Source organism: Lichenibacterium minor, from assembly GCF_004137685.1.
GTDB lineage: Bacteria > Pseudomonadota > Alphaproteobacteria > Rhizobiales > Beijerinckiaceae > Lichenihabitans > Lichenihabitans minor.
Window position 1 is genome coordinate 1 of record NZ_QYBB01000019.1, and the last position, 57,295, is coordinate 57,295.

General features: G+C 72.0%; 50 protein-coding genes, 1 other RNA gene and 1 riboswitch (1 of these 52 cut by a window edge). Of the genes, 25 read left to right on the forward strand and 26 right to left on the reverse strand.

All coding sequences use genetic code 11. The features are described 5' to 3' along the window. Positions 1 to 96: 96 nt before the first annotated feature. A complete protein-coding gene (locus D3273_RS16060) occupies positions 97 to 1,377 on the reverse strand; it encodes a nucleotide sugar dehydrogenase (protein ID WP_129227911.1) in 1,281 nt (426 codons plus the stop codon). Between the two features lie 209 nt (positions 1,378 to 1,586). On the opposite strand from D3273_RS16060, the gene D3273_RS16065 reads away from it, so the two are divergent. From D3273_RS16065 to D3273_RS29810, 5 genes are all read left to right on the forward strand, one after another. Beyond that, entirely contained in the window at positions 1,587 to 2,588 is a 1,002-nt protein-coding gene (locus D3273_RS16065; protein WP_245501206.1) for an NAD-dependent epimerase, read from the forward strand. A 61-nt stretch (positions 2,589 to 2,649) separates the two neighbouring features. Continuing rightward, on the forward strand, positions 2,650 to 6,057 hold the full coding sequence (locus tag D3273_RS16070) for a DEAD/DEAH box helicase (protein ID WP_245501207.1): 3,408 nt from the start codon (positions 2,650 to 2,652) through the stop codon (positions 6,055 to 6,057). A gap of 407 nt (positions 6,058 to 6,464) precedes the next feature. After that, positions 6,465 to 7,037: a hypothetical protein gene (locus D3273_RS16075; RefSeq protein ID WP_129227913.1), complete on the forward strand. Its 573-nt coding sequence runs from the start codon at positions 6,465 to 6,467 to the stop codon at positions 7,035 to 7,037. 373 nt (positions 7,038 to 7,410) lie between these two features. Further along, positions 7,411 to 8,106 carry a response regulator transcription factor gene (locus tag D3273_RS16080; RefSeq protein ID WP_129227914.1) on the forward strand — a complete coding sequence of 232 codons (696 nt, stop codon included), beginning with the start codon at positions 7,411 to 7,413 and terminating at the stop codon, positions 8,104 to 8,106. A gap of 41 nt (positions 8,107 to 8,147) precedes the next feature. Continuing rightward, positions 8,148 to 10,046, forward strand: a complete 1,899-nt coding sequence (locus D3273_RS29810; RefSeq protein WP_129227915.1) for a DUF2809 domain-containing protein — start codon at positions 8,148 to 8,150, stop codon at positions 10,044 to 10,046. Positions 10,047 to 10,259: 213 nt separating this feature from the next. Here the strand turns inward: D3273_RS29810 and D3273_RS16090 are convergent, their stop codons facing one another. Together D3273_RS16090 and tsaA are read right to left on the reverse strand one after the other, a co-directional pair. Continuing rightward, positions 10,260 to 10,856 (reverse strand): REP-associated tyrosine transposase, encoded by a 597-nt coding sequence (locus tag D3273_RS16090; protein WP_129227916.1) that lies wholly within the window; start codon positions 10,854 to 10,856, stop codon positions 10,260 to 10,262. A 19-nt stretch (positions 10,857 to 10,875) separates the two neighbouring features. Next, the gene (gene tsaA / locus D3273_RS16095; protein WP_129227917.1) at positions 10,876 to 11,394 is read right to left on the reverse strand and encodes a tRNA (N6-threonylcarbamoyladenosine(37)-N6)-methyltransferase TrmO; all 519 of its coding nucleotides are present in this window, start codon (positions 11,392 to 11,394) and stop codon (positions 10,876 to 10,878) included. 112 nt (positions 11,395 to 11,506) lie between these two features. On the opposite strand from tsaA, the gene modA reads away from it, so the two are divergent. Genes modA through modC form a run of 3 tightly spaced genes read left to right on the forward strand, consistent with a single transcriptional unit; the run spans position 11,507 to position 14,179 of the window. Further along, positions 11,507 to 12,304 (forward strand): molybdate ABC transporter substrate-binding protein, encoded by a 798-nt coding sequence (gene modA / locus D3273_RS16100; RefSeq protein WP_129227918.1) that lies wholly within the window; start codon positions 11,507 to 11,509, stop codon positions 12,302 to 12,304. Next, a complete protein-coding gene (gene modB, locus D3273_RS16105; RefSeq protein ID WP_129227919.1) occupies positions 12,304 to 12,999 on the forward strand; it encodes a molybdate ABC transporter permease subunit in 696 nt (231 codons plus the stop codon). The genes modA and modB overlap by 1 nt, the downstream gene beginning before the upstream one ends. A gap of 43 nt (positions 13,000 to 13,042) precedes the next feature. Next, positions 13,043 to 14,179, forward strand: coding sequence for a molybdenum ABC transporter ATP-binding protein (gene modC, locus D3273_RS16110; protein WP_245501208.1), 1,137 nt, complete (start codon positions 13,043 to 13,045; stop codon positions 14,177 to 14,179). Positions 14,180 to 14,197: 18 nt separating this feature from the next. Here the strand turns inward: modC and D3273_RS16115 are convergent, their stop codons facing one another. From D3273_RS16115 to D3273_RS16140, 6 genes are all read right to left on the reverse strand, one after another. Further along, the gene (locus D3273_RS16115) at positions 14,198 to 14,551 is read right to left on the reverse strand and encodes a DUF6867 family protein (protein WP_129227920.1); all 354 of its coding nucleotides are present in this window, start codon (positions 14,549 to 14,551) and stop codon (positions 14,198 to 14,200) included. Beyond that, entirely contained in the window at positions 14,551 to 15,261 is a 711-nt protein-coding gene (locus tag D3273_RS16120; protein ID WP_129227985.1) for an ABC transporter ATP-binding protein, read from the reverse strand. Before D3273_RS16120 ends, D3273_RS16115 begins: the two co-directional genes overlap by 1 nt. A 65-nt stretch (positions 15,262 to 15,326) precedes the next feature. Next, entirely contained in the window at positions 15,327 to 16,235 is a 909-nt protein-coding gene (locus tag D3273_RS16125; protein WP_129227921.1) for an ABC transporter ATP-binding protein, read from the reverse strand. Continuing rightward, the gene (livM, locus tag D3273_RS16130; protein ID WP_129227986.1) at positions 16,235 to 17,635 is read right to left on the reverse strand and encodes a high-affinity branched-chain amino acid ABC transporter permease LivM; all 1,401 of its coding nucleotides are present in this window, start codon (positions 17,633 to 17,635) and stop codon (positions 16,235 to 16,237) included. The genes D3273_RS16125 and livM overlap by 1 nt, the downstream gene beginning before the upstream one ends. Positions 17,636 to 17,645: 10 nt before the next feature. After that, complete coding sequence (locus tag D3273_RS16135) at positions 17,646 to 18,563, reverse strand: branched-chain amino acid ABC transporter permease (protein ID WP_129227922.1); 918 nt, start codon at positions 18,561 to 18,563, stop codon at positions 17,646 to 17,648. Positions 18,564 to 18,740: 177 nt separating this feature from the next. Further along, a complete protein-coding gene (locus tag D3273_RS16140) occupies positions 18,741 to 19,631 on the reverse strand; it encodes a LysR family transcriptional regulator (protein WP_129227923.1) in 891 nt (296 codons plus the stop codon). 109 nt (positions 19,632 to 19,740) lie between these two features. Between D3273_RS16140 and D3273_RS16145 the strand changes: the two genes are divergently transcribed. Beyond that, entirely contained in the window at positions 19,741 to 20,805 is a 1,065-nt protein-coding gene (locus tag D3273_RS16145; protein ID WP_129227924.1) for an NAD(P)-dependent alcohol dehydrogenase, read from the forward strand. A 55-nt stretch (positions 20,806 to 20,860) separates the two neighbouring features. Here D3273_RS16145 and fdhD read toward each other — a convergent pair whose 3' ends face one another. The 4 genes from fdhD to D3273_RS16165 form a co-directional block, all read right to left on the reverse strand. Continuing rightward, positions 20,861 to 21,706, reverse strand: a complete 846-nt coding sequence (gene fdhD, locus D3273_RS16150) for a formate dehydrogenase accessory sulfurtransferase FdhD (RefSeq protein WP_129227925.1) — start codon at positions 21,704 to 21,706, stop codon at positions 20,861 to 20,863. Between the two features lie 58 nt (positions 21,707 to 21,764). Beyond that, positions 21,765 to 23,264: a hypothetical protein gene (locus D3273_RS16155; protein ID WP_129227926.1), complete on the reverse strand. Its 1,500-nt coding sequence runs from the start codon at positions 23,262 to 23,264 to the stop codon at positions 21,765 to 21,767. 3 nt (positions 23,265 to 23,267) lie between these two features. Beyond that, entirely contained in the window at positions 23,268 to 23,999 is a 732-nt protein-coding gene (locus D3273_RS16160) for an ABC transporter ATP-binding protein (RefSeq protein WP_129227927.1), read from the reverse strand. A gap of 73 nt (positions 24,000 to 24,072) precedes the next feature. Next, on the reverse strand, positions 24,073 to 24,471 hold the full coding sequence (locus D3273_RS16165; RefSeq protein ID WP_129227928.1) for a DUF4112 domain-containing protein: 399 nt from the start codon (positions 24,469 to 24,471) through the stop codon (positions 24,073 to 24,075). A 121-nt stretch (positions 24,472 to 24,592) separates the two neighbouring features. On the opposite strand from D3273_RS16165, the gene D3273_RS16170 reads away from it, so the two are divergent. The 12 genes from D3273_RS16170 (at position 24,593) to hflC (ending at position 38,178) form a co-directional block, all read left to right on the forward strand. After that, a complete protein-coding gene (locus D3273_RS16170; RefSeq protein ID WP_129227929.1) occupies positions 24,593 to 25,330 on the forward strand; it encodes a DUF3750 domain-containing protein in 738 nt (245 codons plus the stop codon). 75 nt (positions 25,331 to 25,405) lie between these two features. Next, positions 25,406 to 26,929: an MDR family MFS transporter gene (locus D3273_RS16175; RefSeq protein WP_129227930.1), complete on the forward strand. Its 1,524-nt coding sequence runs from the start codon at positions 25,406 to 25,408 to the stop codon at positions 26,927 to 26,929. Positions 26,930 to 27,078: 149 nt separating this feature from the next. Further along, positions 27,079 to 29,352 (forward strand): NADP-dependent malic enzyme, encoded by a 2,274-nt coding sequence (locus D3273_RS16180; RefSeq protein WP_129227931.1) that lies wholly within the window; start codon positions 27,079 to 27,081, stop codon positions 29,350 to 29,352. Between the two features lie 177 nt (positions 29,353 to 29,529). Beyond that, on the forward strand, positions 29,530 to 30,855 hold the full coding sequence (gene dctA / locus D3273_RS16185) for a C4-dicarboxylate transporter DctA (protein WP_129227932.1): 1,326 nt from the start codon (positions 29,530 to 29,532) through the stop codon (positions 30,853 to 30,855). An 83-nt stretch (positions 30,856 to 30,938) separates the two neighbouring features. Continuing rightward, complete coding sequence (locus D3273_RS16190; protein WP_129227933.1) at positions 30,939 to 31,769, forward strand: inositol monophosphatase family protein; 831 nt, start codon at positions 30,939 to 30,941, stop codon at positions 31,767 to 31,769. A 165-nt stretch (positions 31,770 to 31,934) separates the two neighbouring features. Further along, positions 31,935 to 33,731, forward strand: a complete 1,797-nt coding sequence (gene mdoH, locus D3273_RS16195) for a glucans biosynthesis glucosyltransferase MdoH (protein ID WP_165359522.1) — start codon at positions 31,935 to 31,937, stop codon at positions 33,729 to 33,731. 30 nt (positions 33,732 to 33,761) lie between these two features. Continuing rightward, positions 33,762 to 34,114, forward strand: a transfer-messenger RNA (tmRNA) gene (gene ssrA, locus D3273_RS28290). 56 nt (positions 34,115 to 34,170) lie between these two features. After that, on the forward strand, positions 34,171 to 34,980 hold the full coding sequence (locus D3273_RS16200) for a thymidylate synthase (RefSeq protein ID WP_129227935.1): 810 nt from the start codon (positions 34,171 to 34,173) through the stop codon (positions 34,978 to 34,980). A gap of 7 nt (positions 34,981 to 34,987) precedes the next feature. Continuing rightward, positions 34,988 to 35,473, forward strand: coding sequence for a GNAT family N-acetyltransferase (locus D3273_RS16205; protein WP_129227936.1), 486 nt, complete (start codon positions 34,988 to 34,990; stop codon positions 35,471 to 35,473). Then, positions 35,470 to 35,982, forward strand: a complete 513-nt coding sequence (locus D3273_RS16210; RefSeq protein ID WP_245501209.1) for a dihydrofolate reductase — start codon at positions 35,470 to 35,472, stop codon at positions 35,980 to 35,982. The genes D3273_RS16205 and D3273_RS16210 overlap by 4 nt, the downstream gene beginning before the upstream one ends. Before the next feature lie 145 nt (positions 35,983 to 36,127). Then, entirely contained in the window at positions 36,128 to 37,264 is a 1,137-nt protein-coding gene (gene hflK, locus D3273_RS16215) for an FtsH protease activity modulator HflK (RefSeq protein ID WP_129227938.1), read from the forward strand. Continuing rightward, positions 37,261 to 38,178, forward strand: a complete 918-nt coding sequence (gene hflC, locus D3273_RS16220; protein WP_129227939.1) for a protease modulator HflC — start codon at positions 37,261 to 37,263, stop codon at positions 38,176 to 38,178. Before hflK ends, hflC begins: the two co-directional genes overlap by 4 nt. 247 nt (positions 38,179 to 38,425) lie before the next feature. On the opposite strand, the gene rpoH is transcribed toward hflC, so the two are convergent. The 13 genes from rpoH to D3273_RS16285 form a co-directional block, all read right to left on the reverse strand. After that, positions 38,426 to 39,331 (reverse strand): RNA polymerase sigma factor RpoH, encoded by a 906-nt coding sequence (rpoH, locus tag D3273_RS16225; RefSeq protein ID WP_129227940.1) that lies wholly within the window; start codon positions 39,329 to 39,331, stop codon positions 38,426 to 38,428. A gap of 292 nt (positions 39,332 to 39,623) precedes the next feature. After that, the gene (locus tag D3273_RS16230; protein WP_342634272.1) at positions 39,624 to 39,863 is read right to left on the reverse strand and encodes a YdcH family protein; all 240 of its coding nucleotides are present in this window, start codon (positions 39,861 to 39,863) and stop codon (positions 39,624 to 39,626) included. A gap of 163 nt (positions 39,864 to 40,026) precedes the next feature. Beyond that, positions 40,027 to 41,322: a UDP-N-acetylglucosamine 1-carboxyvinyltransferase gene (murA, locus tag D3273_RS16235; protein WP_129227942.1), complete on the reverse strand. Its 1,296-nt coding sequence runs from the start codon at positions 41,320 to 41,322 to the stop codon at positions 40,027 to 40,029. Positions 41,323 to 41,385: 63 nt separating this feature from the next. Continuing rightward, a complete protein-coding gene (locus tag D3273_RS16240) occupies positions 41,386 to 41,580 on the reverse strand; it encodes a hypothetical protein (RefSeq protein ID WP_129227943.1) in 195 nt (64 codons plus the stop codon). 209 nt (positions 41,581 to 41,789) lie between these two features. Further along, positions 41,790 to 44,216: a diguanylate cyclase domain-containing protein gene (locus D3273_RS16245; protein WP_129227944.1), complete on the reverse strand. Its 2,427-nt coding sequence runs from the start codon at positions 44,214 to 44,216 to the stop codon at positions 41,790 to 41,792. Positions 44,217 to 44,443: 227 nt separating this feature from the next. Continuing rightward, on the reverse strand, positions 44,444 to 45,046 hold the full coding sequence (locus D3273_RS16250) for a GNAT family N-acetyltransferase (RefSeq protein ID WP_129227945.1): 603 nt from the start codon (positions 45,044 to 45,046) through the stop codon (positions 44,444 to 44,446). Then, positions 45,046 to 47,436 (reverse strand): Orn/Lys/Arg family decarboxylase, encoded by a 2,391-nt coding sequence (locus tag D3273_RS16255; protein ID WP_129227946.1) that lies wholly within the window; start codon positions 47,434 to 47,436, stop codon positions 45,046 to 45,048. The genes D3273_RS16250 and D3273_RS16255 overlap by 1 nt, the downstream gene beginning before the upstream one ends. A gap of 162 nt (positions 47,437 to 47,598) precedes the next feature. Further along, positions 47,599 to 48,447, reverse strand: coding sequence for a 23S rRNA (adenine(2030)-N(6))-methyltransferase RlmJ (locus tag D3273_RS16260; RefSeq protein ID WP_129227947.1), 849 nt, complete (start codon positions 48,445 to 48,447; stop codon positions 47,599 to 47,601). Positions 48,448 to 48,514: 67 nt separating this feature from the next. Beyond that, complete coding sequence (locus D3273_RS16265) at positions 48,515 to 49,174, reverse strand: ribonuclease T2 family protein (RefSeq protein ID WP_129227948.1); 660 nt, start codon at positions 49,172 to 49,174, stop codon at positions 48,515 to 48,517. Next, positions 49,171 to 49,626 (reverse strand): hypothetical protein, encoded by a 456-nt coding sequence (locus tag D3273_RS16270; protein WP_129227949.1) that lies wholly within the window; start codon positions 49,624 to 49,626, stop codon positions 49,171 to 49,173. The genes D3273_RS16265 and D3273_RS16270 overlap by 4 nt, the downstream gene beginning before the upstream one ends. A 118-nt stretch (positions 49,627 to 49,744) precedes the next feature. Beyond that, positions 49,745 to 50,440: an ABC transporter permease gene (locus D3273_RS16275; RefSeq protein WP_129227950.1), complete on the reverse strand. Its 696-nt coding sequence runs from the start codon at positions 50,438 to 50,440 to the stop codon at positions 49,745 to 49,747. Next, positions 50,440 to 51,117, reverse strand: a complete 678-nt coding sequence (locus D3273_RS16280; RefSeq protein WP_129227951.1) for an ABC transporter permease — start codon at positions 51,115 to 51,117, stop codon at positions 50,440 to 50,442. The genes D3273_RS16275 and D3273_RS16280 overlap by 1 nt, the downstream gene beginning before the upstream one ends. 173 nt (positions 51,118 to 51,290) lie before the next feature. Then, complete coding sequence (locus tag D3273_RS16285; protein ID WP_129227952.1) at positions 51,291 to 52,091, reverse strand: transporter substrate-binding domain-containing protein; 801 nt, start codon at positions 52,089 to 52,091, stop codon at positions 51,291 to 51,293. A 452-nt stretch (positions 52,092 to 52,543) separates the two neighbouring features. Here D3273_RS16285 and D3273_RS16290 point away from each other — a divergent pair, with 452 nt between their 5' ends. The 4 genes from D3273_RS16290 to cobN all read left to right on the forward strand — a co-directional run. Next, entirely contained in the window at positions 52,544 to 52,747 is a 204-nt protein-coding gene (locus D3273_RS16290) for a hypothetical protein (RefSeq protein ID WP_129227953.1), read from the forward strand. A 171-nt stretch (positions 52,748 to 52,918) separates the two neighbouring features. Continuing rightward, a riboswitch (cobalamin riboswitch) is annotated at positions 52,919 to 53,068 on the forward strand. 164 nt (positions 53,069 to 53,232) lie between these two features. Continuing rightward, the gene (locus tag D3273_RS16295) at positions 53,233 to 53,652 is read left to right on the forward strand and encodes a DUF1636 domain-containing protein (RefSeq protein WP_129227954.1); all 420 of its coding nucleotides are present in this window, start codon (positions 53,233 to 53,235) and stop codon (positions 53,650 to 53,652) included. Further along, positions 53,649 to 54,683, forward strand: a complete 1,035-nt coding sequence (gene cobW / locus D3273_RS16300; protein WP_129227955.1) for a cobalamin biosynthesis protein CobW — start codon at positions 53,649 to 53,651, stop codon at positions 54,681 to 54,683. Before D3273_RS16295 ends, cobW begins: the two co-directional genes overlap by 4 nt. A 20-nt stretch (positions 54,684 to 54,703) precedes the next feature. After that, positions 54,704 to 57,295: the 5' portion of a cobaltochelatase subunit CobN gene (gene cobN / locus D3273_RS16305; protein ID WP_129227956.1), read on the forward strand. Its footprint extends 783 nt past the window's final position; 2,592 of the gene's 3,375 nt are visible here — the first part of the coding sequence; its start codon is at positions 54,704 to 54,706; its stop codon lies off the right edge, out of view.

A 57,295-nucleotide genomic window follows, 5' to 3' on the forward strand; every position in this document is an offset into this window, starting at 1 on the left:
CCGGGCCGATGCCACGCGACCCTGTATCGGGTCCGCGCCGACACCGTCAAGGCGAGGCGCCGGACCGGCGGGGCCGCGCGCTGCGCCGCGACGCCGTCACAGGCGCCACAGCGCGATCCCCGGCGGCACGGCGTCGCGGTCGAGCAGGTGCTTGACGTCGAACACCCAGCCGCCGTCCCCCACGAGCAGCCCCGACACCAGCGGCCACCCGCCCCGCCGGAACGGCGCGTGCGCCACCGCCAGCACGACGGCGTCGGCGGGCGCCAGCCGATCCGGCGGGACGAGCTCGATCCCGTAGTCGCGCCGGACGTCGGCGGCGTCGACCTCGCCGTCCCACACCTGCACGCGGATGCCGAAGCTTTCGATCTCGCGGATCACGTCCACGACCTTGCTGTTGCGGATGTCGGGCACGTCCTCCTTGAAGGCGAGGCCCAGCACGGTGACGACGGGCGAGGCCCGCCCGAGCCGGACCACGCGGCGCACGCATTCCTGCCCGATGTGGGCCCCCATGCCGTCGTTGACCCGCCGCCCCGCCAGCACGACCTGAGGGTGCAGGCCGGCCTTCTGCGCCTTGAAGGTGAGGTAATAAGGATCCACGCCGATGCAGTGGCCGCCGACGAGGCCCGGCGTGAAGGGCAGGAAATTCCACTTCGTGCCCGCCGCTGCGAGCACGTCCGCGGTGTCGATGCCGAGCCGCGCGCAGATGAGGGCGAGCTCGTTCATCAGGGCGATGTTGAGGTCGCGCTGGGTGTTCTCGATCACCTTGGCGGCCTCGGCGACCTTGATGGAGCCGGCGCGGAACACGCCCGCTTCCACCACGGCGCCGTAGGTTTCGGCGACGATGTCGAGGGTGCGGGCGTCCTGCCCCGACACGACCTTGCGGATGGTTTCGAACCGGTTGCGGCGGTCGCCGGGGTTGATCCGCTCCGGCGAGAAGGCGACGGTGAAGTCGACGCCCCCCGCCAGCCCGGACGCTTCCTCCAGCACGGGCAGGCAGTCCTCCTCGGTCGAGCCGGGGTACACGGTGGATTCGTAGACCACGACGTCGCCGCGCTTCAGCGCGGCCCCGACCGTGCGCGATGCCGCCAGAAGGGCCGACAGGTCGGGCTGCAGCGCCGCGTCGATCGGCGTCGGCACCGTCACGATGAAGAAGTCGGCGGCGCGGAGGTCGGCGGGCGCGTGCGTGGCGCGCAGCCCCGAGCCGAGCAGCGCGTCGCGGTCCACCTCGCGCGTCCGGTCCTCGCCCCGCTGCAGCTCCGCGACGCGGCCGCGGTCGATGTCGAAGCCCACCACGTCGAAGCCGGCGCGCGCGAAGGCGACGGCCACGGGCAGGCCCACGTAGCCCAGCCCGATGACGGCTAATCGTCGACGATCCATCTTCAACCCGATCCACGGGGCCGATCCGAACTGCACGGCCGAGCCGAGGCTCTGGACCCGGAGCCGGCGGTCCGCAAGCTTGCAATTCCACGGTGGCCTTCGCATAGGTGGTCGCGGGTCCGCGCGGGCGGGTCGGACCGCGCCGCCCCGGATCCCGTGGCTCGTCGAAGGGGTCAGCCGATTTGAGCACGCCGACCAGGACGCGCCGCGTGCTCGTGACGGGAGCCGCCGGCTTCATCGGCTTCCACCTCGCGGCGAGGCTCCTCGCGGACGGCGACGCGGTGGTGGGGCTCGACAACCTCAACGATTATTACGACGTGTCCCTGAAGCGGGCGCGCCTGGACCGCCTGCGGGACTGGCCGGCCTTCACCTTCGAGCACCTCGACCTCGTCGACCGGAGCGGCCTCGACGCGCTCTTCGCCCGCACGGCGTTCGACCTCGTGGTCAACCTGGCGGCCCAGGCCGGCGTGCGCTACTCGCTCGTCAACCCCCAGGCCTACGTCGACAGCAACATCACCGGCTTCGTCAACCTCCTGGAATGCTGCCGGCAGGCCGGCACCGGCCACGTGCTCTACGCGTCGTCCAGCTCCGTCTACGGGGCCCGCACCGCCACCCCGTTCTCGGTCGACCAGAACGTCGACCACCCGATCAGCTTCTACGCGGCCAGCAAGAAGGCCAACGAGCTGATCGCGCACACCTACAGTCACCTGTTCAGGCTGCCGACGACGGGCCTGCGCCTGTTCACCGTCTACGGGCCCTGGGGGCGGCCCGACATGGCGATGTTCCTGTTCACGCGCGCCATCCTCGCCGGGCAGCCCATCGAGGTCTTCAACGACGGCCGGATGGAGCGCGATTTCACCTACATCGACGACGTCGTCGAGGCGCTGGTGCGGCTCGGGCGCAAGCCCGCCGAACCGGATCCCGACTGGGACGGCGCCCGCCCGCGGCCGGGCATCAGCGACGCGCCGTACCGCCTCTACAACATCGGCAACCACGAGCCGGTGCGCCTGCTCAGGATGATCGAGGTGCTGGAAGGCTGCCTCGGCCGCGAGGCGGAAAAGCGCTTCCTGCCGCTCCAGCCCGGCGACGTGCCCGCCACCTACGCCGACATCGACGATCTCCGGCGCGACATCGGGTTCGAGCCGACGGTCGCGATCGAGGACGGCGTGGCGCGTTTCGTGCGGTGGTACCGGGAGCATTACGGCGTTTGAGCCCTCGGCGCCGAACCCCCGCCGCCGGCCCCGCGGGCGGGATCGGCGCGGGAACCACACGATGATGGAATTCGACCTCGACGAGATCCACAGGCGCTGTGGCCACGCGGCGGCGGAGAACGGGCGCCGCTACCAAGCCCGGGGCCTGGTCGTCGCCTTCGACTGGGACGGCGACACCATCCTGTCCGCCGTCAAGGGCACGGAAGCGCGACCCTACCGGCAGGCGGTCACGATCAAGGAGCGCAAGGGGCGGCTCAGCATCGTCGGCACCTGCTCGTGCCCGGTCGAAACCAACTGCAAGCACGTCGCCGCGGCGCTGTTCGAGGCTTACGGGCGGGTTGCGGACGCCCGGGCGGCGGCGGCGCGCACGCCGGAGCGTCGGCTCGCCCGGCTGACCGCGGCGCCGCAGCAGGGAGCGCGGACCCCCGCCGCCGACCCGGACGTTCTCCCGGCGAGCCTCGCGGATTGGCTTGCCGACCTCGACCGCGCCGTGAAGACGGTCGACGAGGACTACCCGCCCGGCATCACCCAGCGCATCGTGTACCTGCTCGTGCCGCTGCGGGACGAGCCGCGGATGCCGCAGCTCGGCGTGCAATGCGTCACCGCGAAGCTGCGCAAGGACGGGACCTTCCTGCCGGACTCCAAGCCCTATTCGGCCCACCGCGCGTCCACGGCCACCGCCAAATACCTCCGCCCGTCGGACGACCGCATCCTGCGCGACCTCGCCCGCATCCCGTCCGTCTACGGCCTGGCGATCCATCGCCTCACGGGGGAAGCCGGCGCCGAGGTGCTGGCCGCCATCCTCGACACCGGCCGCGCCCGCTGGCAGACCGTCGAAGGCCCCGCGCTGGCGGCCGGGCCGCCGCGCGACGGCAGGATCGCCTGGTCCGAGGTCGAGGGCGGGGCGCTGCTGCCGCGCCTGGACGTCGAGGGGGCCGGCATGCCGCTGGCCGGCACGCCGCCGGTCTACGTCGACCCCGGGGCGGGGCTCCTCGGCCCGGTCGAGACCGGGCAGCCGGCCCGCCTCGCCGCCGCCCTGTTCCGGGCGCCGCCCGTGGCGCCGCTGGCCCTGGCGGCCCTGAACGAGAGGCTGGCCAAGCGCCTGCCCGCCCTGGCGGGGCTGACGCCGCCCACGCCGGAAGTCGAGCGGCGGACGGGGCTCGCCCCCGTGCCGAGCCTGCGCCTGTTCGTGGCGCCGCTGCCGGGCCCGCGGGAAGCCGCCGCCTTCGGCGGCTTCGCCGGCCAGCCTTCCGCCGTGCAGGTGTCGCCCGCCCCGGCCGCGCTGGCGCGGCTGTCGTTCCGCTACGGCGACGCCGCGGTGCCGCTCGGCGAGACCAGGCCCACGGTGGCGATGTTCGCCGGTGGCCGCCTCGTCGAGGTGGCGCGGGATCCCGACGCCGAAGCGGCGGCGGTCCTCCTGCTGCTCCGCCGCGGCTTCGCGCCGGCCCCCGAGCTGCGCCCCGGCCTGCCGCGCGATCACGCCCGCGACCTCCTGCCCGGCACCGAGCCGGCAGACTGGTTGCACGCCGTGTCCGAGGTGGTGCCGGACCTCCGGCGCGCCGGCTGGGTCGTCGAGATCGCGCCCGACTTCCCCTACCGCGTGCTCCGCGCCGAGGGCGAACTCGATGCCGAACTCCGGGGCACGTCGGGCATCGACTGGCTCGAGCTCCACCTGGGCGTCACGGTGGACGGCGAGCGCGTCGACCTCGTGGGGCCCATCGTGGCGCTGATCTCGTCGCCCGACTTCTCCATGGAAAGCTTCGCCGCGCTCGCCGACAACGACGACAAGCCGGTGTTCCTGCCGCTGCCCGGCGGCCGCGTCCTGTCCATGCAGATGGGGCGGCTCAGGCCCATCGTCGAGGGCATGTGCGACCTCGCCTTCGGGCTGGACCGCGACGGCGGCCCGCTGCGGCTGTCCCTGCAGGATGCCGCGCGGCTCTTCGCGTTCGAGGCGGCCACGGCCGGCGCGGCCCTGCGCTGGCGGGGCGGGGACGCCCTCCGCGACCTCGGCCGCAAGCTCGCCGCCGCGGGCGGCATCCCCCCGGTCGCGCTGCCGCCCGGCTTCCGGGCGACGCTCCGGCCCTACCAGGCCGAGGGCGTGGGCTGGCTGTCGCTGCTGCGCGAGGTCGGGCTCGGCGGCATCCTGGCCGACGACATGGGGCTCGGCAAGACCGTGCAGGCCCTGGCCTTCCTGTCGGTCGAGAAGGCGGCCGGCCGGCTCGACCGGCCGGCCCTGGTGGTGGCGCCGACGAGCCTCATGGGCAACTGGGCCCGCGAAGCGGCGCGCTTCGCGCCCGACCTGCGCGTGCTGACCCTGCACGGCCCCGCCCGGCACGCGCTGTTCGCCGAGATCGACGACCACGACCTCGTGCTGACCACCTATCCGCTGGTGGCGCGCGACCGGGCCGTGCTGGCGGAGGAGGAGTGGCACGTGCTGCTGCTCGACGAGGCGCAGACGATCAAGAACCCGGACGCCGCCACCACGAAGCTCGTCCTGTCGCTCCAGGCCCGGCACCGCTTCTGCCTCACCGGCACCCCGCTGGAGAACAACCTCGCCGAGCTGTGGTCGCTGTTCTCCTTCGCCTGCCCGGGCCTGCTCGGGGACCGCAAGCGCTTCACGATAGACTGGCGCACGCCCATCGAGAAGAGCGGCAACGCGGACCGCGCCCGCCTGCTGGCGCGGCGGGTGCGCCCCTTCCTGCTCCGGCGCACCAAGGAGGAGGTGGCGCGCGACCTGCCGCCCAAGACCGAGATGGTGGAGCGCGTCGCCTTCGAACCGGCCCAGCGCGACGTGTACGAGACGATCCGCCTGTCGATGCACGCGCGCATCCGCAAGGCCATCGAGGACAAGGGCTGGGCGAAAAGCCGCATCGTGGTGCTCGACGCGCTGTTGAAGCTGCGCCAGGCCTGCTGCGACCCGCGCCTCCTCCAGCTGAAGACCAAGGCCGCGGCCTCGGCCGGCTCGGCCAAGCTGGAGCGGCTGGAGGAGATGCTGCGCGAGCTCCTGGCCGAAGGGCGGCGGGTGATCGTCTTCTCCCAGTTCACCTCCATGCTCGACCTGATCCGCCCGCGCCTCGACGCGGCCGGCATCCGCTACAGCCTCCTGACGGGCGCGACGCGCGACCGCTCCGCCGCCATCGCCGGGTTCGACGCGGGCGAGGCGGACGTGTTCCTGATCAGCCTGAAGGCCGGCGGCGTCGGGCTGAACCTCGTGTCGGCCGACACGGTGGTGCTCTACGACCCCTGGTGGAACCCCGCCGTCGAGGAGCAGGCCATCGATCGCGCCCACCGCATCGGCCAAACCAAACCCGTCTTCGTCCACAAGCTCGTGGCGGCCAACACCATCGAGGAGAAGATGGAGGTGCTGAAGGACAAGAAGGCGGCGCTGGCGGCCTCGCTCTTCGACCCCGACGGCGAGCCCACCCTCGCCATGACGGAAGACGACATCGAGATGCTGCTGGCGTCGTGAGGGGGCGCCGGCCGCGCGTGTGACCGGAAAATCTGCACGGGATCTGCACGGGGACCGACATCTTTCTGCACACGGGGCGGTGATGCTGCCCCCATGCAGAACACACCCCCTCCGCTCCGCCCGTCGCTCCCTCGCCTTGCGGTCCCTCGCCCCTCGATCCCGCGCCGCCTGCTCGACGACGCCTGGTGGCTCGCCGGTGCCCTGATGGACTCTCGAACGGCCAGGATCATTCCTTTCCCCACGCCACCGCTGCTCGACGGCTCACGCGAGGCGTCCCGGTGATGACCCTTCGCGGGCGCACCTAAAGGGAGGAACGGTCCGGCGCTGGTCGACTGAGTCGCTTGGCCTGTGGCGTCGCCCTGCCGCGGCCGCTTGGATTGCAACGATGCTGCAACGGAGATCGAGAGATGATCCGATGGATCGCCATTTTGGGCGTTATAGTTTCCGTGAACACCATGGCGCGGGCAGAGGAAAATTTCGATGCCGACTCGCTCGTGTTCAAGAATGTCTTCTGTAGCAGGAATGGCGATAAAGTTTCCTATTCGGTGGTCGGCACCGGAGCTTTCCGAGCTCCGCGGGTCGATACCATCGAAACCTTCATGGTGTCTTGGCTGAACCGACATCCACACGCCACGGCAAGGATCGTCGAACAGAGTACATTAGGTCCGAAGCTGGGCCAGATCGATTATATCTGGATCGAGAAAGGCAACGAAAGCCTCAACATCGATCTCGTCAGGCAGGGAATCGTGCCAGGAGGTATGATGGCTGATGGCGTAGAGTATCTGACCTTGATCAAGGATGCGATGCGTTTGGATCCTGGCAGCCCTGACTTCCCGAAGCGCGTGATCGACGATCACACGTATCATGCCTTCATGGACAAAGTCGTGATCGCCGAAGCGGCAGCTCGATCCGACCGGGTCGGACTCTGGTCGGATGACTACCGGGAAATGATGAAGCAGGAAGGATATATCCCAGACTGATCCGTCGAACGATCGTCGGGGCACGCCGTGCGTCCACCTGTGCCGGACAGAGGGCTGCGATCGATGGAGTGAGGTGCTGCGACATCGGTGGGGAGCGTTCGATTTTCAACCCGTGGCGACGTCCTTGGACATACTGTCCTGGCGGCTCGATATTCGGACTCGTTTCGTCCAAGTCGGTATGGTCGATCTCCCCAACGGACCGGCTCCGCCTCTGTCCTGCCGGCCGGGGGCCGAAATCCTTTCGCCTTCACCTTCGCTCACAATGTTTTCTCGGTCGGAGGCGCGCAGCGACTGGCGCGACCGGCGACTCGCGCTCTATTTCGACGGTGTGGACGTGCCGGCCGTGCGCCGCGGCGAAGAGGGCTGACGGACGATGGGTGCTCCCTCCATCCTCGTGGCCGACGACGATCCCCACATCCGGGACGTGATCGACTTCGCGCTCCGGCGCGCCGACATGGTGCCCACGATGGCGCGCGACGGCGGCGAAGCGCTGGCGCTGTTCCGCCGCGGGCGCTTCGACCTCGCCGTGCTCGACGTCGGCATGCCCGAGATGGACGGGCTGGCGCTGTGCGGAGAGATCCGGAAGCGCTCGCAGCTGCCGATCTTGTTCCTGTCGGCGCGCGACGAGGAGGTCGACCGCGTGTTGGGTCTGGAAATCGGCGGCGACGACTACCTCACCAAGCCGTTCAGCCCGCGCGAGCTCGTGGCGCGCATCAAGGCCATCCTGAAGCGCAGCCGCCCGGCGCCGGAGCCCGACCGGTCGCACCGTCACGGCCGCCTGGTGCTCGACGCCGAAGCGCGTCTCGTCGCTTACGGGGGAGCGCCGGTGGCCCTCACGGCGCTGGAATTCGCCATCCTGGCGGCCCTGACGGTGCGGCCCCGCACGGTCTTCACCCGGGACCACATCCTCGACGCCGCCTACGGGGTCGGCGCCGCCGTGTCGGATCGCACGGTGGACAGCCACGTCCGCAACATCCGCGCCAAGCTCGCCGCCGTGGGCTGCCGCGATGCGGTCGAAACCGTGCACGGCGTCGGTTTCCGGCTCGGTGCCTGCGGCGGGGACACGTGAGGCCCGCGGTGTGGCGCGACGGCCGCCCGAGCCTCGGTCTGGTGCTGGCTTTGGTTCTCGCCACCGTCCTGGCTTTGCCACTGGCGGGCGTGCTCGCGTCCGGTGTCTACGACGACGGACTGCTGAAGCGCACCGAGGCCGAGTTGCTGGCCCAATCCGCCGCGCTGGCCGCCGACGCGGGCCGGACGATCGCCGAAACCGTGCCGCCCGATGTGCCGCTCGGCGCGCCGGTGCTGCCCGGCCCGGTCATCGCCCCCGCCCTCGGCCCCCAGCGCCCGCGGCGCCCCGATGCGGTGGAGCCCGTGGCGACGGCCGATCCGGCTTTCCGGGCGGTGGGGGCGCGGCTAGCGACGGACCTCGCCGCCACCCAGGCGGTGACGCTGGCCGGCTTCCGGCTGCTCGACCCTTTCGGCACCGTCATCGCCGGACGGGGCGAGGTCGGGCAATCGCTGGCCGGCGTCGAGGAGGTGGCGGCGGCGCTGGACGGCCGCACCGCCGCGGCGCTGCGCCGGCGCGTGTCGAAGCACCGCTATCCGGCGCTGGGCTCGCTCAGCCGCGGACGGCCCGCGCGGGTCTTCGTGGCCGTGCCGGTGGTCGTGCGGGGCAGGGTGGCGGGCGTCGTCTACGCGTCGCGCACGCCCGTCGACCTCCTCGGCAGCCTCTACGGCCAGCGCACAGCGCTGGAACTCGCCGCCGCCGCCGTGGTGCTGGCGGCGCTGATGGCCGGGCTCGTCCTCCACCGCGCCATCAGCCTGCCGGTGCGCGAACTGATCGGGCTTTCGGTCGCGATCGGGTCGCGCGACGCCGCCGCGGTGGCGTCCCACCGCCACCACGGCACGGTGGAGTTCGCCGCCCTCGCGGCGAGCCTGCGGGGCATGGCGCGGCGGTTGACGGAGCGGGGCGACGCCGTGGCGGGCTTCGCCGCCCACGTGTCGCACGAGCTGAAGTCGCCGCTGAGCGCCATCCGCGGCTCGGCCGAACTGCTGCGCGACGACGATCTCGCGGATCCGATGGCGCCCGACGAACGCCGCCGCTTCCTCGACCATCTCCTCGCCGACACCGAACGGCTTGGCGCCCTGCTGGACCGTCTGCGCGAGATGTCCCGCGCCGAGGCCGAGCCGACGGCCGGCCGCGCCGCGCTGCGGCCGGCGCTCGCCGCCGTCGCGGCGCGCTTCCCCGGTCTCGTGCTGCAGGCCGAGGGCGAAGGGGAGGCCGACATGCGCATCTCGGCAGACAACCTCCTCGCATTGTTGACCCATCTCGCCGACAACGCGGTGCGGCACGGCGCCCGGCGGCTCGACGTGTCGGCGCGGCCCGAGGGGGCGGTGTTGCGGATCGAGGTCAGCGACGACGGCGCCGGCATCTCGCCGGGCAACCGCGCGCGGGTCTTCGACAGCTTCTTCACGACGCGGCGCGAGGACGGCGGCACCGGGATGGGGCTCGCCATCGTGCGGGCGCTCGTCGGCGCCCATGGCGGCTCGGTCGCGCTGATCGATACGGAACGGGGCGCCGGCTTCGCCCTGCTGGTCCCGCTGTCGGAGGTCGTCGTCCCCGCCCGGCCCCGTTCCGGCCGGCGGCGGCGCGCCCTCGCCGCCACGGCCCTCGTCGTCCTGGCCGGGCTCCTGCTCCGCCTCTGGGGTCCGGGCGTCGGCCTGCCCTTCGCGGTCACGAAGGTCGGCGGGTCGGTGCTGTGGGGCGCGATGGTCTACGGGATCGCGGCGGCTTCGCGCCCCGCGGCGCGGCCGGGCCGGCTCGCCGCCGGGGCTTTCGCCTTCGCGGTGCTGGTCGAGCTGTTCCGCCTCGCCCACGCCCCGTGGCTCGACGCCTTCCGCTTCACCCTGGCGGGTGCGCTTCTCCTCGGCCGCATCTTCTCGCCCTGGAACGTCCTCTTCTACGCCCTCGGCATCGCGATGGCGCGTCGCTGGGACCGCCCCTGGTAGCGCGGGCGTCCCGCCCGCCTGGGCTCACGCGTGCCGGCTCGCGCTGTGCCGGTGCGGGCGGGACGCCCGCGCTACCAGTGTGACTCGTCCTGAAAGCCCGGCGCGCGTCGCTGGGACCGTCCCTGGTAGCGCGGGCGTCTCGCCCGCCTGGGCTCACGCGTGCCGGCTCGCGCTGCGCCGGTGCGGGCGGGACGCCCGCGCCACCAGTGCCTCTCATGTTGTGGTGCTGCGGCCGGCCCAAGCGGAGGAGAACCGCCAATCCCCGGCGTTGCGGCACAGGCCGGCCTTCACCGGGTTGCTCTCGATGTAGGCGCGCGTGGCTTCGAGGTGCCGCTCGTTCCGCATGAAGCGGTCATAGTATTCGCGCGCCCAGAAGGTCCCTCGTCGCCCCAGCGCCGCGTTGGCGGCCTTGCCGGTGAACGATTTCCAGGTCTGGACGACGCTCGACAGCCGGTGTCCCTCCACCTGCTCGGCCAGCGCATGGACGTGGGTCGGCATCACGCACCAGGCGAGGAGGCGGTAGCGTTCGCCGTCGAAGTGCAGCAGGGCGTCTTCGATCAAGCCGCCGAGGCGCGTGTCGGCCAGCAGCCTTTCGCCGTGACCGCCCAGAAGGGCCGCCTCGATCCCGTCGAGACGGTCCGCCGCGGGCATGCGGTCGAGCCGGTCCATCACCGGCCCGGGGAGAGCGTCGGCCAGGCGAAACACGATGTGCTGCACCGTTTCGGGCGAGTCGAAATGCGGGAGGTAGCCGCGCGAGCGCCAGCCGGCGTGAGGCTGTTCGGTGGGGACAGATTGCCCGATGTGTCTCACCCCCGTTCCCCCCCCCCCGCTATGCGGGCGGGACGCCCGCGCGACCGGTGTCGACGTCGTCGTCTCCCGGCTGGCGGGGCGCCAGGGGGGTGAAGCCGCAGCGGTCGGGCTTCAGGTCGATGAGGGGCGTGCCGTCGAGGCAGTCGAGGCCGCGCACCGACACCACCCCGCCCGCGATCCCCACCAGCGTCACCAGCGACGTGCCGATCGGGTTCGGACGCACCGGCGAGCGCAGCGAGAAGGTGCCCCGGCTCGTGCCGTCGCTCTTCGGGCTCTGGCGCAGGAGATCGCGGCGCGACCTGTCGAGCCAGTAGAGCACCTCGATCGACGCGTAACGCTCCAGCCCGTCGAGCCCGCCGTCCCAGGGCGCGAAGAGTTCGATGCGGCACACGGGGCCGTCGCGCCGGCCCTGGCGGGGGCAGTCCATCCGGTCGGTCCAGGGCGTGCGGATGCGCCCGATGAACACCAGCCCCGCGTCCGTCGCGGCCGGAGGCTCCACCGCCACCTCGCCCGGCCTGATCTCGTCCCGCCGCACCATGATCGTCTCCCCGGTCCCGCGCGACGATAGGGCCCGGCCCGGGGCTGCGCCATGGACTCGCCGGATGCTGCGTTATATCTCTTCGGCTATGACGCTTCACGGAGACGGGTTCATGCGGATCACGCGGCGGTTCTGGCTCGGCGCGGCCCTCCTGGCGATGATGCCGCTGGCCCCGGCCTCGGCCCAGACGGGCGCCGGCCCGACCGTCTTCGCCGCCGCGAGCCTGAAGAACGCCATGGACGACGCCGGAGCCCGCTGGGCCGCCGACGGCCACGCGGCCCCCAGACTGTCCTTCGCGGCCTCGAACGTCCTCGAAAAGCAGATCGAGCAGGGCGCCCCGGCCGACCTCTTCTTTTCCGCCGACACCGACTGGATGGAGGCCGCCCAGAAGGCCGGCCTGATCCAGGACGGCACCCGCGTCGACCTGCTCGGCAACGAGATCGTGCTCGTGGCGCCGAAGGATTCGACGGTCGCCGTGGACATCCGCCCGGGCTTCGACCTCGGCCACGCGCTGGACGGCGGCCGCCTCGCCATGGGCAACGCCGACGCCGTGCCGGCGGGCAAATACGGCAAGGCGGCGCTGGAGAAGCTCGGCGCCTGGGACGGCGTGAAGGACCACGTCGCCCAAGCCGAAAGCGTGCGCGCCGCGCTCGCCTTCGTGGCGCGGGGCGAGGCGCCGCTCGGCGTCGTCTACGCCACCGACGCCGCCGCCGAGCCCAGGGTCAAGGTGGTGGGCGTGTTCCCGAGCGACAGCCACCCGCCGATCGTCTACCCGGTGGCGATCACCAGGGGCGCGAAGAGCCCGGACGCGGCGGCGTTCCTCGCCTTCCTGCGCGGGCCGGCGGCCGCCGACATCTTCGGGAAGCAAGGCTTCACCCTGCTGCGGAAGCCCGTGCCGACGCACGACTGATGGCGGCCTGGCTGGGTCCGGACGCGCTCGTGGCGCTGCGGCTGAGCCTGCTGGTGGCCGGCACCGCCACGGCGGCGAGCCTGCCGCCGGGCCTCGCCGTCGCGGTCCTGCTGGCGCGGGGGCGCTTCCCGGGCCGAGCGGTGCTCGACACGGTCGTGCACCTGCCGCTCGTGCTGCCGCCGGTCGTCACCGGATACCTGCTGCTGATCGTCTTCGGCCGGCGCGGTCCCGTCGGCGCCTGGCTGCACGACGCGCTCGGCGTCACCCTGGCGTTCCGCTGGACCGGCGCGGCCCTGGCCTGCGCCGTCATGGGCTTCCCCCTGATGGTGCGGGCGATGCGCTTGTCGCTCGAATCGGTCGACCGGAGACTCGAGGAGGCGGCCGGGACGCTCGGCGCCCATCCGGTCGCGGTCTTCGCCCTGGTGACGCTGCCCCTGGTGCTGCCCGGGATCATCGCCGGCCTGATCCTGTCCTTCGCGCGCGCCATGGGGGAGTTCGGCGCCACCATCACCTTCGTGGCCAACATCCCCGGCGAAACCCAGACGCTGCCGTCCGCCATCTACACCTTCACCCAGGTGCCGGGCGGCGAGGCCGAAGCGCTGAAGCTGACGCTGGTGTCCGTGGCGGTGTCGACGACCGCGCTGGTGGTGTCGGAGGTGCTGGCGCGCCGCGTGTCCCGGCGGATGCTGGCGTGACGGGCCCCATCGCGCCGCGCGCGCCCTCCGCCCGGACCGTCGCGTGACGCGATCGTCGGACAGCGCCCTGTCGGTCGAGGTCACCCACCGCCAGGGCACCTTCTCGCTCGACGTGTCCTTCGCGGCGCCGGGCGGCGTCACGGCGCTGTTCGGCCGCTCCGGCGCCGGCAAGACCACGCTGGTCGGCGCCATCGGCGGGCTGCTGCGCCCGGCGCGGGGGCGCATCGCGCTCGGGGACCGGGTGTTGCTCGACACCGAACGCGGCATCTTCGTGCCGCGCCACCGCCGCCGCATCGGCACCGTGTTCCAAGAGGGGCGGCTGTTCCCCCACCTCAGCGTGCGGCAGAACCTGCTGTTCGGCCGCTGGTTCGCGCCGCGCTCGGAGGGGGGCGCGGGCTTCGACGCGGTGGTGGACCTGCTCGGCATCGCGCCGCTGCTCGGGCGCCGCCCGGCCGGCCTTTCGGGCGGCGAGAAGCAGCGTGTCGCCATCGGCCGGGCGTTGCTGGCGAAGCCCCGGCTCCTGCTGATGGACGAGCCCCTGTCGGCGCTCGACGACGCCCGCAAAGCCGAGATCCTGCCCTACGTCGAGCGCCTGCGCGACGAGGCCGGCGTGCCCATCGTCTACGTGTCGCATTCCGTCGCCGAGGTGGCGCGCCTGGCCGACACGCTCGTGGTGCTGGAAGGGGGCCGCGTGGCCGCGGCGGGCCCCGCGGGCGAGATCCTGTCCCGCCTCGACGTCGCCCCGCTGGCGGGCGCCCGGGAAGCCGGCGCCGTGCTCGACGCCCGCGTGGCGGCGCAGGACGAGGGCTTCGGCCTGACGATCCTGCACACCCGCGCCGGCCCGCTTCGGGTGCCGCGCATCGACCTGCCGCTCGGCACGGCGCTGCGCGTGCAGGTGCCCGCGCGCGACGTGCTGCTGAGCCTCGGCGCGCCGGTCGGCACCAGCGCGCTCAACGTGCTGCCGGCCGTCGTGGCCGAGATCCGCGCCCGCGACGGCGCCGGCGCGGAGGTCCGTCTCGACTGCGGCGGCGCGGCCCTGCTGGCGCGCATCACCCGGCTGTCGCTGTCCGAGATGGGCTTGGCGCCCGGGTCGCGCGTCTTCGCCGTGGTGAAGAGCGTGGCGCTCGACCGGCGCTCTGGCGCGGCGTCCCGCCTTCCGCGCTACGACGGGACCACGTAGCGCGGCGGCGCGGGCCGGTCAGCCGCGGTGGGACCAGCTCACCGGGCCGGCCTTGCCGAACAGCCACGGATATTGCCGGCACATCTGCTCCGTGCGCTTGGCCCGGAACCCGTAGGCGGCGCCGAGTGCCACGAACAGGAGCGACACGACGTAGTATTGCAACGACAGCAGGTCTTCCGACGCCAGCGCGTAGGACAGGAAGCGCACGGCGGCGGCCAGCGCCAGCAGCGCGAAGGGCAGGGTGAGGAGCGGCTTCCAGGAGTTCGCAAAGGCCCGGCCCGTCGCGATGCCGCCGAGCCCGCCCAGCACGACGGTGAAGAACACGAAGGCGCCGAGCGCCCCCGGCTCGTCGGGGTAGAACAGCCCGCCCATCAATGGCCTCCCTCGAGATAGGCGGCCCGCACCTCGGGCCGGCTCAGGAGTTCCTTGCCGGTCCCCGACAGGGTGATCAGCCCGTTCACCATGACGTAGCCGCGGTCCGCGAGCTTCAGCGCGTGGAAGGCGTTCTGCTCGACCAGGAACACCGTCAGGCCCTCGGTCTTGTTGAGGTCGCGGATGACGTCGAAGATTTGCTTCACGATGAGCGGCGCGAGCCCGAGCGACGGCTCGTCGAGCAGCAGCAGGCGCGGCCGGCTCATCAGGGCCCGGGCGATGGCCAGCATCTGCTGTTCGCCCCCCGACAGGGTGCCGCCGCGCTGCTGCGCGCGCTCCTTCAGCCGCGGGAAGATCGTGAAGGCGCGTTCCAGGTCCCGGTCGAAATGCGCGAAGCCGTTGATGGCCGCGCCCATCTGCAGGTTCTCGTAGACGGTCATGCGCGGGAAGATGCGCCGCCCTTCCGGCGACTGGGCGATCTCCAGCCGGGCGATCTCGTGCGTCGGCAACCGCGTGATGTCGCGGCCCTCGTAGGTGATCGACCCTTCGCGGGCGCGGGGGCTGCCGAAGATCGTCATCATCAGGGTCGACTTGCCGGCCCCGTTGGCGCCGATGAGGGTGACGATCTCGCCCTCGTTGACGTCCATGTCGATGCCCTTGAGGGCGCAGATCTTGCCGTAGAAGGTCTGCAGCCCGCGGATCGACAGCATGGGCGTGGGGGCGCCGTCGCGGCCGGGCGCGGCCTTCCGGCCCGGGGCCGCCTCGATGATGGTGGTCACGCGCCGATCTCCGCTTCCACGTCCTCGACCTCGTCGTCCTCCACGCCGAGGTAGGCGGCGATGACCTTGGGGTCGTCGCGCACCTCGGCGGGGCGGCCGTCCGCGATCTTGGTGCCGTAGTCGAGCACCACCACGTGGTCCGAGATGGTCATCACCACGCTCATGTCGTGTTCGATCAGCAGCACCGACGTGCCGTGGTCGTCGCGGATCAGGCGCAGCAGCGTGTTCAGCTCCAGCGATTCGCGCGGGTTGAGGCCGGCCGCGGGCTCGTCGAGGCAGAGCAGCACCGGGTCGGTGCACATGGCGCGCACGATCTCCAGCCGGCGCTGGTCGCCGTAGGGGAGGTCGCCCGCGGGGTCGTCGGCCCGGTCCAACAGCCCGATCGTGTCGAGCCAGAACCGCGCCTTGTCGACGGCGCCGCGCTCCTTGCCCTTGTAGCCGCCGAGGCCGAGCAGGCCGCCCACCGTGAGGCCCGAAGCCTTCATCAGGGCGTTGTGCTGGGCGACGAGCATGTTCTCCAGCACCGTCATGCCGGTGAACAGGCGGATGTTCTGGAAGGTGCGCGCCACCTTGGCGGTGCGGGCGATCTCCTGGTCGGGCATGCGCTCGAGCAGGTACAGGTCGCCCGAAGCGCCCCGCATGTGCTTCTGGCCGGAGCGGGTGAGGGCGAGGACGTCCTCGGGCGCCGCGATGCCCTGGCGGGCCAGCGCCATGCGGCCCTCCGTGGGCTTGTAGAAGCCCGTGATGCAGTTGAACACGGTGGTCTTGCCGGCGCCGTTCGGGCCGATCAGCGCCGTGATGTCGCCGCGGCCGACCGTGAACGACAGGTCGTTCACGGCGACGAGGCCGCCGAACCGCATGAACACGTGTTCGACGACGAGCAGGGGATCGCTCAGCCAGCGCATCAGCCGTGACCTTCCTTGACCATGTCGCCCGAGATCGCCTTGCGTTCCTTGAGGAAGATGGACGGGGAGCGCGTCGCGATGATGCCGCGCGGCCGCCAGATCATCATCAGCACCATGCCGCCGCCGAAGATCAGCATGCGGTACTGCACGGGGTCGAAGCCGTCGCCGAAGATGCGCTTCAGGAAGTCGAGCTCGCGCAGCAGCTCCGTGCCGCCGATCAGCACGGTGGCGGCCAGCGCCACGCCGATCTGCGAGCCCATGCCGCCCAGCACCACGATGGCCAGGATGGTGGCGGATTCGATGAAGGTGAAGCTTTCGGGGCTGACGAAGGCCTGCCGCACCGCGAAGAACGACCCCGCGAAGCCGCCGAACATGGCGCCGAGCGCGAAGGCGGTGAGCTTGGTGTTGACCGTGTTGATGCCGAGCGACCGGCAGGCGATCTCGTCCTCGCGCAGGGCTTCCCAGGCGCGCCCGACGGGAAGCCGCCGGAGCCGCAGCGTCACCGCGTTGGTGAGCAGCGCCAGGGCCAGGATGACGTAGAACAGGAAGATCGTGCGCTGGATCGGGTTGTATTCGATGCCGAACAGGTCCGCGAAGCCGCCCTCGCCGTCCTTGAATGGCACGCCGAAGAAGGTGGCGCGCGGGATGGCCGAGATGCCGGCATAGCCGTTGGTCAGGTCCGTCCAGTTGATGAGGACGATGCGGATGATCTCGCCGAAGGCCAGCGTCACGATGGCGAGGTAGTCGCCCCGCAGCCGGAGCACCGGGAAGCCGAGGATCATGCCCCAGAAGGCCGCCAGGATGCCGGCCAGCGGCAGGCAGATCCAGAAGCTCAGGCCGTAGGTGGTCGACAGCAGCGCGTAGGAATAGGCGCCCACGGCGTAGAAGGCGACGTAGCCGAGGTCGAGCAGGCCGGCGAGGCCGACGACGATGTTCAGGCCCCAGCCCAGCATCACGTAGATGAGGATCTGGATCCCGTAGTTGTTGATCCATTTCAGCGAGCCGTTGGCGCCGAGCGCCCCCACCATGACCAGCGGGAAGGCCACCAGCGCCGCCACGGCGAACCAGGCGAGGTTGGCCTTGACGAAGCCTTCCGAGCGCGACGGGACGCGGAGCTGCTGCGGGCGCTTGGCCGCACGGGGCCGGGCGCCCACCATGAGCCCGATGAAGCGCCCCGCGAAGACGATGACGGCGGCCCAGATCGCCCAGGACCAGCGCGGCAGCACCACCAGCGCGTTGGAGATGTCCGGATGCGTGTCGTAGGCCAGGAGCGGGAAGCCGAGGCCCAGCGTCACGGCGCCCGAGAAGGCGGCGCTCTTCAGGGCCGCGACGGCGTCGAACGGGGGAGCCGGGCGGGCGGCGGTGGACGCGGCGCCGGGGACCGGGGTCTTGGTGTCCATCAGCATGGCGTCAGACCTTCTCGATCTCGGGGCGGCCGAGCAGGCCCGTGGGCATGAAGATCAGCGTGATCGCCAGGATGGAGAAGGCCGCCACGTCCTTGTAGTCGGTCGACACGTAGGTGGACCACAGCACCTCGATGAGGCCGATCAGCAGCCCGCCCAGCACGGCGCCGGGCAGGGAACCGATGCCGCCCAGCACCGCGGCCGTGAAGGCCTTCACGCCGGGCACGAAGCCGTCGGCGAAGCTCACCACGCCGTAGTAGCTGAGGTACAGCACGCCCGCGACGGCGGCGAGCGCGGCGCCGATCACGAAGGTGAGCGAGATGGTGCGGTCGACGTCGATGCCGAGCAGCGCCGCCATCTTGCGGTCCTGCTCGCAGGCGCGCTGGGCGCGGCCGAGCGGCGTCTTCTGTACGAGGTACCAGAAGGCCGCCATCAGCAGCGTCGTCGACACCATGATGACGATCTGCTTGTAGGACAGGGTGACGTCGTAGGAGCCCCCCGAGGTCAGCGCGATGTTCTTCTCGAACATGGGCGGGATGGTCTTGTTGCGCGGGCCCTGGATCACCTGGACCATGTTGGACAGGAAGATCGACATGCCGATGGCGGAGATCAGCGGCGCCAAGCGGAACGAGCCGCGCAGGGGCCGGTAGGCCACGCGCTCGATGGCCCAGTTCCACAGCGCCGTGATCGCCATGGCGCCGACCAGCACGATCACGAAGGCCAGGGCCACGTTGGTGATGCCGAGGAGCTGCGTGAGGATCAGGAACAGGATCAGCGCCACGAAGGCGGACAGCATGAACACGTCGCCATGGGCGAAGTTCACCATGCCGATGATGCCGAACACCATGGTGTAGCCGATGGCGATGAGGCCGTAGATGGACCCCAGCGTCACGCCGTTGATCATCGCTTGCAGGAAGATGTCCATGAGGGGCGGCATACCTTTCGGCGCATCGGCTCTGCGCGGATCCTGGCGGTTGACGGCATCGAGGCTAGCAAGCCGCGTGCCGATGGGCTGTCACCGGCCTGCCACACTTCCACCCCCAAATGGCGATGTCCCCGCCCTGCAGCCGCCACGAGACGCGAGTCCGGCGGAGGCTAGTGCCTATCCTTTGAGCATGTCAATCAGCGCCCGCAGCGCCGGCGGGATCTGGCGGCGGCTGGGATAATACAGCGAGAAGCCGGGGCGCTCCGGGCACCAGTCCTCGAGGACGCGGGCGAGCCGGCCCGCCGCGACGTCGGCCTCGACGCTGCGGTCGAACGTGTAGGCGAGGCCGAGCCCGTCGAGGGCGGCCCGGCGGATGAGGTCCGGCTCGTTGACGGCGAGGGGCCCGTCGACCTCCAGCTCCAGGGCCTCGCCGTCGCGCTCGAACCCCCATCGCATGAAGCCCCCGCCCGTGAAGGCCCAGCGGATGCAGCGGTGCGCCGCGAGGTCGGCGGGGACGCGCGGGGCGGGGTGGCGGGCGAGGTAGTCCGGCGAGCCCACCACGGCGAAGCGGTGCGCGAAGCCGATCCGCACCGAAACCATGTCGCGGGGCACGGTGTCGCCGAACCGGATGCCGGCGTCGTAGCCGCCCGCCACCACGTCGACCATGCGCTCCTCCGACACGATCTCCAGCCGCACCCGCGGGTGGCGTTCCAGGAAGGGCGTGACGACGGGGCCGAGCACCATGCGGGCCGCGGTCCCGGGCACGTTGAGGCGCAGCGTGCCGACGGGCTCGTCGCGGCGGCCCGTCACGGCGGCCAGCGCGTCGCCGATGTCGCCCAGCGCCGGCGCGAGCCGCGCCAGCAGCGTTTCGCCGGCTTCGGTCGGCACCACGGCGCGGGTGGTGCGGTTGATGAGGCGCACGCCGATGCGCTCCTCCAGCGCCCGCATGCTGTGGCTCAGCGCCGAGGTCGACAGGCCGAGCTCGACGCCGGCGCGCTTGAACGAGCGGTGGCGCGCCACGGCGGCGAAGACGGTGAGCTCGCCGAGGTCGGTGCGGCTGACCCTCATCGATGAATTCTCCTCAACGCTCCGTGCGGCGGACGCCCGCTTATCGCAGCGTCGCGCGTGGCCATCTAGGGTCCGTGCTGCACTGCAGCGAAACCGCGCGAGACACCCCATGTTCCAGTGCATCGGCTATTCGGCCACCGACGCGACAGCGCCGCTGAAGCCCTTCTCCTTCACCCGCCGCGACCTGCGGGCGGACGACGTCGCGATCGAGGTCACCCATTGCGGCGTGTGCCATTCGGACCTGCACCAGGCCCGCGACGATTGGCACAACACCCTCTATCCCTGCGTGCCGGGGCACGAGGTCGTCGGCCGGGTGGTCGAGGTCGGCCCCGCCGTGACGGCGTTCAAGGTCGGCGACAAGGCGGCGGTGGGCTGCTTCGTCGACAGCTGCGGGGATTGCGCGTCCTGCCGCGAGGGCCTGGAGCAGTTCTGCAACGCGGTCCCGACGTTCACCTACAACGGCAAGGACCGCGTCACCGGCGAGACCACGTTCGGCGGCTATTCGGACCGCATCCTGGTCAAGGAAAGCTTCGTGCTCCGCGTGCCCGACAAGCTCGACATCGCCCGCGTCGCCCCCCTGCTCTGCGCCGGCATCACCACCTATTCGCCGCTGCGGCACTGGAAGGTCGAGAAGGGCCAGAAGGTCGGCGTGGTGGGCCTCGGCGGCCTCGGCCACATGGGCGTCAAGCTCGCCGCCGCCATGGGGGCCGAGGTGACGATGATCACGACCTCGCCCGACAAGGAGAAGGACGCGATCGCGCTCGGCGCCCACAAGTTCCTGCTGTCCAGGGACGCGGACGCGATGGCGAAGCACTCGGAGTATTTCGACTTCGTCCTGAACACGATCCCGGTCGGACACGACGTCGACCCCTACATGGCCCTGGTCAAGCGCGACGGCACCATGGTGCTGGTGGGGGCCGTCGAGCCGCTGAAGGCCGTCAACGGCGGGCCGATGATCTTCCGCCGCAAGACGCTGGCCGGCTCGCTCGTCGGCGGCATCGCGGAAACGCAGGAGATGCTCGACTTCTGCGCCGAGCACGACGTGCTTCCCGATTGCGAGACCATCGCCATCCAGGACATCAACGAGGCCTACGAGCGCCTGCTGAAGGGCGACGTGAAGTACCGGTTCGTGATCGACATGGCGTCGATCCAGGCGGACCGCGCGACGGCCTGACGCCGCGCCGGCCTCCGACCGGGCCGTCGCGGCTCGCCCCGGCGTCCCGTCGCGGTCAGCGCGGGTCGGCGAGGATGCGCTCGGCGCCGTGGAACAGCGTGACGGAGTCGCGCCGCGCGATGCCGGCCAGCGTCACGTCGAGCGCGCGGGCGCGGTCGATCGCCAGCGCGGTCGGGGCCGAGATGGCCACCAGGGTGCGGCACCCGAAGGTCGCCGCCTTCTCGACCATCTCGAACGACGCGCGGCTCGTCACGACGACGAAGCCCGACCCGGGGTTTCGCCCCGCCCGCAGGCAGGCGCCGATGAGCTTGTCGAGCGCGTTGTGCCGCCCGACGTCCTCGCGCACGTCGAGGACCTCGCCGTCGAGCGTCGCCCAGGCGGCGCCGTGCACGGCGCGCGTCGCGGCATTGAGGTGCTGCCCCTCGTCGAGCGCCCCCAGGGCGCGCTCGATGGCGCGGAGCGCCACGCGCGGCGCGTCGCCCGCAGGGCCGGCGGCGCGGGGCAGGGCGGCGAGGTCGTCGACGCCGCACAACCCGCAGCTCGTCCGCCCCGTCATGGCGCGCTTGCGGGCCAGGTGGGCCTGCAGCCGCGCGCCGACCACCTCCACGGCGAGCCGCACCGCCCCCTCGGCCGGCTCGATCGCCACGGCGCGGATCTCGCCCGGCGCCGCCACCACGCCTTCGGTGAGGCTGAACCCGTAGGCGAAATCCTCGAGGTCGGCGGGCGTCGCCATCATGATGCCGAACGGCACGCCGCCGAACAGCACCTGGACCGGCACTTCGGCGGCGACCCGGCGCTCGCCCGCCCGCGCGGTCCCGTCGGCGAAGCCGATCGTCACGGTTCCGGCCGTCGCGGTGGCGGGCGGGACGCCGGGGGGCATGTCGTCGTCGGGCCGCGCCATCGGGGAAACTCCGGATCCTCGACCCGTATCTAGGCGCGGGCGTCGGGGGCGGAAACCCTCACGCGGCCGAGCCGCGCCGCGGGCGCATCCAGGCCACCAGCCCGCCGGCCAGGGCCAAGGGTGCCAGCGCCCAGGCGGTGGGCAGCACGGCCAAGGCCGTGCCGAGGCCGAACAGCACCGACATCACCATCTCGACGAGGCCCATCAGCTTCGATTCGCGGTGTCGCGCCGCGAAGGACGAACGCCGGCGCGGCGCGCCGTGCCAGCTTTGCAGCGCCACCGCGGCGGCGAGGCCGAGCAGCGCCAGCACGGCCGCCACCGCGGCGGCGGAGGCCGACACGGACAGCAGGTAGGCGAGCGGCAGCGCCACGAGGCCGAGCGCCAGGGCGCCGACCGCCTGCAGCTTGCCGCGCCGCAGGGCGGAGGCCGGCACGGGGGCGCTGGCGAGCAGATCCGGCGCGTCCTCGCCCGACAAGCCGAGCCAGGTCAGCGACGAGGACACCTGGAAGGTCACCACCACGATCATCGGCGCGATCCCCAGCGCCGGATCGCCGTCGCCCGTCCACATCAGTGCGATCAGCGGCGTCATGTAGAGGATCTGCAGCAGCACCTGCGACACCACCCAGGGGTCGCGCGCGATCAACCGCCATTCCTTGAGCCGCAGCGCCGGCAGGGGACCGCCGACGAACAGCCGCGCGGACGACCGCGACCGCCGGGGCGCCGGGCGGCGGGCATTCCCGGCCCCCGCGGCCGCGACGGCGCTTCGGGCGAAGCCGGGGCCCAGCGCCAGCGCGGCCGCCGCGAAGGCGGCGGCGGACAAGGCCAGCCACGCCGCCAGCGCGCCGCCATCCCCCAGGGCGGCGCGCACCGGCAGGCCCACGGCGGCGCGCAGCCACGTCCCGTCGGCGGGCGCCTCGGCCGGCAGCAGTCCGGGCATCAGCCGCCGCGCCTGCAGGGCGAGGAAGAAGCCCGCCCCCACGAACGTCGCCAGCACCTGGGCGGCGAGGCGGGTGCGGCGGGGCCCGAGCAGGCCGAACAGCGCCAGCGTCGTCGCCAGCCCGGCGCCGGCGGCCAGCAGCGCGCCGCCCGCGAGCGCCGGATACAGGGCCAGGAGGCGCGGATGGCCGAGCAGCGCGGCATCGTCGGCGACCGGCAGCACGAAGACCGCCGCCGACGCCAGCGCGCCCAGCGCCACCGCCAGCGCGCGCGCGCCCAGCACCCGCCTGGCCGAAGCGGGCGACGACAGGAGGAGGTCGAGGTCGCCGCGCGCGTAGAGCAGCTTGGTGGCGCCGTTCAGCGTCCCCGCGAGCATCAGCAGCAGCACGAAGCCGGCGGCGGGCAGCACCAGCGCTTCCGCTTCGCCCCGCGTCGCGGGGGCATCGGCGAGCGCCCCGACCTCGTCGGCGAGGCCCCACACGGCCGCGTGCATGACGGCGAGCAGGAGCGCCACCAGCCCGAGCAGCGGCCGCGCCCCGAGCCGGCCGAAGCCGGACCGGAAGTCGCGCCAGCCGAGGCGGAGGTCGTGGTGCAGCAGCCAGGGGAAGGAGCCGGGACCCATGCCTCACCCCGTCTCGGTGAGGCGCAGGAAGGCGTCCTCGAGCGAGCCGCCGCCGCCGAGCTCCGCCGCCGTCCCTTCCGCGACGAGCCTGCCGCGGCGGATGATGCCGATGCGGGTGGCGAGCTTCTCGGCCACCTCCAGGATGTGGGTGGTCAGGATCACGGTCGCGCCCCCGGCCACGCAGTCGGCCAGGATGGCCTTCACGGTGCGGGCCGCGCCGGCGTCGAGCCCGGTGAGGGGCTCGTCGAGGATGAGCAGGCGCGGCTCGTGGATCAGGGCCCCGGCCAGCGCCACCTTCTGCTTCATGCCGCGCGAAAAGTCCTCGCAGCGCCGGTGGCGGTGGGGGCCGAGGTCGAGGCGTTCGACGAGCGCGTCGGCGAGGCTGCGCGCCCGCGCCGGCGGCACGGACCAGAGCCCGGCCACGAAGCCGAGGTATTCGAGCGGCGTGAGCTTGTCGTAGAGCAGGGGATCGTCGGGCAGCCAGGCGGTGATCCGCTTCGCCGCGACCGGGTCCGCCACGGCGTCGATGCCGTGCACGCGGATCGCACCCCCGTCGGGCCGCATGAGCCCCGCCACCATGCGCAGCGTCGTGGTCTTGCCGGCGCCGTTGGGCCCGAGCAGCGCGTAGAAGGCGCCGGCCGGGACGTCGAGGTCGAGGCCGTCGACGGCGGGGAGCCCCGCGCCGAACCCCTTGCGCAGGGCGCGGAGCGAGAGGGCCGGCTCGGTGGGGGGCACGGCGCGGCCTTTCGCGGTTCGGACGGTCGCCAGCCTGCGCCGGAACGCGTTGACGATCCGTGACCCGTCGGGGTCAGATCCAGCGCTTGGCGGTGGGCGCCACGCCCAGGTGCTGCTCGATGATGGCGATGTTCCGGAGGTTCGCCTTGAAGCCCATGTCGAACAGCGTGCCGATCAGCGGCACCGCGCCGGCCGCCGCTTCCACGCCGATATTGGCCAGCATGCGGCCGATCTTCTCCTTGGGCAGCCCCATCTTGCGTGCCTCGTTGACGATGTAGAGCGAGATGCCGGCCAGAACGACGTCGCCCGCCGCCGGGGTCGCGCCGATGACGCTGTTGAGGCCGAAGCGGAACTTGGTGCCGGGGATGCGGAACGCCCCGTCCACCGCCCAGGCGATGGTCTTCAGGCGCTTCAAGCGGGCGACCGCCGAGGCGGCGTCGACGGCGTCGTGTTCGATGGTGGAGAAGGTCATGGGGCTCGCTCCGGGACGGGGGCGACAGGAAGGTGGGGACGCCCCGTGCGGCGCGCAATCGGCTCGGGCTTTCCCGGTTCGGCGCCCGTCCCCATCTCCCGTCCGCCACCCCAACGATCGAATGCCGATGCTCCGCGTCCTGATCCCCCTCTGCCTGCTCATCCTGTTCTTCGCGCCGGCCGCCGTGCGCGCCGCGCTGTACTGGCGGGCGCCGGCCTTCGACTGGCGGGGCGCGGACCGGTCCGCCACGGGGCTGCTGCCGGCGGCGCGGCTCAACCCGGAAGCGGCCGTGCGGGTCTACGCGGCCCGCACGGTGAGCTGGCGGGGCATCGTCGCGGTCCATTGCTGGCTCGTGCTGAAGGACGCGGGCGCGGCGCGCTACGACCGCTACGACCTCACGGCCTGGGGCGACCCGATCCGCCTCAACGGCTTCGACCCCGACGGCCGCTGGTTCGGCCAGGCGCCGGACGCGGTGTTCGCGGCCGACGGGGACGCCGCGGCGGCGCTGATCCCGCGCATGCGCGCCGCGATCGAGGGCTACCGTTGGCGCAACAGCGGCGACTACCGGGCCTGGCCGGGGCCGAACTCCAACACCTTCGTGCAGGCCGTGCTGGCCGCCGTGCCGGAAGCGGGCGCCGTGCTGCCCCCCACCGCGATCGGCAAGGACTTCCCCGTCGACGGCGCCGTGCTGGCCTGGGCGCCGTCCCGCACGGGGTTCCGCGTGTCGGCGGGCGGCTATGTCGGCCTTACGGTCGCGTGGGTGGAGGGCATCGAGTTCAACCTCCTCGGCGGCGTCATCGGCATCGACGTTCGGCGGCCGGGGATCAAGCTGCCGGCGGTGGGGCGGATCGGTCTCTGATCCCCTTGTCCGACGGTTGCGCCGGGCGAAACCCGCGCCCATAACGCGGGCTCGCCGCCCCGGAGGGTCGAAGATTTGAACGCGCCGCAACCGGCCTTCGCGCCCCCGGGCCGCCTGACGGACCTGCAGATCCGCTCCATCGTGGTCGGGCTGATGACCGCCATGTTCCTGGCGGCGCTGGACCAGACCATCGTCGCCACCGCGCTGCCCACCATCGGCCTGGCGCTCGGCGACGCCGGCAACCTGCCCTGGATCGTCACCGCCTACCTGCTCGCCTCGACGGCCGTGACGCCGCTCTACGGCAAGCTCAGCGACATCCACGGCCGCCGGATCATGCTGCTGATCGCCATCGCGTTCTTCAGCCTGGGCTCGCTGTTCTGCGCCCTCGCCCCCACCATGGGGCTGCTGGCCCTGGCGCGCGGCCTCCAGGGCATCGGCGGCGGCGGGCTCATCGCCCTGTCGCAGACCATCATCGGCGACATCATGTCGCCCAAGGAGCGCGCCCGCTACCAGGTCTACATCGCTAGCGTCTTCGTGGCGTCGTCGCTGGCCGGCCCGATCCTCGGCGGGTTCCTGTCGCAGCACCTGAGCTGGCACTGGATCTTCTGGATCAACCTGCCGCTCGGCCTCGTGGCGCTCGGGCTCACCAACGGCGTCCTGAAACTGCTGCCGCGCCACGAGCGCCGCCACCGCCTCGACTGGCCCGGCGCGGCCCTGATGGTGCTGGCGTCGTCGAGCCTGCTGCTGGCCCTGAGCTGGGGCGGCGTGCGCTATCCGTGGGGTTCGGGCATCGTCGCCGGGCTGCTCGTCGCCGCCGCCGTGTTGGGTGCCGCCTTCGCGGTCCGGCTCGCCACCGCGGCCGAGCCGCTCATCCCCACCCGCGTGCTGAAGGACCAAGTCGTCACCACGGCGACGATCGCGGCCTGCTTCGCCATGGGCACCTTCATCGGCCTGTCGATCTACGTGCCGATCTTCTTCGAAGGCGTGCTGGGCTTCACCGCGAGCCAGTCGGGCCTGGCGCTGGTGCCCCTGATGGTCGGCACCGTCACGGGCGCGACCCTGTCGGGCCGCTCGATGCTCTACTTCAGGCACTACAAGCGCGTGCCCGTGATCATGATGGGGGTGAGCCTCGCCTGCTGCACCGTGCTGGCCGTGTTCGAGATGCAGCTGCCCTTCTGGCTCGTGGAGGTGATGCTGGCGCTGCTGTCGATCGGCATCGGCACCATCCTGCCGCTGTCCACCATCGCGATCCAGAACACGGTGGAGTTCCACGAGCTCGGCATCGCCACGGCGGCGATGAACTTCTTCCGCTCGCTCGGCGGCGCGCTGATCGTGGCGGCCTTCGGCACGATCGTGCTCGGCGGGGCGGCGGGGGGCGGCGGCGTCGTGGCGCACGACATGGAAAGCCTGATCCGCGGCGGCGACCCGGTGGCGCTCGCCGCCACCTTCCGCTGGGTGTTCACGGCGGCCTGCCTCGGGCTGATGCTCGCCTGGTTCGCGCTGGGCGCCATGGAGGAGCGGCCCCTGCGCGACCGCCGCGCGGAAGCCCTCGACGGCGCCGTCGGGGCCGAGGTGCCGAGCCCGCTCGTGATGGAGTAGGGCGGCGCAACCCGCGCGGGACGCCGCCGCCGGGACGGAAAAGGGCCCGCGCGCGGGCCGCGTCCAGTTCACCCCCGCTGCCCGACGTGGCATGGTCGCGCTTGAATCGCGGCCTCGGGCCGCGCGCAAGGGCAGGGGGAGGCGCGATTTTGGCCGAAGACTTCAAGAAGGCGGCGCTCGATTACCACCGCTACCCGACCCCCGGGAAGCTGTCGGTCGAGCCGACGAAGCGCATGGCCACGCAGCGCGACCTCGCGCTGGCCTATTCGCCCGGCGTCGCCCACGCCTGCACGGCTATCGTGGAAGACCCGGAAGCGGCGCGCGACCTCACCGCGCGGGGCAACCTCGTCGGCGTCATCTCCAACGGCACGGCCGTGCTGGGCCTCGGCAACATCGGGGCGCTGGCGGGCAAGCCCGTGATGGAGGGCAAGGCCGTGCTTTTCAAGAAGTTCGCCGGCATCGACTGCTTCGACATCGAGGTCGACGCCACCGACCCCGACCGCTTCGTCGATGTCGTGGCGGCGCTGGAGCCGACCTTCGGCGCCATCAACCTCGAGGACATCAAGGCCCCCGAGTGCTTCGAGATCGAGCGCGCCCTGCGCAAGCGCATGAAGATTCCGGTGTTCCACGACGACCAGCACGGCACCGCCATCGTGTGCGCCGCGGCCCTGGTCAACGGTTTGAAGCTGCAGGACAAGCGGCTGTCCGACGTCCGCCTGGTGACGTCGGGCGCCGGCGCCGCGGCCCTCGCCTGCGTCGACCTCCTCGTGTCGATGGGGCTGCGCGTCGAGAACGTGACCCTGACCGACATTAAGGGCGTGGTCCACGCCGACCGCGGCGACGCCATGGCGCCCAACATGGCCCGCTACGCCCACGCCACGGACGCCCGCACGCTCGCCGACGCGCTGCCCGGCGCCGACGTGTTCCTTGGCCTGTCGGCGCCCCGCGTGCTGAAGCCCGAGTGGCTGAAGACCATGGCGGCGAAGCCCTTCGTGCTGGCGCTCGCCAATCCGGACCCCGAGATCACGCCCGAGCTCGCCCGCGAAGCGCGGCCGGACGCCATCATCGCCACCGGCCGGTCGGATTATCCGAACCAGGTCAACAACGTGCTGTGCTTCCCCTTCATCTTCCGCGGAGCGCTCGACGTCGGCGCGACCGAGATCAACGAGGCGATGAAGATCGCGGCCGTGGACGCCATCGCGGAGCTCGCCCGCATCGAGGCGAGCGACGTCGTGGCGTCCGCCTACGGCGGCGTGGCCCCGGTCTTCGGGCCGGACTACATCATCCCCAAGCCCTTCGACCCCCGCCTCATCCTGCAGGTGGCGCCCGCGGTGGCCAGGGCCGCCATGGCGTCGGGCGTGGCGCTGCGGCCCATCGCCGACTTCGACGCCTACGCGCGCGACCTCGAGCGCTTCGTGTTCCGCTCCGGCCAGCTGATGCGCCCCGTGTTCGAGGCGGCGCGGCGGGTGCTCCAGCGCGTCGTCTACGCCGAAGGCGAGGACGAGCGCGTGCTGCGCGCCGTGCAGACCGTGATCGACGAGAAGCTGGCCGAGCCGATCCTCATCGGCTCGCGCGAGGTCATCGACCGCAAGGCGTCTGACCTCGGGCTGCGGCTGCGCTCGGGCGCCGGCGTCACCGTGCTCGACCCGGAGGAGGACGACCACGTCTTCGGGCCGCTGACGGCGGACTACCAGCGCCTCGTCGACCGGCGCGGCGTGCCGCCGGAGGCCGCGGCGCGGCGCATGCGGACCCGTCTGACGATCCCGGCCGCCATGCTGCTGCAGTCCGGCCAGGCCGACGCGGCGCTCGTCGGCGGAACGGGCGACTGGTCGCGCCACCTGGCCTACGCGCTGCCGATCGTGCGCAGCGTGGTCGACGGCGGCCGCGTCTACGCGCTGTCGGGGCTGATCCTGCAGAGCGGCGCGCTGTTCATCTGCGACACGCACGTGAACCACGAGCCCACGGCCGAGCAGATCGCCGAGATGACCCTCCTGGCCGCCGAGGAGGTGCACCGCTTCGGCGTGGTGCCCAAGGCGGCCCTGCTCAGCCACTCGTCCTTCGGCTCCGGCACCTCCGCGTCGTCCCGCAAGATGCGCGACGCCCTGGCGATGATCCGCGCCCAGGCGCCCGACCTCGAGGTCGACGGCGAGATGCACGCCGACGCGGCGCTCAGCGCGCCGCTGCGCGACCGGCTCGTCAGCGACAGCCCGCTGGAAGGGGCGGCCAACCTCCTGGTCATGCCGAACCTCGACGCCGCCAACATCGGCCTCACGCTGCTCGGCGCGGCGGCGAGCGGGCTGCAGGTCGGGCCCGTTCTGCTCGGCCTGCAGAAGCCGCTGCACGTGCTGGTGCAGAAGGTGACGGCGCGCGGGATCGTCAACATGACGGCGCTCGCCGCCGCGGAAGCGGCGCAGGCGGACTGAAACGGGGCGCCGCACGAGCGGCGGCGCCCGCCCGCGTTCCCCACCGGTCGACACCTTCGATCCCGGGTGTTCGCCGGTGCGGGAAAAGGCTCCCCGCAGCGGCGACGCGCCGCCGAAACTCCTTTCCAGGACTGCGGGCCGTCGTTACGGTCCCGCAAAATTCGGGAGAAACGAACGATGAATGCGGACGACCCGCGCATCCTGGCGGCCGCGGCGCGGCGCCCCTGGTACAAGCTCCTCTACGTCCAGGTGCTGATCGCCATCGTGCTGGGCATCGTGCTGGGCGACGTGGCGCCCCAGACGGGCGCCGCCATGAAGCCGCTCGGCGACGCCTTCGTGAGCCTCATCCGGATGATGATCGCGCCGATCATCTACTGCACGGTGGTGCACGGCATCGCCACCATGGGCGACCTGAAGCGGGTCGGCCGCGTCGGCATGAAGGCGCTGTTCTATTTCGAGGTCGTGTCCACCGTGGCGCTGGCCTTCGGCCTGCTGATGGCCGAGATCGTCCAGCCCGGCGCGGGCTTCAACATCGACCCTGCGAAGCTCGACCCGAAGTCGGTCGCCAACTTCGTGTCGGCGGCCAAGAACGACAGCGTGATGGCCCACGTCCTGGCCATCATCCCCAACAGCTTCTTCGACGCCTTCGCCAAGGGCGACCTGCTGCAGGTGCTGCTGCTGGCCATCCTGTCGGGCGTGGCGGTGTCCAAGCTCGGCGCGACCGGCGAGCGCATCTCGGAAGGCATCGAAGCCGCCGGCAAGATGTTCTTCCGCATCATCGGCATCATCGTCCACGTGGCGCCGATCGGCGCCTTCGGCGCCATGGCCTTCACCATCGGCGCCTTCGGGCTGAAGAGCCTCGTCAACCTCGGCGAACTCGTCGCCCTGTTCTACGTGACGAGCCTGCTCTTCGTCTTCATCGTGCTCGGCGCCATCGCGCGGTTCTCGGGATTCTCCATCTGGCGCTTCATCGTCTACATCAAGGACGAGCTGCTCATCGTGCTCGGCACCTCCTCGTCGGAAACGGTGCTGCCCAACATGATCCGCAAGATGCAGGCCCTGGGGGCGTCCAAGCCCGTCGTCGGTCTCGTCATCCCCACCGGCTACAGCTTCAACCTCGACGGCACCAACATCTACATGACGCTGTCGGTGCTGTTCCTGGCCCAGGCCACCAACACCCACCTGTCGCTGTCGCAGGAGCTGTACATCCTCGTGATCGCGGCGCTGACGTCGAAGGGCGCCTCGGGCGTCACCGGCTCGGGCTTCATCACCCTGGCGGCCACGCTGGAGGTGGTGCCCGACATCCCCATCGCCGCCATCGCCATCATCCTGGGCATCGACAAGTTCATGAGCGAATGCCGCGCCCTGACGAACCTCGTGGGCAACGGCATCGCCACGATCGTGATCAGCCGCTGGGAAGGCGAGCTCGACCGCACCAAGCTCAACGCCGCGATGCGCAATCCCGTGGCGGTGGGCGACGTCATCGAGGGCCAGATCGTCTGATCCGGTCCGGCCGCGGCCGCCTTGTGGCGGTCGCGCGCCTCCGATACGAGCGGGACACCCATCCTCACGCCCGGTGCAGCAACGTGTCGACCTTCACCACCGCCGACCTCGGCACCGTCGTCGAGATCCTGCGCGACGCCGCCCGCACCGAGGTCATGCCGCGCTTCCGCGGCCTCGTGCCCAAGCGCACGCGCGAGAAATCCTCGCGGCAGGACCTCGTCACCGACGCCGACGAGGCGGCCGAGGCCGCCATCGGGGCGGCCCTGTCCAAGGCCTTCCCGGGCTGCGCCGTGGTGGGCGAGGAAGCGACGGAGCGCGACCCGAGCCTGCTCGACCGGCTCGGCGAGCCCGACCTCGCCTTCGTGATCGACCCCATCGACGGCACCAAGAACTTCGCGTCCGACCTGCCGCTGTTCGGCATGATGGCGGCGGTGCTGCGGCGCGGCGAGGTCGTCGCCGGCGTGATCCTCGACCCGGTCGAGGACGACTGGGCGGCGGCGGTGCGCGGCGAGGGCGCGTGGCGCGAGCGCGCCGACGGCCGCCAGCACGACCTCAAGGTCGGGCCCGCCCCGGCGCTGAACGAGATGGCGGGCCTCGTGTCCTGGACCTTCTTCCCCGGCGAGGAGCGCCTCCGGGTGCCGTCGCGCTTCCCCCGCGTCGCCAACGCCAGCGATTACCGCTGCGCCGCCCACCAATATCGCCTGCTGTGCGGCGGCTTCTACGATTTCGCGCTGTATTCCAAGCTGATGCCTTGGGACCACGCGGCGGGCTGGCTGCTCCACAAGGAGGCGGGCGGCCATTCGGCCTGCCTCGACGGCACCCCCTACGTGCCGACGCGCCACGAGGGCGGCCTGCTCTGCGCCCCCACCCGCGACAGTTGGGTCATACTGAGGGACGCCTTAGTGGCGCCTTGACGGACGAGCCCGTATTGCAGTTTTCCTGCGTCACTTGCGCGCTTTCGCGCCCGCGGACGCGGTGACGCATTACGCCGTCACGCGAAACTGCCACTGAACCCCGGCGGGTTCCCGGACCATCGGCCGGGTGCATGGCCGCACGCCCTCGTAACCGCGGATGCCTCCTTGGTCGACGCTGCCCTTTCCTCCGCCGCCGACGCCCACCTGTCCCTTCGCGGTGCCCGCAATCGCCGCCTCCTCCTCGTCCTGCCGAGCGTCGCTCTGGCGGCCCTGACCCTCGCCCTGTCGGTGGGCGTGCTGGCGTCGGCGCGCCATTCCGCCCTCGATTGGGCGCTGCTCGTCCCCTTCGCCCTGGTGATGGCCTGGGAAGGGCTCGTCGTGTGGCAGCTGGTCCTGGGCTTCGTCGCGTGGCTGCGCGGGCCCGAAGCGCTGTCGGCGCTCGAGCGGCGCGCCGAAACGGTCGAGCCGGTGGCGACGGGGCTGAGCCGCACCGCCCTGGTGATCCCCATCTGCGACGAGGATCCCGCGGCGGTCTTCGCCTATGTCGGCATCGCGCGCCGCTCGCTCGCCCGCACGGGGCGCGTCGACGACGTGGACGTCCACGTCCTCAGCGACACCCGGCTTCCCGCCCTGGCCGCCGAGGAGCGGCGCTTGTGGGACGCGCTGCCGGCGTCCGACGACCTGCCGCCCGTGTTCTATCGCCACCGCGCCGCCAACGCCGGCCGCAAGGCCGGCAACGTCATGGAGATGTTCGACCGCACCGGCGACGCCTACGACTTCGCCGTGGTGCTCGACGCCGACAGCCTGATGAGCGGCGCGTCGATCCGCCGGCTGATCCGGCTGATGGAGGAGAACCCGCGGCTCGGCATCGTGCAGACGGTGTCCTACGCCACCGGCCACGACACGCTCTTCGCCCGCATCCAGCAGTTCGCCGTGCGGCTCTACGCGCCGCTGGCCCTGCGCGGCCTCGACTTCTGGCAGGGCGCCGACAGCTCTTACTGGGGCCACAACGCCATCTTGCGCGTGGCGCCGTTCCGCGCCCATTGCCGCCTGCCCGTGCTGACCGGGAAACCCCCGTTCGGCGGCGAGATCCTGTGCCACGACGTCGTCGAGGCCGCCCTGATGGCGCGCGCCGGCTGGGACACGCGCCTCCTCCCCGAGTTCGACGGCACCTGGGAGGAGATGCCGACCAACACGGTCGACTTGATGGGCCGCGAGCGGCGCTGGTGCCAGGGCAACCTCCAGCACGCCCGCATCCTCGGCTTCCCCGGCCTCAAGGCGGCGAGCCGCGGCCACATCCTGCTCGGCATCGGCGGCTACCTCACGGCGCCGCTGTGGTGGCTGTTCCTGTTCGGCGGCGCGCTGCGGGTGGCGTTCGGCGTCAAGGGCGGCCTCGGGCTCCTCGCCTACGGGGCGACGGAGCGCGGGCCCGCCGCCGAGGCGCTCCTCGCCCTGGCGGCGGTGCTGATCCTCGTGCCGCGCGTGCTGAACCTCGTGCGCGCCTTCGGCGATGCGCGGCTCCGGGCCGAGTTCGGCGGCACGGGGCGTCTCGCCGCCGGGGCCGCACTCGAGCAGGGCATCTGGCTGCTGCTCGGCCCGCTGCTGTCGCTGGTCAACGCCGGCTTCGTGCTGTGGACCGCCGTGGGGCGCGTCGTGCCCTGGGTGGCGCAGTCCCGCGCCGACCGCCACGTGACGCTGGCCGAAGCCTGGCGCTGCCATTCCACCCAGGCGGCGGTCGGCGTCGCCCTGGCGGCCACGGCCTGGATGGCCGGCGGCGCCTACGCGCTGTGGCTCGCCCCCACCTACGTGGGCCTCATCGTCAGCCCCGCGCTGACCTCGGCGCTGAGCCGCGTCGACCTCGGCCGGCTGTCGCATCGCCTGGGCCTCTTCGTGACGGTCGACGACACCGCCCCGGCGCCCGAGATCCTGGAACTCCGCGCCGCCGCGGCATCGGACGCCTGAGGCGACGCGGAGGGCCGGCGATGCGAACCGGCCCTTGAAGTCGGAGCCCGTCCGGCCTATTCTCCGCTCGTGGCTACGGCCAATATGGCGATAAACGGAATTCGGAATAAACCATACGGACCCCGGGGCGGTACCGGGCGGGTCCACCTAAGCCTTCGACGTCGAAGGTTTCGGTGGGCCCGAAATAGGATTGACGTGGGTGTAAAGGGATCTCTTTTGCTCGGCATTGTACCGCCGTTATCGGGCTAAACCTATAGTTGCCAATGACAACTATGCTCCGGTGGCCGTCGCCGCGTAATGCGGTGAAGGTACTGGGAATCAAGCCCTAGGGGGTAGCACTTCTAGGCGGGGTCCGGAGGCACCTGGCAACAGAAGCCTCCACTTCATCCTTTGTTGTGAGTCGGTCGTTAGCCTGCAGCGCGGGGGACTGTCTCGCCGCATGAAGTCTTATCTCGATCTTTTGGCCCACGTCATCGATGTCGGCACCCGCAAGTCGGACCGCACCGGCACCGGCACCCTGTCGGTCTTCGGTCCGCAGCTCCGCTTCGACCTCGAGGACGGTTTTCCGCTCGTCACCACGAAGAAGCTGCACCTCAAGTCCATCGTGCACGAGCTGCTGTGGTTCATCCGCGGCGACACCAACGTCGGTTACCTCAAGGACAACGGCGTCTCGATCTGGGACGAGTGGGCCGACGACCGGGGCGACCTCGGGCCCGTCTACGGGCATCAGTGGCGCTCGTGGCAGGGCGCCGACGGCCGCACCCACGACCAGCTCCGCGACGTGCTCGCCGAGCTGCAACGGAACCCGGACAGCCGCCGCCTGATCGTGTCGGCCTGGAACGTCGCCGACCTCGACCGCATGGCGCTGGCGCCCTGCCACTGCCTGTTCCAGTTCTACACCGAGCCGCTCCCCGGCGGCGGCCGCCGCCTGTCGCTGCAGCTCTACCAGCGTTCGGCCGACCTGCTGCTCGGCGTGCCCTTCAACATCGCCTCCTACGCGCTTCTGCTGGCCCTGGTGGCGCGCCACTGCGGCTACGAGCCCGGCACCTTCGTCCACGCCTTCGGCGACGCGCATATCTACGGCAACCACCTCGAGCAGGTGCGGACGCAGCTCGGCCGGGCTCCGCGACCGCTGCCGCGCCTCGTCCTGAACCCGGACGTGCGGGACCTGTTCGCCTTCCGCTTCGAGGACATCGCTTTCGAGGGTTACGACCCTTGGCCCGCCATCAGGGCGCCGGTGGCGGTGTGAGCGCGCCATGACCGCCGTCGTTCGTCCCGCGGTCGCCGCCGACGCCGCCCTGATCCACGACTTCGTGATGGAGCTCGCCAGCTACGAGCGGCTCGCCCACCAGGTGCGCTCGACGCCTGAGAGTTTCGCGCGAGCGCTGTTCGGCGAGCGGCCGCGCGCCTTCTGCGACATCGTCGCGTGGGAGGGGCAGGCGGCCGGGATGGCGCTATGGTTCTACAACTTCTCCACCTTCGAGGGTCGGCACGGCATCTACCTCGAGGACCTCTACGTCCGCCCCGAGCACCGCGGGCGCGGCCTCGGCCGCGCCTTGCTGGAAGGGCTGGCGCGGCGCTGCCTCGCGGAAGGGCTGACGCGCCTGCAGTGGAGCGTGCTCGACTGGAACGAGCCCGCCATCGGCTTCTACCGCGGGCTCGGCGCCGAGATGCTGGACGACTGGACGGGATGCCGCGTCGCCGACGACGCGCTGGCGCGGCTGGCGGGGGCGGGGGCGTGACGGTGCCCGTCGTCCTCATCGCGGCCGTGGGCCGCAACGGCGCCATCGGGCTGCGCAACGGGCTTCCCTGGCGCCTGCCGTCCGACCTGCGCGGATTCAAGGCCGAAACCATGGGCAAGCCCGTGGTCATGGGGCGAAAGACCTTCGCGTCGCTCGGCCGCCCGCTGCCGGGGCGGCACCTCGTGGTCGTGTCCCGCCATCCCGCGTCGCCGCTGCCGGAGGGCGTCGTCGGCGCGACCGGCGTCGAGGAAGCGCTGGCCCGCGCGCAGGGCATCGCGGCCGGGTGCGGGGCAGGCGAAGTGATGGTCGCGGGCGGGGCCGAGATCTACCGCGCCACCATGCCCTTCGCCGACGCGCTGCGGATCACCGAGGTCGACCTCGCCCCCGAAGCCGACAGCGTCTTTCCCGCCATCGATCCCACGCTGTGGCGCGAACTGTCCCGCGTGCCGGGGCGTCGGGGCGAACGGGACGAGGCGGATTTCGCCGTGGTCGGCTACGGGCGGCGGTGACGCCGCGACCCCCGACCGCGCCCGATTGCTGCCGCGCCCCCACTCCCCTATATCGCAGGTTAGGGCGGATGCGCCGTCGGCGAGGCCGCGGCGCGGCGCGGCGGTGACGAGGCTGCGGCGCGGCGCGCCTGTGACGAGGAACGGGATGTCCTGGAGCAACAGTGGCGGCGGCGGCCCGTGGAAGCCCGGCAATCCGGGACCCTGGGGGCAGGGGGCCGGCTCCGGCGGCGGAGGCGGTCAGACGCCTCCCGACCTCGAAGAGTTCATCCGCCGCAGCCAGCAGCGGCTGAAGGGTTTCTTCCCCGGCGGCAGCCTGGGGGGCGGCCTCGGCCTCCTGGCGATCGTGCTCGTCGCGGCCGTGCTGTGGCTCGCCAGCGGCTTCTACACCGTGTCGCCCAACGAGGTCGGCCTCAACCTCGTGTTCGGCAAGTTCCAGGGCACGAGCTCGCCCGGCCTGAACTACAACTTCCCCTATCCGGTCGGCGACGTCATCAAGCTCGCCGTGACGGACCGCAATTCGACCGACGTCGGCTTCGCGTCGGGCGCGACCCGCTCCGGGCAGCTCTCGAGCACCGACGTGCTCGCCGAAAGCCTGATGCTCACCGGCGACGACAACATCGCCGACGTGAAATTCCGCGTCATCTGGCAGATCGATCCCGAGCACCCCGAATTCTACGCCTTCAACCTGCGCCATCCGGACGAGACCGTGAAGGCCGTGGCGGAATCCGCCATGCGTGAGGTGATCGGCCGCCAGAAGATCCAGTACATCCTCACCTCCGGCCGCAAGACCATCGAGCCCGAGGTCCAGAACCTCATCCAGGGCGTGCTGAGCCAGTACAAGGCCGGCGTCCTGGTGTTGCAGGTGCAGCTCCTGTCCGTCGACCCGCCCGCGCAGGTCATCGCGGCCTTTCGCGACGTGACGGCGGCGCAGCAGGACCGGCAGCGCCTCAGCAACGAGGCCCAGGGCTACGCCAACAAGGTCGTGCCCGAGGCGCGCGGCGCCGCCGCCGCCATCGAGCAGGAGGCCGAGGGCTACAAGACCCAGACCGTCCAGGAGGCGCTCGGTCAGGCGTCCCGCTTCGAGCAGGTCTACGAGCAGTACAAGAAGGCGCCCGACGTGACCCGCGAGCGCATCTACCTCGAAACCATGGAGTCCGTCCTGGCCGGCGCCGACAAGACGATCATCGACAAGGGCGGCGCGGGCGTGCTGCCCGTGCTGCCGCTCGACGGCGGTGCCGCGGGCGTCGGCAAGGCGCTTTCGGCGATCGGAGCCAAGCCATGAGGATCGGCGGATACATCGCGGCCGCGCTCGCCGTCCTGATCCTGGTGGTGGCGAGCGGTGCGATCTTCACCGTGGACCAGACCGAGGAAGCCCTGGTGCTCTACTTCGGGCAGCCGGTGCGCGTCATCGACAAGCCGGGACTGCACGGCAAGATCCCCTTCTTCGAAAGCGTCGTCGACCTCGACAACCGCATCCTCGACCTCGAACAGCCTCAGGTTGAGGTGCTGGCCTCTGACAACCAGCGCATCCTCGTGGACGCCTTCCTGCGCTACCACATCGCCGACCCGCTGAAGTTCTACCAGACCGTGGGCACCGTCGGCCGGGCCAACAACCAGCTCGGCTCGATCCTGAACTCGGCGCTGCGCCAGGTGCTGGGCGAGGCGACGCTGACCCAGATCGTGAGCGACAAGCGGGCCGAGCTGATGGTCCGCATCCGCGACCTCGTGAACACGGAAGGCGCGCGGCTCGGCGTGGCGGTCAACGACGTTCGCATCCGCCGCGCGGACCTGCCGGCCGAGCTGTCCGACAAGATCTACGACCGCATGAAGAGCGAGCGCGCCCGGGAAGCGGCCGAATATCGCGCCAAGGGGTCGGAGCAGGCCCAGACGATCCGGGCCGACGCCGACCGGCAGGTGGTGGTGCTGCGCGCCGATGCGCAGAACCAGGCCGACACGCTGCGCGGCGCCGGCGACGCCGAGCGCAACCGCATCTTCGCCGATGCCTACGGGCGCGACCCGGCGTTCTTCGCCTTCTACCGCACCATGCAGGCCTATGTGTCGAGCCTGCGTCCGGATCGGACCAAGCTCGTCCTGTCTCCCGACTCCGCCTTCTTCCGGTTCTTCAACAGCCCGGACGGCCAACTGTCCGGCGCGACCCCGGCCCCGCCGGCGCCCGCCGCCGCCCCAGCGCCGTGACACAGCCGGCGCGGGGTTGCCCGGACCGCGCCCCCGAAGCGGGTCGCGAGCCGGGTGCCCCCGGCCTCATCGGGGCAGCGGGGTCGGCGAAGGCTGCCATGCTGGCCCGAGCCCAGGGGACTGGCAGGCTCGACGATCCGTTCGCCTTCCCTCAGCGGCGACCCCCGCCTCACCCTTTGCCGACATGAAAAAGCCGCCGGCGTTCCCGCCGGCGGCTTTTTCATGTGTGGCCGAGAGGGGCGGGCGGTCAGTGCGCCGCCAGCGCCGCATGCTCGCGGGCCGGGGCGGTTTCGATGCGCGCCATGCCGGCCTTCACCGCGGTCTGCACCTTCTCGAAGGCCCGCACCTCGATCTGCCGCACCCGCTCGCGCGAGATGTTGAACTCGTCGGACAGCTGTTCGAGCGTGATGGGATCCTCCGCCAGGCGCCGCGCCTCGAAGATGCGGCGCTCACGCGCGTTCAGCACCTTCAACCCGTCGACCAGCGCGTCGTGGCGGTTGTGCTTCTCCTCCTCGTCGGCGAGGATCACCTCCTGGCTGGTGGAATCGTCGACCAGCCAGTCCTGCCACTCGCCCTCGCCGTCCTCGCGCATCGGCGCGTTGAGCGACGTGTCCCCCGACAGGCGGCGGTTCATGTCGATCACGTCCTGCTCGGACACGCCGAGCTTGGTGGCGATGGTGGTGACGTGCTCGGGGCGCAGCTCGCCCTCTTCCAGCGCGGAAATCTGGCTCTTGGCCTTGCGCAGGTTGAAGAAGAGCTTCTTCTGGCTCGCGGTGGTGCCCATCTTCACGAGCGACCAGGAGCGCAGGATGTATTCCTGGATGGACGCGCGGATCCACCAGATCGCGTAAGTGGCGAGGCGGAACCCCTTGTCGGGCTCGAAACGCTTCACGGCCTGCATCAGGCCGACGTTGCCTTCCGAGATCACCTCGCCGATCGGCAGCCCGTAGCCGCGATAGCCCATGGCGATCTTGGCGACGAGGCGGAGGTGGGACGTCACGAGTTCCTGAGCGGCGTCGCGGTCCTCGTGCTCGCGCCAGCGCTTGGCGAGCATGTATTCCTGCTGGGGCTCCAGCATCGGGAACTTGCGGATCTCGTTCAGGTAGCGCGTGAGCCCGCTTTCACCCGAGATGATCGGAAGCGCGTAGGCCATTCTGTTCTCCTTCTGGGGTCCACGGTTCGGCGGACCCCGGCAAGCGCCTCTCGGAGCTCGCTTGCCAACCCCGTCTTATAGCGGCTCGGCGGTGGCGCCCCTAGGACCGGAGGGCGAGATGGCTAAGAATTAATGCGCCGGCTGTCCCCCTCCCGTCGCGTCAGATGGCAACGCCGCTGAATCGACGGATGATCCGGGGTGCGACGACGGGGCGGCCCTCATCGCGGAAACGGCGCGGGCCCAGTCCGGTCCCGCGCCGCCATGACGATCCGATGTGGAAGGGCCGGCCCGCTCAGTGCCTGAGCTTGGTCATCTCGTTCTTCAGCAGGAGTTTCTTTCGCTTGAGCTCGCTCAATCTGACCGGGTCGCAGGCGGGATGAGTCTTTTCGACCTCGATCTGCCGGTCGATCGACTGGTGGCGACGGCTCAATTCAGCGATATGGCCCTGCACGGACATCCTGAACTCCGGTTTTCGATCGCGCGACATGAAGGCGCGACGACGGGAGCATGACATGCCGGTGACGTCGCACAAGCGCGGGCGGCCCCGGGTGTCATCACAGTTTCGCGATCTCGCCCAGCGGCGCCGATCCGCGGTGGAAAGGGTGACGCGGATGCCGCTCCCGCGGGCACGCGGTCCGGCCCGCAGGCCGGCGCCGGGGCGCCGACCCGTTTCGGCGGGACGCCCCTGACGCGCGTCAACCGTGGCCGGAGATGCGCTCCACCACGGCGCCGCACTGGCCGAGCTTGTGTTCCAGGTGCTCGAAGCCGCGGTCGAGGTGGTACACCCGGTTGACCATGGTTTCGCCTTCCGCCGCTAGTGCCGCGATGACGAGGGACACGGAGGCGCGCAGGTCCGTCGCCATCACGGGCGCGCCCTGGAGCTTCGGCACGCCGTCGACGATGGCGGCATCGCCGTCGAGGCGGATCTTCGCGCCGAAGCGCGACAGCTCGCCGACGTGCATGAAGCGGTTCTCGAAGATGGTTTCGGTGATGCGCGACGCGCCCGACGCCCGCGTCATCAGCGCCATGAACTGGGCCTGCAGGTCGGTCGGGAAGCCCGGGAAGGGCGCCGTCGAGATGTCGACGGGCGAGATGCCGTTGCCGTTGCGGCGCACCCTCAGGCCCTCGTCTGAGGCGTCGAGGCGGGCGCCCGCCTGCTGCAGCGCCTCGAAGGCGCCGCTGAGCAGGTCGGCGCGCGCGCCTTCCAGCATCACGTCGCCGCCCGTCATCGCCACCGCCATCGCGTAGGTGCCGGCCTCGATCCTGTCCGGCAGCACCGAGTGGCGCGCGCCGTGAAGCTTGGCCACGCCGTCGATCTCGATGGTTTCGGTGCCGGCGCCGGTGATGCGGGCCCCCATCTTGTTGAGGCAGTCCGCGAGGTCGACGATTTCCGGCTCGCGCGCGGCGTTCAGCACCGTCGTGCGGCCGTCCGCGAGGGCGGCGGCCATCAGCGCCGTGTGGGTGCCGCCCACCGTCACCTTGGGAAAGCTGATCTCGGCGCCCCGGAGCCCGCGGGGCGCCTTGGCGATGGCGTAGCCGTTCTCGATCGCGATGGTGGCGCCCAGGCGCTCCAGCACCATCAGGAGGAAGTCCACCGGCCGCGTCCCGATGGCGCAGCCGCCGGGCAGCGACACCTTGCAGGCGCCCATGCGGGCGAGCAGCGGCGCGATGACCCAGAACGAGGCGCGCATGCGGCTGACGAGGTCGTAGGGTGCCGTGGTGTCGACGATGTGCTCGGCGCGGAGATCCACCGTCTGGCCCGACTGGAGCTCCTCGCCGGGGCGCTTGCCCTTCAGCGTGTAGTCGACGCCGTGGTTGCCGAGGATGCGCACCAGCATGTTGACGTCCGCCAAGCGCGGCACGTTCTCCAGCGTCAGCGTTTCGTCGGTGAGCAGGCTCGCGATCATCAGGGGTAGGGCCGCGTTCTTGGCGCCCGAGATGCGGATGATGCCGTGGAGCGGCTGTCCGCCGACGACGCGAATGCGGTCCATGTGTCCTCGCTGGTGGTCGGGCCGCCCTGGGACGCGACCGCTGATGGGAAGAAGAAAAGCCGGTCAGCCCGCGGGGTCGGCCCGCTCGGCGTCGGCGCGGCCGCGGCTCTGGGCCTTGCGCCGCTTCAGGTTGGCGCGCAGTGCTTCGGCGCGCCGGTCGGTCCGTGCGAGCGCCTGGGCATCCGTTTCGGGGCGGGGCGCGTTCGGGCGATCGCCGGTCGACGACGCGGGGCCGTCCTGTCGATCGGTCGGGTCCATGGCCGTCCTCGTGGCGGGCGCCGCCCTGCGCCGCGCGGCGGAATCGTCATATTCCCTTCGCCGAAGGGCGGCAAGCCGCGCGGCCCGCGGTGGCACGTCCGCCGGGCAGGCTCGCGCGACGCGTTCGGCCCCCTGCGCTCACCGGCGCCGCGACGGCTTCGCCTCGGGTCGCACGCGGGGGGATCGCCCGGCGCGGGGGGCGCGGCGCGTTACGCGGCGCGCGCTCTGTCGTCGGGGCGCGGGGCGGCGCTCCGGCTTTCCAGCTCCTCCATCACCAGGCGCGCGAGGGCGGCGAGCAGGTCGCGCCCGCGGTCGTCGAGCGGGGCGCGGGGTGCCGTGTCGGCGATGCAAAGCGCCCCCAACCGGGCGCCCCCGTTGGGGTCGACCAGCGGCGCGCCGGCGTAGAACGCCACCCCGCCGCGGGTCAGCGCGTTGGCGGCGAAGCGGGGGTCGGCGGCCGTGTCCGGCACGACCAGGGGCGCGTCGCCCAGGATGGTATGGGCGCAGAAGGCGTCGCGGCGCGGCACGGCGTCGATCTCCGTGCCGTGCCGCCCCACGAGGGTCGCGGTGTCGCGGCCGATCAGCGACACGAAGGCCACCGGCACGTCGAGCAGGTGGGCGGCCACGCGGGCGATGCGGTCGAGGGATTCGGAGGGCGCGAGGGCGCCCGAGCCCTCGTAGGCGGCGAGCGCCGCCAAACGCTCGGCCTCGTCGGCGGGCACGGGGGCGAGGGGGGCGTCGGGAAGGCTCGCCGTCACGCGGTTCCGCCCGGTCCGCTTGGCCTCGTAGAGGCAGGTATCGGCGGCGGCCACCAGCGCGTCCCTGTCGGGTTGGCGTCCCGTCGCGGGGCCGGAGGTGGCGCAGCCGATGCTGACCGTCACCACCCCGCCGCAGAACGGGTTGCCGTCGTGGGGGAGCGCCAGGGCTTCGACGGCGCGGCGGACGCGCTCCGCCACGACGGCGGCGCCCTTGGCGTCGGTCCCGGGCAGCACCATGGCGAATTCTTCGCCGCCGTAGCGGGCCGTGAGATCGCCGGGCCGCGAGATCACGCCCCGGACCGCATCCGCCACGGCGCGGAGGCAGCCGTCGCCGCCCTGGTGCCCGTAGCGGTCGTTGAACAGCTTGAACCGGTCGACGTCGAGCAGCAGCAGCGAGATCGGCCCGTCGTCCCGCTCGGCGCGGCGCCATTCGGCTTCCAGGATCTCGTCGAACCGCCGGCGGTTGGCGAGGCCCGTCAGGGCGTCGTTGTTGGCGAGGTGGGCCAGCTCGGCATTCAGCGCGGCGGCCCTTTCCTCGGCGTGCTTGCGCAGGGTGATGTCGCGCAGCACGGCGATGAAGCCCCGGTCTCCGGGCAGCAGGCCGTAGCGGCCCTCGACCCAGACGATGCGGCCGGTGCGGTGGCGAAGGCGGTACACCGCCTCGACGTCGGAGCGCCCTTCGCGCGCCGACAGGATCAGGGCCGCGACGGTCGGCCAGTCGTCGGTGTGGATGATCTCCTGCGGGCTGCGCCCGACCAGCTCCTCCGGCTCGTAGCCCAGCACAGACCGGCAGGCGGGCGACACGTAGCTGCGCCGCAGCGACGGGTCGAGCCGCATGATGACGTCCTGCGCGTTCTCGGCGAGGAGCCGGTATTCCGCCTCGCTTTCGGACAGCCTGCGCTCGGTCCGGGCCGTCCGCTCCAGCTGCCGCGTCAGCTTCGATCCCAGGCCCAGCGCCAGGAAGCAGAGCGCCGCCAGCGCCACGCCGACGATGGCGGTCTTCTCGCGCCACGCCGCGAACACGTCGTCCTCCGCCATCGCGACGTCGACGATCATCGGCAGGCTGCCCACCCGGGCGAAGCTGTAGATCCGCTGGAGCCCGTCGGTGGAGGCCGTCCCGCTGAAGGTCCCGGACGGCGCCGTGAGGAAGCGCTGGAAGTTTGCGCTGCCGGCGAAGCTGCGGCCGATGTCGCTGGCGGCGGGCAAGCGCATCACGCAGGTGCCGTCGAGCAGGAACAGGTTGATGTTGCCCCGCCGGCCGAGGTCCTCGCGGGCGAAGAGCTCGTGGAAATAGCTGAGCCCGATCGTGCCCACCACGACGCCCACGAACGACCCGTCGGCGGCGCGCAGGCTTCGGCTGAAGGCGATGACCTCGTCGCCGCCGGTCACGCGGCGGCGGAAGGGGCGGCTGATGTAGAGGCCCCGGCTCGGGTTCGCCTTCTGCGCCTGGAACGCGTCGCGGTCGGACAGGTCCGCCCCGATGAAGCCCGGTGCCGAGCCGCGCACCACCTTGCCGTCGCGGTCCAGCACCAGCAGCGAGCCGAGGCCCCGCCCGGTCGCGGAGCGGTCGTAGAGCATCAGGTCCTGCACGCGAGGGCTGAGGGTCGCGAGGTCGGGTTCGGACAGGCCGTCGGCGACGGCGCGCAGCGACAGGTCGTAGAGCTCGATGTTGCGGTCGATGTTCTGGGCCAGGGCGGCGACGAGGTTGCGCTCGCCCGTCACCGCCTGGTCCCAGGTGTCCCGGTGCAGGTCGGCGAGCATCAGCGCGGATGCCGCGCAGAAGCCGCCCACGACGAGCACCACGGTGGCGATCCAGAACCGGGAGGACGCGGCGAACCGCGGCGTCCGGGGCCGGGTGGAAGGCGCGATGGCGGTCAAGGTGTCACTCCCGGCGTCGCCCCAACGCTGGGGCAGCGCGCCTGAAGCCGGGTTAACGGGACGAACCGTTCGACGATCGCGGTGAACGCTTGGCGAACGGGCGGGCCCCGCCGCGGTGCCCGGCGAGCGCCGCGCCGCCGCCCGGTGCCGCCCGCCGGCGCCACGGCCGGGCGGGCATCGTCACGCCGACGGGTGGCGCACCGGATCGGCGCCGGCTCCGGACGGCATCAATGCGTCGCGCCGGGACCGCGGCCGGGCAGGGGCGTCGGGGCGCTCCCGTCGCCTTCGCCCAGCGCCCGCTGCACCATGATGCTGTCCGACCAATGGCCGAACTTGAACGCCACCGCGGGCAGCACGCCGACGCGCCGGAAGCCGCAATGCTCGTGCAGCCTGAGCGACGCCTCGTTGGCCCCGTCGATGTAGCCGATCATCTGGCGGTAGCCGCCCGCCGCGCAGGCGTCCACCAGCGCCGGGAGCAGGAGCCGGCCGATGCCCATGCCGGTGCGCTCCGGATGGATGTAGATCGAGTGCTTGAGCGTGTAGCGGTAGGCCGGCCGCTTGCGGAACGGCACCGCGTAGGCGTAGCCCGCCACCTCGCCGTCGAGCGCCGCCACGAGGTGGGGCAACCGCTTCGCCCGCATGTTGCGGCGGCGGCGCTTCAGGTCCTCCGCGTCGATGCCCTCGACCTCGTAGGCGCCGACGTCGCCGATGCCGCGCCCGATGTGGTGGGAATAGATCGCCACCATGGCGGGGACGTCGGCGTCCGTGGAAGGGCGGATCGCCAGGGTGCGGTCGGACAGGGTCCGGTCGGACGGGGTCGTCGCGTCCATCAGAACTCCCGCGGCCGGCTGCGGGCCCCGGCGCGCCCGCCTTCGCGCATCACGTAGGTGTAGAAGCGGATGCGCCCGCCCGGGTCCACCTCCCGGTAGACGCCCTGGATCTCGGCGTCGAGGCCGGGGAAGCGGTTCGAGCTTTCCTCGAACATCTTGAAGTAATCGAGCATGGGCTTCGCGCGTGGCCCGATCCGCTCGCCCGGCACCAGCACGCCGATGCCCGGCGGGTAGACCAGCATCAGCGTCGTGACGATGCGCCCTTCCGCTTCCTCGATCGGCACGTAGTCGACGCGGTTGCGCACCAGCGCCCGCACGGCCTCGTGGGGTGGCACCACCATCTCGGGCAGGTGGTCGGGCTCGAACATGGCGCGCTGCAGCCGGCTCGTGCCGTGGGCGCGGTGGAACGCGTGGAACTCGCGGCAAAGCGCCTGGATGCGCATCCCGCCGTAGCGCTTGGCGCGGCGGCGCACGAAGTCGGGCATGACCTCCTCGACGGGCGCGTCCTCGTCGTGCAGCCGCTTGAAGGCCACGAGCGCCGAGATCAGCGTGCCGGCCTTGGACGATTCCACCCCCGGCGTGAGCAGGAACAGCATGGAGTTGAGGTCGTTCTTCTCCGGCACGATGCGGTTCTCGCGCAGGTACTGCGCCACCACGGGGGCGGGGATGCCGACATCGGCGTAGTCGCCGGTGGCGCGGTCGAAGCCCGGGGTCAGGATCGTCAGCTTGTTCGGGTCGGTGAGGGCGAAGCCTTCCGCGACATGGCGGAAGCCGTGCCAGCGGGCCCCGGGCTGCAGCATCCAGAAGCGGGGGTCGGTGGCGAGGTCGTCGGTCGGCACCTCCTCCCACGGCAGATCGCCCGCGGGCTCGTCCTCGGTCGCCGGCATCGGCACCGTGTCGGGCACGAAGGGGTCGAAGAACCAGCGCTGGCCGGGCTCCTCCTTGGACTCGAACTCGCGCCGGATGGCGCGGATCTTCTTGCGCAGCTCGATGCCGAGCCGCACCGTGTCGTCCCACAGCACCTGGCCGGAGCGGCCCTTCATCATCTGCGCGCCGACGTCGAGCGAGGCGAAGATGGGATAGAAGGGCGACGTCGAGGCGTGGAGCAGGAAGCTTTCGTTCATGCGCCGGTGCTCGACGCGCCGCTCCTGGCCGCGGATATGGCCGTCCTTGGTGTGGATCTGCGACGCCTGCGAGAAGGACGCGAGCTGCTTGTGCGCCGATTGTGTGGCGATGACGCCGGGCGAATCGGGGCCCAGCTCCTTCAGCCCCATGGCGAAGCGGCCGGCATACAGCGGATGGAACTTCATGAAGCCCGCCCAGGCCTCGTCGAACAGGATGTAGTCGCACAGGTGCCCGATGCGGGCGACGATCTGCTCGGCCGAATAGATCGTGCCGTCGTAGGTGCATTGCTCGATCACCGCCACGCGGAACGGCCGCGGCCTGCGCCACGCGTCGGGGTCGATGACGAGCGGGTTGTCGCGGATGCGCTCGCGGATCCGCTCCTCGTCGAAGGCGTCGGCGTAGATGGGCCCGATGAGCCCGTGGGCGTTGCGGTCCGTCGGCAGGAACACCGGGATGCCTTCGCCGAGGAACAGCGCCCCGTGCAGCGCGGCCTTGTGGTTGTTGCGGTCGAACAGCACGAGGTCGCCTTCGGCCACGAGGGCGTTCAGCACCACCTTGTTCGACGCGGACGTGCCGTTGAGCACGAAATAGGTGCGCTCGGCCCCGAAGATCGCCGCGGCTTCGCGCTGGGCGCGCAGCGCCGGGCCCTCGTGGACCAGGAGGTCGCCGAGGTCGAGCACGGAATTGTCGATGTCGTCGCGGAAGATCGCTTCCCCGAGGTGCTCGACGAAGATGCGGCCGATGGGCGACCGGTTGTAGAACACGCCGCCGTTGTGGCCCGGGCAGGTCCACAGCTGGTTGCCCTGCTCGGCATAGTCGACGAGCGCGCCGAAGAAGGGCGTCTTCAGCGTGTCGGCATATTGCTTGACGCGGCTGACGAGGCCGCGGGCGATGAAGTCCGGGGTTTCCTCCGCCAGGAAGATGTAGCCGTCGATGAAGTCGACGACCTCGACCGGGATGTCCTCTAGGCGCTTGCGCCGCACCATCACGACGATGGGCATCTCGAGCCCGCGCTTGCGCATGAGGTTGACCAGCGCCGCCGTCTTGCCTTCCAGGCCGCGCTTGCCCCAGTCGACCACCATGCAGCCGATGGCGGCGTCGGTCTGCACCGCGATGGCGGCGTCCTCGACCTTGCGCGCGCGCACCACCTCGAAGCCGGATTTCTCCACCGCCTCGATGATCTGCTCGATGCGCCGCCCTTCGAGGTCGTCGGGGTCGAAGGTGGGCGTGCACATCAGCACGGTGAAGCGACGGGTGAAATCCAAGGGGCAGCCTCCGGGCGGACCGCTTCAATCGGGGCCGAGTGCGACAATGGCGTGACGGCGGCCGGGCGGAGCGGTGTGACAGGTCGGACGTCGGCCGCGACCGGCGGCCCCGGGGGCGATGGGACCCCCCGCGGGACCCCTACGACGGGAACGGCGGCCGGGTCACTCCCCCGCGAGCCACCGCACCGTCCATTCCGTGGCCTGGCCGGGCCGGGCGAGCGTTTCGGCGAGCCAGGGCAGCAGCGTTTCCGCCTCGCCCTTCAGCACGTAGGGCGGGTTGACGAAGGCGAGGCCGCATCCCGCGAGAGGCCCGGCGTCCGGGTCGCCGACGAGGAGGTGCACCTGCAGCACGCGCTTCATGCCGGACCGCGCGAGGCCGGCGGCGAAGCGGCCCACGGCGGCGCGGTTCTTCAGCGGGTACCACAGCATGTAGGAGCCGGTCGGCCACCTCGCGTGGGCGCGCAGCATGGCGGCCAGGAGCCTGTCGAACTCGTCCGTCTTCTCGAAGGGCGGGTCGACCAGCACGAGGCCGCGGCGCTCGGGCGGGGGCAGCACGGCGTTCAGCGCCGCGTAGCCGTCCGACGCCAGGACGCGCACGCGCGGGTCCCGGCCCGTTTCCCGCTTCAGCGCTTCGGCGTCCTCGGGATGGAGTTCGCACAGCGTCAGGCGGTCCTCCGGGCGCAGCACCCATTGCGCCACGGCCGGCGAGCCCGGGTAGGAGCGCCACGCGCCGTCGGCGCCGCGCGGGCCGACCGCGGCGAGGTAGGGCGCCATCACGTCGGCGAGGGCGGGCGGCACCGCGGCGGCATCGATGCGGGCGATGCCGTCGCGCCATTCGCCGGTGCGGGTCGCCTCGTCGCCGGTCAGGTCGTAGACGCCCAGCCCCGCATGAGTGTCGACGAAGCGCAGGGGGGCCGGCTTGGCGATCATGTAGGTGAGCACGCGGGCCAGCAGGGCGTGCTTGAGGACGTCGGCGAAGTTGCCGGCGTGGAAGGCGTGGCGGTAGTTCATGGCGCGAGCCTTACACCGGCCCGGGCCGCGTCGCACCCTGCGAAGGGCGAAAGCCCCTCGCCCCGCGTCAGCGCACCGGCGGCACGTCGATGCCCGGCGCGCGGCAGGATGCGCGCGCGACCTCCGGGCAGGCGACGAAGGAGCGGAGGTCCTTGCTGAAGCAGACCCGGACCTCCTCCAGATCGCCCGCCCGGCAGGTCACCGCCATCTCGTCCGGGCGCAGGCCGGGGTTCGCCGCCGCGAAGGTGCGGGCGATGTCGAGCGGAGCCCAGATCTGGTCCTGCGCCGGCCTGGCGAAGGGGGCCGGCACCGTCACGGCATCGCGCGCCCGGCGCACGGCGGCGAAATAGTCGGTCGGGCTCAGCCCCGTGCAGGTCCCGTGCTTGCGCCACTCGTAGCGCGCCAGCCCTTCGGACGGGTACACACCGTCCGTCGTGGCGAGCGCCTGGCGCGACGGGCTCCGTTCCGCTCCCCCGCAGTCGCTGGGAAAGCCGTGGTCGAACTGCGGCCACAGCCCGTGGACCGTGAAGCCGATGCCGCTTCCGGCCGCGCACTGGTCCTTGGCCTTGGCTTCGCCGCCCGTCGCGCAGAAGCCCGGCGACCAGGACAGGGACAGGACGTAGAAGTCGAAGCGCCCGGGCGCCACCGGCCCGCCCGCCGCCGTCTGGGCCGCGGCCGGGACCGCGAGCACGCCCAGCGCGGCCGCGAGGGCGGCGAGCCGTGTCACGGCCGCGCCAGCTGGCACGCCGGCGCGTAGGCGAGGTCGCGGTCGAGCCCGAGCAGGCACCACTCCACGCCCGTGCCGTAGCCGATGATCCCGAGGTCCTGCGTCACCGAATAGGACACGTCGTGGTAGGAATTATCGTTGAGCAGCGCCCGCGCGGTGCAGAAGTTGCGCGGGATGTGGTCGGCCCCCCAGGGCCGCGCCGCGAGCAGCTTCACCCGGTCGAAGCTGACGATCTCGAGGCTGGTGTTCCAGTATTCGGATTCCTTGCGGGCGAAGCGCGACGAGATCGTCGACAGCACGCCCGTGTCGCCGCACACCGGCAGGTCGCCGTCGTAATCGTAGTAGCGCTTCTCGGCCGGCACGACCGGGCGGGCCTGCGCGCCCGATGCGGCGCCCGCGAGCGCCGATGCCGCCGCGAGGGCGAAAGCCAGGGCTCGGAATGGGCGTGTCATCGTCGGTCCGTTCCTTCGTGGTCGGCGCGCACGATGCCGCTGCCCGCGCGCCGGGGTCAAGCGCCGCCGGCCCGATGCCGCCGATCCGCGCCCCGGTGTGGCCCGCGGACGACAGCCTTCACCGCGTCCGGGCGCCGTCGAGCCGCGCTTCGAGCAGCCTGAAGCCGCGCGCGATGGCGAAGGTCAGGACGATGTAGACCGCCCCCGCCACGTAGAGCCCTTCGGCCGTGTAGGTCTTGGCGGCCAGGCGCCGGCCCACGCCGGTGAGGTCGATCAGCGTGACGGTGCTGGCGAGCGAGGTGGCCTTGAGCTGCAGCACCACCTCGTTCGACAGCGCCGGCAGGGCGATGCGGAACGCGCGGGGCAGGATCACGCGCCGCAGGGCCAAGGCCCGGTTCATCCCCACCGCCGACGCCGCTTCGCGCTCGCCGGCCGGCACCGCCAGGATGCCCCCGCGCACCACCTCGCCCGTGTAGGCCGCCATGTTGAGCGAGAAGGCGATGAGCGCGCAGGGCAGGGGATCGCGCAGCAGCGGCCAGACCGCGGACGTCCGCACGACGTCGAACTGCGGCAGCCCGTAATAGATGATGAAGATCTGCACGAGCAGCGGCGTGCCGCGGAACAGGTAGGCATAGGCGGTGGCCGGCACCGACAGCAGGGGGTTCGTCGACAGGCGGGCGAGGGCGATCGGCACCGCCAGGGCGAGGCCGACCGCGGTGGACACCGCCAGGAGCTCGATGGTGATCCCGAGCCCCGACAGGAACGCCGGGAACTGCCGGGAAGCCGCGTCGGCGACGCCGTCGAGAAACGCCATCACGCCGCCCGCGCGAGGCCGCGGTTGGCGCGGCGCTCCGCCCACGCGAAGGCCGGCCCCGACAGCAGCACGAAGGCGAGGTAGATCAGCGCCGCCGCCACGTAGAAGTCGAAGGGGCGCTTCGTCACCTGGGCGGCGATGTCGGCCTTGCGCATGATCTCCTCCAGCCCCAGCACCGACACCAGCGACGTGTCCTTGAGCAGCGTTTGCCACAGGTTGGAGATGCCGGGCAGGGCGTAGCGCCAGGCCTGCGGGAGGTGGATGCGGACGAAGATCCGGGCCCGCGGCATGCCGAAGGCCCGCGCCGCCTCGATCTGGCCCTTCGGCACCGCCGCGAAGCCGCCCCGGAAGGTTTCCGACGCATAGGCGCCGAACACCACCGACAGCGCCAGCACGCCGCCCGCGAGCGGGCCGATGGAGACGTCCGTCCCCAGCAGCCCCGACAGGATGTCGGGGAGGCTGAAGTACACGATGAGGAGGAGGAGGAACTCGGGGACGCCGCGGACGAGGTTCGTCAGCAGCGTCGCCGGCACGCGGATCCAGGCCAGCGGCGACAGCTTGGCGGCCGCGCCGGCGATCCCGAGCGCGACCCCGAAGGCGAGCGACAGGAAGGCCACCTCCAGCGTCACGGCGGCGCCGGCGAGGAGTTGCCAGCCGAAACCGGACAGGTCGAGCATGGGTCGGGCGCCTTCGGCTCAGAGTCTGTGGACGGATCGAGCTTGCTTCCGAGCGCCCGCTGGGGACGCCGACGATTTCTGCCCGTTGTCGACCGATGGGGCATCTATGCACGGACGTCCGGGGGCCGCGCGGCGCCGGTCCCGCCCGAGGGGGCGGGCGGCGCCGCCTCGGCTCACTTCTTGGCGGCGCCGGAGCCCATGATGTCGAAGGGGAAGTAGCTGTCGTTGATCGTCTTGAACTGGCCGTCCGAACCGACGGTCGCCAGGGCCTTGTTGAAGCTGTCCGCCAGCGCCGTGTCGCCCTTGCGCACCGCGATGCCGGTGCCGTCGCCGAAGATGGCGGGGTCGGTCAGCGGCTTGCCCGCGTAGGCGAACCCCTTGGCCTTGCCGGTCTTCTGCAGCCAGTCGTATTCGATGGTGGCGTCGGCCAGGGTGGCGTCGGCGCGGCCGTTCTCGACGTCCAGGAAGGCCTCGTCCTGCGACTGGTACACCTTGGGGGTCGCGATGCCGGCGAGCTTCTCGGTGACGTATTTCTCGTGGGTCGTGCCGCTCTGCACCGCCACGGTCTTGCCCTTGAGGGTGGCGGGGTCGTCGGTGATGCCGGACCCATCCTTGGCGACGAAGCGCGCCGGCGCGATGGTGACCTGGTTGGTGAAGTCCACGGCCTTCTTGCGGTCGTCCGTGATCGACATCTGCGACAGAATGGCGTCGATCTTGTGGGCGTTCAGCGCCGGGATCAGGCTGTCGAAGTCGGCGTTGACCCATTCGCACTTCATCTTGGCCGCGGCGCAGAGCGCGTTGCCGAGCTGGATCTCGTAGCCCTTCAGCTCCCCCTTGTCGTCCTTGTACTCGAAGGGCGCGTAGGCGGCCTCGGTGCCGATCCTCACGGTCTTCTCCTGGGCGCGGGCTGCGCCCGTCAGCGCGAGGGCGGCGACGAGCCCCAAGGTCAGGCTGTTCAGGACCGGCGTCTTCATGCGAGCTTTCCCCCGTCGATCGCGGGTGGCCCGCGCCGCTCCGGCACGACCCTCACCCCGTCGCGAATCTGTGGCTGCGATTTCGCCCGACTTCCGCCGGGGCGTCAACCGGCCGCCGCCCGGGGCCTAGCAAGGGCCATGCCCCGGGGACGGTCGCTTTCGGCGGGCGGGGCCGGGTCCGAGGGGCGCCGATTCAAACTTCGTCAACCAAACCGCGCGAAGGTCCACATCGGGCCGAAACTGTCGCGAAGCGGAAACACGGCGTGGTGAATCTCCCCTGAACCGGGGGGTGATCCGCCCCAATTTGGCGCCACGCCGAGTGCATACTCAGGGCTGTCGGGGTGCCGCAGCGCGCGATGCGCGGCACTTGCGGCGGACGACGCGCGAGATCGGCCGTCGGCGACCGGCTTTCGGGGCGGTCAAGCATTCATCAGTCGAGGCGAGGTCCATCCATGACGTTCTTTTCCCGATGCGAGGCCTCGCAGTGCTTCGAGCCGGGGCTTCGTTCCACGTCGTCCCGGCGCCTGCGGACGCCGGCCGCGTCCGGCGGCTTCCGCCGGGCGCTGTCCGGCTTCTTCGAGGACGTGGGGATCCTGTGCCGCTACGCCGCGGGCCTGGACTATTACGGCCGCGACCGCCGCGGCGCGAACCGCTGACGCCCGTCCGCTCCTGACGGTGGCGGCCGGGGCGCGAGCTTTCCGGCCCCGCCAGGGTCGCCCGCCCGGCGGCGGCGCGCCCCGAGATTTGACCCCGTCCCGCCGCAGCCCTATGCATCGCGGCAGCACTGGTCCCCCGCGAGGGGGCCGGCGTCCCCCGGGGCGCCGGACGGGAACCCGGAACGCGCCCCGAAGGCGCGGAGGCCGGGACTGCCCCCGCAACTGTGAGCGGAGAGCCTGATCGTCACGAGGCCACTGGGATGCGCTCCGCATCCCGGGAAGGCGACGGTTTCGGCGCTATCATCCGCGAGTCAGGAAACCTGCCGTGCTGGCGCCGCCGTCCACCGAGACGGCGCAGCGATGTCGGTGCGCGCCGGGCGGGGTGTCCTGGAGCCTGAACGGCCCGTCCGCGGCCGTCCATCCCGCGGGGCTCGCCCTGCGGGGCGCCCGCATCCCGACCCTTCGGTGAACAGGCGCGGGACCGCATGGCCATCTTCCAGGAACCGGATCCGGTTCGCCCCGACGCGGTCGAGGCCGCCACGACCCTCTTCGTCTGCGTCACCTGCCGGGTCGAGGGCGACGCGTCCGAGATCCGCGCCGGCCGCCGTCTGCACGACGCGCTCGTCGGCGCGCTCGGCGCCGATCCCGCCGTGCGGCTGGTGCCGGTGGAATGCCTCAGCGCCTGCCGCCGCCCCTGCGCGGTGAGCCTGACCGCGCCCGGCAAATGGACCTACGTGTACGGCGACCTCGCCGCCGAGGCCGCCGCCCCGGTGCTGGCCGATGCCGCCCGCCTTTACGGCGCGACGGCCGACGGGCTGATCCCGTGGAAGCTGCGCGCCGACCCCATCAAGAAGGGCGCGGTCGCCCGCGTCCCGCCCCTCGCCCTGCCAGGACAGACACCATGAGCGCGCTCGCCAAGGTCCCCGTGACGGTCGTGACCGGCTTCCTCGGAGCCGGCAAGACCACGATGATCCGCCACCTGCTGGAAGGCAGCCACGGCCGGCGCCTGGCGCTGATCATCAACGAGTTCGGCGACGTCGGCGTCGACGGCGACATCCTGCGCTCCTGCGGGATCGAGTCCTGCCCCGAGGAGAACATCGTCGAGCTCGCCAACGGCTGCCTGTGCTGCACGGTGGCGGACGATTTCGTGCCCGCCATCGAGGCGCTGCTGGCGCGCGAGCCGCGCCCCGACCACATCGTGGTCGAAACGTCGGGGCTCGCGCTGCCGAAGCCGCTCGTCAAGGCCTTCGACTGGCCGGCGATCCGGTCCCGCGTCACGGTCGACGGCGTGGTGGCGGTGGTGGACGGCGCCGCCGTGGCCGAGGGCCGCTTCGCCGACGACCCCGCCAGGCTCGCCGCCCAGCGCGCCGCCGACGGCTCGGTCGACCACGACAACCCGCTGGAGGAGGTCTACGAGGACCAGCTGCTCTGCGCCGACCTGATCGTGCTGAACAAGGCCGACCTCCTATCGGCGGAGCGGCTCGACGCCGTGTCGGCCGAGATCCGCGCCGCGATCCCCCGCGCCGTCAAGGTGGTGCCGACCCGGGAAGGGCGCATCGCCGCCGAGGTGCTGCTCGGCCTCGCCGCGGCCGCCGAGGACGACCTCGCCAACCGCCCGTCCCACCACGACGGCGAGGAGGGCCACGACCACGACGACTTCGACAGCTTCGTGCTGGACGTGCCGCCGCTGGCCGACCCGGACGTCTTCGTCCACAAACTCGCCGGCATCGCGCAGCGCCACGGCGTGCTGCGCACCAAGGGCTTCCTGGCCGTCGAGGGCAGGCCGATGCGCCTGCTCGTGCAGGGCGTCGGCTCGCGGTTCCGGCAAAGCTTCGACCGGCCCTGGGGCGCCGGCGAGGAGCGGCGCGGCCGCCTCGTCGTCATCGGCGAGAAGGGGATCGACCGCGCCGGGATCGCGGTCGACATCGGGGCATGACGGCCGGATAAGGGCCGACCATGCACCTGCTGCCCCTCAGCTCCGGAACGCTCGACCCCGCCCCGGCGGCGGTCGACCTCGCCCAAACGCCGGCGGACGTCGTCGTGCTGTCCTTCTCGGACGGCGACCTCGCCGCCCTGGCGGCGGCGGTGGAGGGCGGCTCCGGCCTGCCGAGCCTGCGGCTCGCGGCGTTGAAGGGGCTCGGCCACCCGTTCTCGGTGGACCTCTACGTCGAGAAGGTCGCCGCGCGGGCGCGGCTCGTGATCGTTCGCATCCTCGGCGGGCTCGACTATTGGCGCTATGGGCTGGAGGAGCTCGGCGCCGCGGCGCGCCGGCACGGCTTCCACCTCGCCGCCGTGCCGGGCTGCGAGCAGCTCGATCCCAGGCTCGACGCGCTGTCGACCCTGCCCGAGGCGGACCTGCGCCGGCTGTGGCTGTATTTCCGCGAAGGCGGGCCGGAGAACCTGCGCCAGGCGATGCTGTTCGCGGCGTCGCGCATCGGGCGGGACGCCGCCTGGCGCGAGCCCGAAGCGCTGCCGGCGGGAACCGTCGTCCCGTCGCTGTGCCGGCCGGCCGGCCCCGCGCGCGCCGCCCGTCGCGCATCCGGCGCGGCATCTTCCCCCGGCGGGGCAGGGGCGGCGGCAGCCGTCGCCGGAAACGGCCCCCACGCCCTGATCGCCTTCTACCGCTCCGCGCTGCTGGCCGGCGACACCGCCCCCGTGGCGGCGCTGGCCGACGCGCTCCACGCCCGCGGCGCCCGCGTCACGGCCTTCGCGGCGTCGAGCCTCAAGGACGACGGGGCCGCCGACGCGCTCGCCGCGCTCCTCGCCGCGGACCCGCCCGACGTGGTTCTGAACGCCACCGCGTTCTCGGCGCGCCGCGGGGGCGGCGGCACGGTGCTCGACGGCGCCGACGCGCCCGTGCTCCAGGTGGTCCAGTCCGGCAGCGACCGCGACGCCTGGTCCGCCAGCGACCGCGGGCTGCGCGCCGCCGACCTTGCCATGAACGTCGTCCTCCCCGAGGTCGACGGCCGGGTGCTCGCGGGGGCGATCTCGTTCAAGGAGGCCGGCGCGCCCGACCCCGAGCGCGAGTTCTCGCCCATCCTGCATCGGCCCGACCCCGAGCGCGTCGCCCACGCGGCCGACCTCGCGCTGGCCTGGGCGCGGCTGCGCGGCACGCCCCGCGCCGGGCGCCGCCTCGCGCTCGTCATGTCCGACTATCCCGGCAAGGCTGGGCGCGGCGGCTACGCGGTCGGGCTCGACGCGCCCGCCAGCCTCGCCGGCATCGCGGCCTCGCTGGCCGGGGCCGGATATGCGATCGACCCGATCGCCGATCCCGCGGCCCTGATGGCGCGGCTCACCGCCGGCGACCCCGCGCCCGTTCTGTCGCTCGACGCCTACCGCGCGGCTTTCGCGCGGCTGCCGGCGGCCTTCCGCGACGCCGTGTCGGCGCGCTGGGGCGATCCGGCCGCCGACCCGGACAGCCGAAACGGCGCCTTCGCGTTCCGCCACCACCGCGCCGGCGCGATGGTCTGCGCCGTGCAGCCGGACCGCGGCCACGCCGCCGACCGCCGCGCCGACTACCACGATGCCGCGCTGCCGCCGCGCCACGGCTACCTCGCCTTCTACGTCTGGCTCCGCGACGCGGAGCGGGTCCACGCGATCGTGCATCTCGGCACCCACGGCACGCTCGAATGGCTGCCCGGCAAGGCGGTGGCGTTGTCTTCCGCCTGCGCGCCCGAAGCGGTGCTCGGCCCCGTGCCGCTGGTGTATCCGTTCATCGCCAGCGATCCCGGCGAAGCCGCGCAGGCGAAGCGCCGGGTCGCCGCCGTGACGGTGGGGCACCTCACGCCGCCGCTCGCCGCCGCCGGCACGCACGGCGCCACGGCCGAGCTCGAAGCGCTGTTCGACGAATACGCGGAAGCGCAGGGGCTCGACGCCCGCCGCGCGCGCCTGCTCGGCGCCGCCATCCTCGACCGCGCGCGGGACGGCGACCTGCTCCTCGACTGCGGCGTGGGGGCGGATGCCGCGCCCGAGGAAGCCCTGGTGCGCCTCGATGCCTGGCTATGCGACTTGAAGGAGGCCCGCATCGGCGATGGCCTGCACGTCTTCGGCGCCGCCGCGACCGGCCGCGGCGCACCCTTCGACGCCTGCTCGGCCTCCGAAACCGCCGGCCTGCTGGCGGCGCTCGACGGGCGCTTCGTCGCCCCCGGCCCTTCGGGCTCGCCGGCTTCGGGGCGGGCCGACGTGCTGCCGACGGGGCGCAACCTGTATTCCGTCGATCCCCGCGCCGTGCCGACCCGCACCGCCTACGAGATCGGCATCCGCGCGGCGGCCGAGTTCGCCACCCGCTACGCCCAGGACCACGGCGACTGGCCGCGCCGCCTCGTCATGGACCTGTGGGGCAGCGCCACCATGCGGACCGGCGGCGACGACCTCGCCCAGGCCCTCGCCCTGATGGGCGTGCGGCCGCGATGGCACGCCGGCTCGACCCGCGTCGACGGGTTCGAGATCCTGCCCGCCGCCCGCCTGGAGCGGCCGCGCGTCGACGTCACGCTGCGCATCTCCGGCCTGTTCCGCGACACCTTTCCCGACCAGATCGCCCTGTTCGAC

Coding starts and splice junctions, on each gene's coding strand:
- D3273_RS16060 (WP_129227911.1), bottom strand. CDS start 1,377: ATGGATCGTCGACGATTAGCCGTCATCGGGCTGGGCTACGTGGGCCTG.
- D3273_RS16070 (WP_245501207.1), top strand. CDS start 2,650: ATGATGGAATTCGACCTCGACGAGATCCACAGGCGCTGTGGCCACGCG.
- D3273_RS16075 (WP_129227913.1), top strand. CDS start 6,465: ATGATCCGATGGATCGCCATTTTGGGCGTTATAGTTTCCGTGAACACC.
- D3273_RS16080 (WP_129227914.1), top strand. CDS start 7,411: ATGGGTGCTCCCTCCATCCTCGTGGCCGACGACGATCCCCACATCCGG.
- tsaA (WP_129227917.1), bottom strand. CDS start 11,394: ATGGTGCGGCGGGACGAGATCAGGCCGGGCGAGGTGGCGGTGGAGCCT.
- modA (WP_129227918.1), top strand. CDS start 11,507: ATGCGGATCACGCGGCGGTTCTGGCTCGGCGCGGCCCTCCTGGCGATG.
- modB (WP_129227919.1), top strand. CDS start 12,304: ATGGCGGCCTGGCTGGGTCCGGACGCGCTCGTGGCGCTGCGGCTGAGC.
- D3273_RS16115 (WP_129227920.1), bottom strand. CDS start 14,551: ATGGGCGGGCTGTTCTACCCCGACGAGCCGGGGGCGCTCGGCGCCTTC.
- D3273_RS16120 (WP_129227985.1), bottom strand. CDS start 15,261: ATGCTGTCGATCCGCGGGCTGCAGACCTTCTACGGCAAGATCTGCGCC.
- D3273_RS16125 (WP_129227921.1), bottom strand. CDS start 16,235: ATGCGCTGGCTGAGCGATCCCCTGCTCGTCGTCGAACACGTGTTCATG.
- livM (WP_129227986.1), bottom strand. CDS start 17,635: ATGGACACCAAGACCCCGGTCCCCGGCGCCGCGTCCACCGCCGCCCGC.
- D3273_RS16135 (WP_129227922.1), bottom strand. CDS start 18,563: ATGGACATCTTCCTGCAAGCGATGATCAACGGCGTGACGCTGGGGTCC.
- D3273_RS16140 (WP_129227923.1), bottom strand. CDS start 19,631: ATGAGGGTCAGCCGCACCGACCTCGGCGAGCTCACCGTCTTCGCCGCC.
- D3273_RS16145 (WP_129227924.1), top strand. CDS start 19,741: ATGTTCCAGTGCATCGGCTATTCGGCCACCGACGCGACAGCGCCGCTG.
- fdhD (WP_129227925.1), bottom strand. CDS start 21,706: ATGGCGCGGCCCGACGACGACATGCCCCCCGGCGTCCCGCCCGCCACC.
- D3273_RS16155 (WP_129227926.1), bottom strand. CDS start 23,264: ATGGGTCCCGGCTCCTTCCCCTGGCTGCTGCACCACGACCTCCGCCTC.
- D3273_RS16165 (WP_129227928.1), bottom strand. CDS start 24,471: ATGACCTTCTCCACCATCGAACACGACGCCGTCGACGCCGCCTCGGCG.
- D3273_RS16170 (WP_129227929.1), top strand. CDS start 24,593: ATGCCGATGCTCCGCGTCCTGATCCCCCTCTGCCTGCTCATCCTGTTC.
- dctA (WP_129227932.1), top strand. CDS start 29,530: ATGAATGCGGACGACCCGCGCATCCTGGCGGCCGCGGCGCGGCGCCCC.
- D3273_RS16200 (WP_129227935.1), top strand. CDS start 34,171: ATGAAGTCTTATCTCGATCTTTTGGCCCACGTCATCGATGTCGGCACC.
- D3273_RS16205 (WP_129227936.1), top strand. CDS start 34,988: ATGACCGCCGTCGTTCGTCCCGCGGTCGCCGCCGACGCCGCCCTGATC.
- hflK (WP_129227938.1), top strand. CDS start 36,128: ATGTCCTGGAGCAACAGTGGCGGCGGCGGCCCGTGGAAGCCCGGCAAT.
- hflC (WP_129227939.1), top strand. CDS start 37,261: ATGAGGATCGGCGGATACATCGCGGCCGCGCTCGCCGTCCTGATCCTG.
- rpoH (WP_129227940.1), bottom strand. CDS start 39,331: ATGGCCTACGCGCTTCCGATCATCTCGGGTGAAAGCGGGCTCACGCGC.
- murA (WP_129227942.1), bottom strand. CDS start 41,322: ATGGACCGCATTCGCGTCGTCGGCGGACAGCCGCTCCACGGCATCATC.
- D3273_RS16240 (WP_129227943.1), bottom strand. CDS start 41,580: ATGGACCCGACCGATCGACAGGACGGCCCCGCGTCGTCGACCGGCGAT.
- D3273_RS16250 (WP_129227945.1), bottom strand. CDS start 45,046: ATGGACGCGACGACCCCGTCCGACCGGACCCTGTCCGACCGCACCCTG.
- D3273_RS16260 (WP_129227947.1), bottom strand. CDS start 48,447: ATGAACTACCGCCACGCCTTCCACGCCGGCAACTTCGCCGACGTCCTC.
- D3273_RS16270 (WP_129227949.1), bottom strand. CDS start 49,626: ATGACACGCCCATTCCGAGCCCTGGCTTTCGCCCTCGCGGCGGCATCG.
- D3273_RS16275 (WP_129227950.1), bottom strand. CDS start 50,440: ATGGCGTTTCTCGACGGCGTCGCCGACGCGGCTTCCCGGCAGTTCCCG.
- D3273_RS16280 (WP_129227951.1), bottom strand. CDS start 51,117: ATGCTCGACCTGTCCGGTTTCGGCTGGCAACTCCTCGCCGGCGCCGCC.
- D3273_RS16285 (WP_129227952.1), bottom strand. CDS start 52,091: ATGAAGACGCCGGTCCTGAACAGCCTGACCTTGGGGCTCGTCGCCGCC.
- D3273_RS16290 (WP_129227953.1), top strand. CDS start 52,544: ATGACGTTCTTTTCCCGATGCGAGGCCTCGCAGTGCTTCGAGCCGGGG.
- D3273_RS16295 (WP_129227954.1), top strand. CDS start 53,233: ATGGCCATCTTCCAGGAACCGGATCCGGTTCGCCCCGACGCGGTCGAG.
- cobW (WP_129227955.1), top strand. CDS start 53,649: ATGAGCGCGCTCGCCAAGGTCCCCGTGACGGTCGTGACCGGCTTCCTC.